The organism is Sphingobacterium yanglingense (assembly GCF_004363245.1).
Taxonomy (GTDB): Bacteria; Bacteroidota; Bacteroidia; order Sphingobacteriales; family Sphingobacteriaceae; genus Sphingobacterium; species Sphingobacterium yanglingense.
Genome location: NZ_SNYV01000011.1, coordinates 288,358 through 346,028 on the forward strand (window position 1 = coordinate 288,358; position 57,671 = coordinate 346,028).

Below are 57,671 nucleotides of genomic sequence, written 5' to 3' on the forward strand. Positions count from 1 at the left end.
TATATTTTCATCTCGCGCAGATTTATGCTGTACCGTATGGCCCGAATGCAGTATCTGATCTGGGACTGCCCATACGTATGACAAGTGATATCAGTTTACCTTTTACACGGCCTAGTTTAGCAGAAACGTACAAAATGATCATTGAGGATGTGGAAAAAGCATCGGAACTATTGCCTAATATTCCGCTATACAAAACGAGGCCATCAAAGGCGGCTGCATATGCTTTATTGGCAAAGATACATCTGGTGATGGGAGCGTACGAAAAGGCAGGGGCGAATGCACGCAGATCAATAGCATTGAATAATAAAATATTGGACTTTAATGCGGTCGATAAGAAAGTGGAATATCCGATGCCGGTGCTAAATGATGAAGTTATTTTTCACATCAACATGATCAACAGCGTTGTCAATTGGGAGGGGATTGTTAGTGAAGATCTTTATGGATTATATCAGGATAACGATCTCCGAAAGCAATTATACTTTTCGCCAAAGGGAGCTTTTATTGGAAGCTATAGTGCTGGGACTGGGCTATTCGGTGGTTTGACTACCGCGGAAAATCTATTGATCGATGCAGAATGTAGTGCGAGAGAAGGTGACTATGTACAGGCACGGCAGAGTTTGGAAAGATTGCGGATGAATCGGTTTGTAAAAGATCAATATAAAACACTGGACATAGCGGACAATCAGCTGCTGTCAGAAATTATAAGTGAAAGGAGGCGGGAACTCGTGCTAAGGGGCGTCACCTGGTCTGATCTGAGAAGGTTAAATCAAGATCCTAAATATGCCCGGACGATGTATCGTGATTTTGGCGGTAAGAGGTATGAACTTAAACCCATAAGCTCCTGTTACACATTTCTGATCCCAACAGAAACACAATATCCTACGGGTACTCCGCAGAATAAACGATAGTGACAATCATTGTTGTGCTAGCAAATGTTATATAAACTTATTCTTAATTAAGATTTGTTTTAACTGCAAGTTGTTTGCTTCACGCAAATCCCACCCCGGCTCAGTCGGGGTGTTTTTTTGCCTCCTCTATAACATCTCTTCCCCTCATCCGTCTCACCTATAATTGGAGACCCATAGTGTTTCTTTTTTGAATGGTTTTAAAAGAAAGTCATACAGGTGATCGTTGTGCATGACTTAGGTCAGTCCTTATAACTTTAACATATAAACTGTTTATATTCGGGTTTTATTAGTCTACTGTGTGCCTAATTGGTTATGAAGTCAATATATCATACATATTCAGATTTAGAGTTATCCGCGCTACTGCCTACAGATGACCGGGCATTCGCGGAGGTATATGACCGCTATTTTGGGATTATTTATCTTTTTGTACGAAAGATGTTGCAGGATGAAGATCTGGCAGAAGATATGACCCAACAAATATTTCTCGCATTGTACGAGAACCGTACGTCTTCTGCTATCCGTTCATTGCGGGCCTACCTCTATCAGAGTGCACGCTATGCGCTAATCGATCATGGTAGACGTCAAAAGTCGGTTTCGAATTATAGGAAAGGCTTACAAGAGTACGTCGAAAAAGGCGAGTGGTCGACCGAAGAAACAATTATTCAACGAGATCTCGAACGACAGATCGAAAAGGAAATACAAAACCTTCCCGAAAAGATGCGTGCCGTATTTGAACTGAGCCGCAAGCATTACTTAAGCAATAAAGATATTGCCGCCACCCTGGGGCTCTCCGAGGGAACCGTCAGGCAGCAGATCCATAATGCCATCGTACGGCTTCGCGCAGGGATTTCCTGCTTTCTGGCATTAGCAGTCATGGCGTCCTTGCTTTGGATCAATCGCTTTTTTTAGGACATACCTATAACATCTAACGGCTTGGTACGACTACAAATATGAAGCAACAGAGATACTATTAAGATGGAAAGAAAGGACGATACATACGACAAATTGGTCGAAAGATACCTGAGGGGAGAAGCCACGGAAGAAGAGGCTAAGCTGGTGAATAGTTATTTTAATCAGTTAGCGGAGGGACAGGCTGACTTCGGAAAGCCGAAAGATATAGTCCAACGTAAGAATAGGGTATGGCGTCATATTGCCCCACCTTCACTACGCCCTGTGCGGCTTATTAGGAACCGTTTCCGTGCTTTTGCTGCTGTCGCCGCTGCTGCGGTCATAGCGGGTGTGTGGCTGTTCTATTTTTCTGTCCCCAGAGAAAAAGAAGTAAGCACCATAGTCACTCGCGAAGATATCGCTCCTGGAGGACTCGGTGCTACATTGACTATGGCGGATGGACGTCAGCAGATCTTGGATACGACAAAAGATGGCGTAATAATCGGAACCGCACTCACCTATGAAGATGGTAGCCCGGTCTTGGGGAAGGACGCAATGCTTGGGACGGGTGCGGAGCAGCTCACAGCTTCAACAGGAAGAGGACAAGTATATAGCTTCACTTTGCCGGACGGTACCAAAGTATGGCTCAATGCGGATTCCAAGCTTTCTTTCCCGTCGAGATTTGGAGATAAGGAGCGCAAAGTTAGACTCGAAGGGGAGGGTTTTTTCGTGGTGAAGCATGACGATAGCAAACATTTTTTTGTGGAGAGCAAAGGGCAGGTGGTGGAAGATCTGGGTACTTCGTTTAACATCCAGAGCTACCCCGAAGATCTTGCGCAAAGGACTACCTTAGTAGAGGGAGCTGCCAAGGTGAATGAGACGCTACTCCGACCAGGGCAACAGGCATTACATCAGGCGCATAAACCGATAAGGGTGGTAGAAGCGGATATCGACCAGGTGCTGGCCTGGCAGCAGGGGAATTTCGTGTTCCGCGGGGAGACGCTGGAGGAGGTTTTCCGTACAGTCGCCCGTTGGTATGACGTAGAAGTCCTGTTCAAGAGAGAGGAGACCAAGTACATTACCGTGGGAGGTACAGTATCGAGGTCAAGGTCTATTCGCGCGGTGCTGGATCTGATGGAGCGCACAGGCAAGGTGAAATGTGAAATACAGGGAAAACAAGTTACCGTGCAGTAAGCCTTGGGCGCTGAAGGGCAACGATTATATAGTACTAACTTAATCATAAACCAAACATGAAGATACGATTACCCCTAAAATTATAAAAGCTAAGTGAGGTGGTGGAAAAGGGAAGCCGGAAGTGTTGGAAGCACAACCGGCCGAAGTTTGAGCCAACCTATCCCGTATGACGGGAAAAACAATTTGCGATCATTAATCAGTAATAACTCAAACCGAAGTAAAAGTATGCAAATATTAGCTTTAAACAAAGCGGTATGCCGGTGGCGTATACCGCTAAAACTACTGTTCATTATGAAATTAATCCTAGTAATGATGACAGCGCTGTTGGTCCATGTACAGGCAAATGTCATGGGACAGCGTATCAGCCTGAATGAGAAGAAAGCATCCCTCCAGAAAGTAATGGACAAGATCAGTAAGCAGACGGGGTACGATTTTCTGGTGTTGGACTATAGGCTCATCGCTGATGTCAAGGATATCACTATACAGGTGCAGAAGAAACCCTTAAAAGAAGCCCTGGATCAATTGCTTGGCACAAGGAACCTCCGGTATAGTATTGAAGATAATTCCATCGTCATTCGGGAAGGTGCGATAGCTCCTGTTGTGCAGGAATCACCCATAAAGTTATCCGATCTACAGGAGTATTCGCTACAAGGTGCTATTGTATCGTTGATTGATGGTAAACCAATAGCGGGTGTATCGGTCGCCATAGCTGATGAAAAGGGGCGAGCATCCACCAAAAGTGATGGTTCTTTCTCCGTGCCAGTAACTACTTCGGCAGGAACCGTGAAGTTTAGCCATGTGGGTTATAAGCCTTTAGCGTTACCTTACTCCGTTGGAGTATCGTTGATAGTAAAATTGATACCGCTGGAGAATCAATTGGAAGAGGTAGAGGTGGTCTCTACAGGATACCAAAAGATTCCCAAAGAACGCGCAACGGGAAGTTTTGAGTTGATTGATAACAAGCTGCTCAATCAAAGGATAAGTACCGATTTTTTGGATAGACTGGAGAATGCTAGTGTTAGTACTACTTTTTCAAAAGATAATGAATGGGCGGATAGATCTTATTATTCAAATACTGCTCCTCGTTTTGATATTAGAGGCCGTTCTGTTGTCTCTGGTAATGGCCAGCCAACAATAGTTGTAGACAATGTTGTATATGAAGGGGATATCCGCAATATTAATCCGAATGATATCGAAAATATATCTATTCTTAAGGATGCAGTCGCTTCATCAATATGGGGTACGAAGGCAGGATCTGGAGTGATTGTGATCACTACAAAAAAAGGGTCTTATAATCAGAAGGCAAAATGGGATTTTAGCACTAATATAACTGTTGCGGACAGGCCTAATCTTTTTGCCCTTCCTCAGATGTCAAACAGTGACTTTATTGAGCTAGAGACTTTTTTGTTTGACAAAGGCTATTATAATTCAGCGCTCAAAAACAGAACAAGCTATCCGACAATAAGTCCGATAGTTGATTTGTTGGATAGTTTACGAAATGGCACACTTACCTATGATTATGTACAGAACAAGGTAGCTTTATTAAAGACGTACGATCTTCGAAAAGATTATGAAAAATATGTATACCGTAATGCTGTAAACCAACAGGCATCACTGAATGTGTCTGGTGGTGGTAAAGATCTAAATTATATAGTAAGTGTGGGGACGGATAACAACAGCAATCAATTGGTTACCTCCAAGTATAAAAGGAATACCCTAAGGACAGCTCTCAATTTTAAGCCAACGGATCGCATGGAAGTCTCTACCGATTTTTCCTATACCAACGCACTGGCGAAGAATAATAGTGTTAATTCGCCTATGGCCTACGGTACCGAAAATGCTGGTAGTGGAAGCTTAAGTTGGCCTTATCAAAGATTGGTAGATGCGAAAGGTAATCCCATAGCTGTTGATTATGTACCCTACAGAGCATCATTTAGAGATACGGCCGGAAATGGATATTTACAAAATTGGGAATATATTCCACTCGCCGAGTTGGATCAATCGGCAAATAATACGAAAGTACAGGACGTATTGATCAATGTAGCCATAAACTATAAATTGGCGAAAGGCATCGCGGGTACAGTAGCTTATTCCTATCAGAATAGTCGACAGGACATAGAAGATTGGACCGGACTAGGGGCGTTTTTTACGCGCAATAGTATTAATAGTGTAACTCAGTGGAATGACAAAGGTGTCATTTCTACCCCTATTCCTGTAGGTGATATGTTGTTCAATGGTTTTAAGAGAAGTGTCAGCAATATGGGGCGTATTATTCTCCAATATGATAGGCCATGGTTCAGTAATCCAGATTTCAATGTTTCGGGCCTGCTCGGGGCGGAGATAAAGCAGATTCGAACTGATGAAAATGGGGCCAAGTTGTTTGGATTTAACCGAGACAACTATAGTTATCAACGTGTAAACTATAATGTGACGATGCCTTTGCTGAATCGGAAGACAGGAGGGATACAGCTTGAAGATAATGTCGTTTTGGATGCGTTGACAAACCGATATATATCAGTTTACGGAAATATTAATCTATCATACAAAAACAGATACATAATTACAGGCAGTGCGCGCCAAGACGCGTCAAATCTATTTGGTGTAAGAGCCAACAATAGATGGAGTCCATTATGGTCTGCCGGTATTTCTTGGTTATTGCATGAGGAGAACTTTATGCAGGATCTAGCTATCCCATTATTGAAACTTAGGGCAACCTATGGATTTTCTGGTAGGGCACAGACTTCATACAGCCCACTTCCTATTATCTACTATCAGGGGAATGATTACCTGACAGGCTATCCCTATGCTGACATTACTTCGCCTTCCAATCAGAACTTAGGTTGGGAACGTATCAAGACCATCAATCTTGCTGCAGATATTGGATTGTTTAACAATCGCTTGAACGCCACGTTCGAATGGTACCGCAAGCACTCAATGGACCTCATATCATCAACCCCACTTGACCCGAGTACAGGGTATGAAACGATGGTCATGAATGGCGGCTACCTATTGGCGAAAGGCTTTGATATTCAAATCAGAACAGCGAATATCCAAAATTTATCTTTTAGATGGAATACCTCATTATTACTAAATAAAAACAGAAACGTCGTCAAAGAATATCATTATATATGGCCTCGCGCTAGTGATTATGTTCTCAACTCGGGGAGCGCCGGATCAAATTTTCTTAAAGGATATGATGTAGGTGCGGTATTTGCCTATGGCTCGAAAGGACTTGATAGTGAGGGTGATCCCGTGGGTTATTTAAATGGTGAAGAGAGTAAGGATTATTTGAATATAAGACTGCAGAGTACAAAAGATGATCTGCGCTATTTTGGTACTGGCATACCGGTTTGGAATGGATCCCTTCGAAATGAGTTTAGTTTTGGTCGGTTCTCCCTGTCTTTCAATATCCAGACCCGTTTAGGATTCTACTTTTTCAGGAGTTCATTTAACCAACAAAGTTTTGCGCAGCGCAGATATGGACACAAGGATTACGCCGAGCGCTGGCAAAATCCCGGAGATGAACTATTTACCAATGTGCCTGCGATTCGGTATCCGATAAATAGTTACCGCGAAGATTTTTACAACAAATCGGAAGTGCTTGTCGTAAAGGGTGATAACATTAGACTACAGGATGCGACAATAAACTATACATTCAAAAAGGTGCCATATTTCAGTCAATTGGCAATAATGGGATATGCTAAGAATCTAAATCTGATACTGTGGCGGGCCAACAAATTTGGCATTGATCCCGAATACAGGGATGCGGTTCCTTATCCTATGTCCTTTTCACTTGGCGTGAGAGGTAGTTTTTAACATCGCTCAAACTAAAAAAATATAATCATGCATAGATATAAATATATTATACTCCTGATTGCCTGTACAGCAGTATCGCTGTGTGGTTGCAATAAATTTCTTGAAGAAAAACCGGACAAAAAGATGTCTGTACCTGTAACTCTTGCGGACTGTGAAGCGCTTCTCGATAATCAAAGTATTATGAATTCACTATATCCTGTCGCAGGAGAGGTTGCTATAGATGACTATTTTCTGTCTGCTACGGATTATAATGCAGTTACCGACAATGTCCAAAAGGAAAACTACCGCTGGCTTTCAACAGTGGATGTTGGGTTAACACAGTGGCGGGATCCATACAGGGTTGTGCTTTTTGCCAATCAGGTAATGCAGGTGCTGAAAAATATAGACCGCAATATCGATCCCTCAAGGTATGATCGTCTTTTGGGGCAGGCTCACTTCTTTAGGGGCTATGCATTGTTTCAGGTAGCGCTGGTATTTGCATTGCCCTATGTGAAAAATGAAGCAATCCAAACACCTGGCGTGGTAATACGCACTACACCCAATGTTGACGAATTATCGGTTCGCTCTGATCTCGCCCGCTCATTAAACAGTATCGCCACAGATCTACAGGAGGCTATACGTTTGTTGCCAGAAAAATCCCTATTGGTTACACGTCCTAGTAGAGAGGCAGCGATGGCTGCTTTGGTGCGCGTAAAACTGTATATGGGATCGTTTGAAGATGTTGTTTATTATGGTAAACAGGCACTTGCTATAGATGCCACATTGATCGATTACAACTCATTATCTTCCACGACAGCATTGCCGTTTCAGCAATTTAATAAAGAGGTATTATTTCATGCGACAACATCACCAAGTGCGGTGCTAAATCCAGTGATTGCTTCAGTGGATACAGCTCTAATTGCTCAGTATCAGCCCAATGATAAGCGATTTGGGGTTTATTTTACCAAGCGCGCAAACGGAACGTTTTCTTTCAAAGGGAGATATGACGCAAATAACAATAGTGTTTCCTTTTCGGGCATAGCGAGAGATGAGGTGTATCTTTCTATTGCAGAGGCATTGGTGCGTATTGGAAAGTTGGAGGAAGGCATTGGTTATCTCAATCAGCTTTTAATTACTCGGTGGTCGACCGATAAATTTGTACCTATACCACTCTTAGATAAGGATAAAGCACTAGATCTGATTCTTCTTGAGCGGAGAAAATCTTTAATGTTCAGAAATCTAAGATGGATGGACTTAAAGCGATTAAGTACAGAAGACAGATATGCAAAATCATTGACCCGGGAGTTGAACGGACAGATGTATAGGCTTGAAAAGAATGATGTGCGCTATGCTTTCTTAATTCCGGATGTCGTTATCAAAAATAGTTCCCTTTCACAAAACAAAAGATAAATATGAACAAGCTAATAAAAACACTTTACTACACATTAATGTTGATCACCGTCAATATGCAGATGGGGTATGCGCAAACGGGCAAATCTGACAATAAAAAACTTGCTATAGGTGATGCTATCCCAAATATCAGCATTACTAATTTTCTAGAGCAGCCTAATGATGAATTTTATATTGAGCCTAATTCTGACAAGCTGTTGCTGATTGACTTTTTTACAACATATTGCGCGACTTGCATAGCATCTTTCCCTAAATTAAATAATCTTAAAACAGAATTTGATGGTAAAATTGATGTATTGATGGTCTCTCCAGAGAAACGGGACAGGCTGTCCTCGTTTATGGGCAATAATAATTATACCAAAGGAAACAAACTGCCTGTCGTAGTACAGGACACGTTATTGTCCAATTATTTCCCATTTAAATCGGTGCCGCATATTGCTTGGATTTATAGAGGGAAGCTTATTGCCGTAACAGGGGCGGATATGGTAAATAAAGAAAATTTAAGCCATGTACTGGGTAATGGATCTGTTGCGAGCTGGCCACTAAAAGATGATTATTACGAAATTAATTCAATGGCTGTGAATACTACAGGGGTTTATTCAAGTGTTTCCGGGTATGTCAATGGAATTCCCTTGAGTTATCATGTCGACACTGTGGCTGCACGATATGTAACTAATAGAATGGTAAATGTTCCGATTATTCAGGCTTACTTATATGCCTATTCAAAAATGCGACAATTGCCATTTATGAAAGATGATCGTATAATATTAGCTGTTAAAGATAAAAATCGATTTGTAAATTCCATTGACCAACCCAATAGCCTTTGGATGCAGGATAATGCAATAACTTATGAATCAGTACTACCAATAGATTGGGCTATAGAAGAGCGGATGCAATCAATAATCAAAGACCTAAATAATAAGTTGAGAGTCAATATTTATCTAACCAAGCAAGAGAAAATAGTCTGGATAATCAAAGACGGTAAAACAAGAAAAAATTATGTGGAAAGTAGTAATGGTCAGCCAGTCGATATCATGGCTACTCTATTGGATATTGCAGATAGATCTATACCTCCGATCATTAATGAAGCAAAAACCAAAAGAAAGGTAAATATAAAATTTGATAAAGATTTTGGGACATTGCGCAACTCCTTCCAAGCAGAAGGACTAGACTTGCGACAGGAGAAAAGGTTGATTGATGTATTGGTAATTGAAGATTAAATAACAAAGGCCGATCTTAATCGATCGGCCTATTTACAAATCTAGATCGACTAGATTATTGTTTCAACTTTATATTAGCAGATTCGGTACGCGTATTCAATGCAGTTACCATTTCACCTAAGACAGTTGTGTTTAACACAGGATGTCCAGTTCCATCGTCGGCAGCATTGATTCTACAGATATCCTGATCGCCACCACAATTGGGTAGTGGAGTAGGTGCTGGAGAATATTGCGATGAATCAGCAGGAAAGTTCGGATCGTTTAATGTAAACCATGCCATTTTTACCTCCTTATTCTAGATCATAATTTATTTAATTGGTCACATCGCACTTTGCAGTTTGATGGCCCCCGGCTTTCGCATGGAAAGCTTGATGGTACTGGCGGGGACTCCTTATTTGCCAGACCAATATTTTCGGCACCCACCCATGGGGGAAGAGCGCAAACTTACGTCTATACCTTGTCAGCGCAGACTCTTTGCGTACTCTTTTTCCGATCACAAACAAATACAGCTTGGTAAAATCCTGTCCCCATTGGGAATTGCCAACCTCAGAATAACGAAGTATTAGCATAGCAGTATGGATTGACCGTACGATTTGTTTTGCGATATATTTAAAGTAACTCTTCATTTTCCTTTTGTAATTGTCTAGCTTATTACAACAATTGTAACTGTTGCCTACAGTGTGATACGCTGGTCAAACTGGGAGCTGGTAATAATTTTGATTGTCAATCTGCTAACAGTGACTCCATTTAGTTCACTGTTGAACCTAGTCATCTTTTGTCCTGTATTTTGCTTTTATTAAGATAGCATGCCGCGGTACTCAGCAATTCTTTTGTACTGAGCTCTACAACTGGAACTTCCAAAATAAAATCATCACTGAGCAGATGAAAGTATATTTTCAAGTGTACTAGCAGAAAGGAGGATGGTATACTTGGAAAATTATGATGTGCATCGTTAATAGCTTTGGACAAGCATTTTTGTATATTTAACAGAACTAACGATGTACAACCTACAGATGGATCATAGGGATGAAGTAGATCTGCTGATTGCATTGCAATCGAGCAGCCAGGCTGCATTTGCCCAGATCTATCGCCTATATAGCGCACGGATATACCTCAATATCTTGAAGATGGTTAAATCGGAGGATGAAGCACAGGAGCTTCTGCAGGATGTGTTTTTAAAGGTTTGGTCCAAGCGACATCTCATTGAGCCAGAACAATCCTTCCGATCGTATCTTTTCCAGATTGCTAAGTATACCGTCTATAATTTTATCCGAAAGAACAAGCTGGAGAAACAGGTGCAGCATTATATGCGACAACAGATAGAGGAAGGCTATACACATGTAGAAGAAGACTTGTCTTATCGGGAAAAGGAATTGTGGTATGCCGAAACCATAGAACAACTCCCTCCGCAAAGAAGGCAGATCTATAAACTCTGCAAGATTCATGGAAAAAGCTACGCTGAGGTGAGCGAGCTTTTGGGAATATCGACCTCAACGGTCAATGATCATATCGTAAAAGCGACCAAGTTTATCAAGGATCGGTACCTAAACCGGGATGCAACGCTATTTGTGGCTGTCGCTTATCTTTTCTTAAACCAGCTGAAATAAGCTAATATCGGCGAAGAATCTTTTTATTTTCAGTTAGAGCAGATGGGTGACTTGTTTCATGTGTATTAGCTAGAAAGCGGAATACATTGAAACAGGAAAAAACAATTCGGGATACCTTTGTGAAGTACATCAAAGGACAGCTTAGCGAGGCTGAAGCGAGGTCTTTTCTAGAGCATATCCAATCAGGAAAGGATAGTGAAATTGCACAGGAACTTATTCGTGAAACACTCGACGAAGATCTAGAACCATCGGCTTTGGATCAAGCAGGGCTTCATGATAGGCTTGATGAATCTTTATTGAAACTGCAACAGCGAATGGACGAAGGGGCAGTCAGGAAATTGATGATACGGAAGTGGCTTGTGGGGGTTGCAGCTGTATTAGTCTGTCTTGTAGCTGCGGGTATACTGTGGTATATCCCGAGAAGGAGCTCCAATGAAACGTTGGTTGCGGCACCAAATGAGATTATCCCCGGGCAACAGACTGCTACGTTGACGCTGGCTGATGGCAGAAAAATAAAGCTAGCCGAAGTGAAGGAGGGTGTACTGATAGATGAGCTGGGCGTACGTATCTCCAAAGATGCTGATGGCCAATTGGTTTATGAGGTATCCGATAATACAACCGCGGAGGATGGTTATAATACGCTGATTACTGCAAACGGTGAAACCTATAAGGTACGGCTACCGGATGGTACTCAGGTTTGGTTGAATGCAGCATCTTCTATTCGATATGCGACCAATTTTTCGGGCCAGCTTTTCCGTAGCGTAGAGTTGAAGGGCGAAGCCTATTTTGATGTGACTAAAAACGCTAAACTTCCATTTGTCGTACATTCCAAAGGACAGGATATAAAGGTACTTGGCACCCGGTTTAATGTCAACTGCTATGCCGATGAAGTGATCGTACGTACGACCCTTTTAGAGGGAGCTGTCTCAATTAATAGCGCTCAAGGTAATGTTACGCTCAGCCCCGGACAACAAGCCGAATTGCCGTCTGTTGGGAATCTGTTGGTCCGTAAGGTTGATACCAATGCGACCATCGCCTGGATTAATAACGAATTTACATTTGAAGGCGATGATATCGAGGCTGTAATGCGTAAGATAGCCCGATGGTATGATGTTAAAGTTGTCTATCAAGGTCCGAAAAGTCCGGAAAAATTTGGGGGAGAATTATCGCGGTTTAAATCGGTCCATCAGGTCTTAAAGTTGTTGGAAAGAACTGGGGCGGTGAAATTCAGGATAGAAGGGAAGACCATTTATGTCCAATAATACTTAACTAATATATACAGGAATATGACTAGAAATATACGAGGCAGCTAATACCTATCTATGAAAATAAAACAACCAGGTTCAACGAAGAACCTGGTTGTTGTTCGGAAATTATTTTACTAACCATTCATGCAAGACGCTTTAGTTTTTCGACGACAGCAGCGTAATGCAGACCAAACTTTACAAATGTATCGAAATTTTATCAGAAACATCGGTATAGACGATGCGTTATACCGCAGTATCAAGCTTATTATGAGATTGACAACCATTTTACTATGGGTTACGTTCATGCAAGTCAGTGCAAGCAGTTTTGGACAGAAGGTGACGTTGCGGTATAGCAACAGTTCGCTTAAGTCGGTATTAAAGGAACTTAAAGCACAGACCGGGTACAATTTTCTATATACAGAGCGCTTACTCCAGCAGGCAAATCCGGTATTTATAAGGGTGGAAAGCAGAGAATTGGGCGAAGTACTCGATCAGCTTTTTATGCATCAACCGCTGACCTACGATTTGGACAGCAGGACTATCGTTATTCGGCAAAAGTCCGTTGAGGAGAATTCTCCAATTGAAATTGATAAGGCAAAGATTCAGATTGAACAGCAACAACCCATCCGTGGACGTGTCACCAATGAAAGAAGCGAAGCGTTGGTTGGCGCATCGATTTATGTATTGGATGCACAGGGGCGGCGTACCGCAGTCCAGACCAAGACCGATGATCAGGGTTATTTTGAGCTGCCGCCGGATCGGGTCGGTGCCAAGCTGGAAGTAGGATATCTGGGCTATACGGCGCAAAAGCTTACTGCACGATCCGATATGGACGTGATTTCTTTGAAGCCTTTCTCGGCGGAGGTGGATGAGGTGGAGGTGGTCTCTACCGGCTACCAAAAGATTCCCAAAGAGCGGGCAACAGGAAGCTTCGAGTTTGTGGACAACAAGCTGCTCAATCGAAAGGTTTCCACTGATTTTATCAGTAGGCTAGAGGATGTGGTGCCTAGTATTACCACAATGAAGACTTACCAGCCTGCTAGAGGGAAACTGCTTAATTTTAATATCCGTGGTCAAAGTACTTTACGTTCTAACGTATGGCCATTGATTGTACTGGATGGAATGCCTTATCAGGGAGATTTTAACAACATCAACCCCAATGATATCGAAAATGTCACCTTATTGAAGGATGCTGCGGCCTCATCGATATGGGGAGCGCAATCAGGTAATGGTGTCATCGTCATTACAACCAAGAAAGGGAAATTTGGTAAACCGATCCAACTGTCGTTTAATAGTAACATCACTGTAGGGGCAAGGCCAGATCTTTACTATCAGCCTCAGATGAGTTCGGCAGATTTTATTGAAGCCGAGCGTTACTTTTTCGATAAGGGCGGCTATGATTTCAAGTTTGAGGATATCTTTAATCGCTTGTCTCCGGTATTGTTGCTATTGAAGGAAAATCGGGACGGAACTTTATCAGATGTGGATCTGGAAACTAAATTGAATGAGCTCAAAAAAATAGATTCCCGCGATGATTTTAGCAAGTACGTTTACCGCAAAGCGGTCAAACAGCAGTATAATATTCAACTGTCTGCAGGTTCGGACAAAATGTCCAATTTGTTTTCCGTAGGCTATGATCGCAACCTGAATAACGTCGTTACCTCGAGTTATGATCGGCTCAATCTGCGAAACAATTTCCGTGTTAATCCCCTTAAAAACCTATCGTTTGGGCTTGATATCATGTATATCGAGGGGCGAAATAAAGAGTTTGGTTATAGCAACCAAAATCAGTATAACATGATGTTTGGCGGTAATTACCCTTATACAAGACTAGCGGATGATCGAGGGAATCCTGTAGAGGTGATCGGAAATGGCCCACTCCCTATCTATCAGGATACTGCAGGTAACGGAAGACTGTTTAGCTGGAAGTATTTCCCCCTGAAAGAACTTGACCAGAGTTCGGAGATCACAAGTTCACGCGAGAATGTATTTAACCTTGACGGTAAATGGGAGATGATGCCTGGGCTAAATCTATCCGCAATATACAATTACAGACGATCATTGACAAAAACGGAAAACTGGCAAGGCGCAGATTCTTATTATATGCGGCAGCTATTGAATGGTTATGCCGTGTATTATGACAATACAATAAAATGGAATATTCCACTTGGCGATAAGATGACTTTCTTCAATCAGGAAGGAGTAGCGCATCAGGGAAGGGTGCAGCTGTCTTATGATCATAAGTGGAAAGATAAACACGATCTGCATAGCATAGCGGGTTATGAAATCAGGCAGAATACTGCTTCACAGAACTCGGCTCTCTATTATGGTTATGATAAGAATCGCCTGACTTATATGCCTGTAGACTATGTAAATCAATTGCCTTTTGCAAATGGTTACTTGGGCACAAATCGGATTTGGGGCGAGATGCCTTTGCTTGGTACAACGAATAGGTTTACATCGTATTTTGCAAATGCGTCGTATGCCTATGATGGCAAGTATATCCTGAGTGCCAGCGCCCGTAAAGATGCCTCTAATCTCTTTGGCGTAAAGTCAAATAACAGAGGGAAACCTTTTTGGTCCGTGGGTGCTGCATGGGTACTGACAAATGAAGGCTTTTTAAAAGACCATCCCGTTTTTTCTTCGCTAAAACTGCGGGCAACCTACGGTTTTAATGGTAATGTGAATAATACCACAGCAGCATTCCCAATTATGACCATCCAAAGTCAGGTGCATGGTATTACGGGATTGCCTTATGCGCAGATTATGTCGCCGCCCAATCCGTCGCTTCGTTGGGAAACGGTGGGTATGCTCAACTTGGGACTTGACTTTGCGCTATTGAACAGCCGTATTTCGGGGACATTGGAGTATTTCAGAAAAACACCACGCGATCTAGTGTCAACGACAAAATTGGATCCGACTACCGGATTCTCAAGTATGAACATGAATAGTGCTGACATTTTGGGAAAAGGCCTAGACCTTTCCATTCAGAGTAGAAATGTGGTCAATCGCTTATTCAGCTGGACAACAAATCTAATTTTCTCATACAACCGTAATACGATCACCAAATCGTACCTGAGTAACACCAAAGGTCTGAATTATATCTCGGGGCCACAGACCAATTTTCGTACGCCTGTAGTAGATGCAGATTTATTTGGGCAGTATACCTTTAAGTGGGCAGGATTAGACCCCCAAACTGGAGAACCCCGTGGCTACGTGAATGGCGAAATCTCAAAGGATTACCCGACAATATACAATGGTACACAGGTGGCCGATCTGGATTATTGGGGATCGACAGTGCCGGTGTATTTTGGAGCATTCAGAAATACATTTATGTACAAAAATTGGGAAGCTTCATTTAACATCAGTTACCAGCTGGGCCATGTGTTTTTGAGAAACTCCTTTAACAATTCCATGTTTTGGGATTACGAAACGGGGCACAGTGACTATGCACTTCGTTGGCAAAAGCCGGGTGATGAAAATTGGACTGACGTACCGGCTCTTTCTTATCCAGTTAATAGCGGATCCATGTTTTATAGCCTCTCTTCTGCGCTGGTGGAAAAAGCTGATCAGATCAAACTCCGCGATTTTCAACTCGCCTATAGGATCAATAGTAGCAAAGTGATTAAAAATCCGCAGCTCTATCTCTATATGCAAAATCTTGGAACGCTATGGCGGGCAAATAATTGGGGTATCGATCCTGAATTTGGTAAAAATAGTCCCGATCCATTTAGTGTTTCCCTAGGGATTAACTTTTCACTTTAAAGCCTATTATCATGATGAAATATTTAATTACTGTGGCCTTATCCACCTTGTTTGTGGGTTGTTCTGACTATTTGGAACTGAAGCCAGACCAAAAAATGGTGATACCTGAGACGCTGGAAGATTGTGAGCTTCTATTGAACGACTATCCGACCATGAATTCAGGCTTTCCGATCATGGGGGAAGTGTCTGCCGACAACTATTACTTGACTGCAACAAGCTGGCAATCGGTATCGCTCATTGATGAGCGTAATGGATACATTTGGTCGGATGAAATGGTCACTACAGCCACTCCTTGGCAAACGAGTTATAAAGCTATCTACCAGAGTAATCAGGTGCTTGATGTGCTGGAAAACTTGAGAACAAAACCTGCTGACTTAACTCATTTCAACGAGCTCAAGGGGGCAGCTCTATTTTTCCGGGCTTTTGCCTTCCATCAACTATTAACCAACTATGCTATGAACTATTCGGTCACTAATGCGTCGTCAATGCCGGGAATTCCCCTTAGACTCAAACCGGAGGTCGATGATGTTGTAAAGCGCGCTTCTTTAACGGATAGCTATGCACAGGTGATTGCAGATTTCAAGTCTGCCGCTAGTTTATTGCCCGCAGATGGCGCATTGAAGGCTCGCCCTTACAGGGAGGCAGCCTATGGAGGGTTGGCACGTACTTATTTGGATATGGGCATGTATGAGCAGGCCTATCTATATGCCGATTCTGCACTGCATGTACGTGCGGATCTATTGGACTACAACAGCCTTAATGCAAATGCATCGCTTCCGATTGCTCGCTTTAATATGGAAGTGCTCTTTCATGCGATTACGTCAACAAGTTATGCATTGGCACAGGGAGCCGCAAAAATTGACTCTAATCTTTATCGTGCTTATGAGCAGAATGATCTACGGAAGAAAGTGTTTTTTAAGGCCAATACTGGGGCAAATGCTGGTACATATGCTTTTAAGGGTTCTTATAATAATACGACATCGGGTATGTTTGTCGGACTAACAACAGCTGAGATGTACTTGATCCGCGCCGAGTCTGCCGCCAGATTGGGTAAAATAGCTGCCGCCTTGACTGATCTAAATCATTTAATGAAAAGTAGATGGTTAACTGGTTTGTATACTGATTTTTATAGTGTTGATAAAAATACAATAATTGCAAAAATACTAGCTGAAAGAAGGAAGGAGCTGTTATTTAGAGGTCTGCGCTGGCCTGATCTAAAGCGGCTTAATATCGATGAAAGATATAAAATACAATTAAAACGAATTGTCGATGGTAAGGAATACCTGTTGGAACCCAATAGCTTAAAATATGCGCTATTGATACCACAGGATGCCATTGACGAAGGAAAACTTGAACAAAATAAAAGATAGGAACAAAATAATGAGAAATTATATAGCTATACTAGCCATGTTATTATTTACGCTGGCAGTGCATGCCGGACAAACGTCCAGCGCTTTAAAGGTAGGTGATAAAATAGCACTTCAAAAGACCTTAAAAACAATGGATGGCCATACCATCGATTTTGGTGCTTCAAAGCCCAAGATCATCGTACTTGAATTTTTCGATACCTATTGTGCCTCTTGTATTGAGAGCATGCCTAAGTTGAAAGCACTGCAAAAAGAGATGGGCGATAAAATAGAAATCTATATGACGACCTGGCAAGACCATAAGACGATTGAGCAGTTCTATAAAACGAACAAATACTTAAAGGAGAAAAACGGCATACTTTCTACTATTGTCAGTGATAGCATTTTGCATCAGCTATTCCCACACAAATCTGTACCGCATTCTGTATGGATAATGAGTGGTGAAGTTAAAGCAATTACTCATGCCGATTATGTTAAAAAGCAATATCTGAGCGAATTATTAGCATCTGCAAAAATTAGCGTCCCTATCAAAGATGACTTTAAAGAATTGGAATCTGTAGTGGAAAATAATGATTTTCATACTGGAACCAACAACTTACTAGGCTATGTTGAACTATCTAAATATAACGAACAACTTGAACAAAAAGCGAGTGTAAATCTGGATAAGGATGCTCAGGGCAGAGCAGTTGCTTACTTCAATAACATGGATGTATTCGGTGCTTATTTATCATTATGGGCTAAAATTAAGAAACCTACTTATCTCTTGCTTCCACAACGGATTGTTTGGAACGTTAAAGATTCAAGTAATTATACCTACAGTGATTCAAACCAGCAGACCTATCAGGAATGGATCAGAACGCATGGAATCTCCTATAAACGTGTACAAAAGCCCGAAATGGATGAGGGTTCCTGGGCAAAACTGATGTTAGCCGATTTAGATGCCATGTTGGGGCTGGAAGTAACCTGGAAGATGAAAACTATGCCTTGTCTGGTATTGAAACGTGTTGGGGAAAATAAGGCTACCGCGCCTAGGGGAGAGAGCAAATTATTAAAAGTCGAAAGTACGTCCTCCTTGACTTTTACGATTGACTATAGCGGTGGGTATCCACCTACAGTGGATGAGGTACAAGAAAAAATAGCCTTCGAAGTCCCGAAATATAAAAACCTAGAGGAGCTAAACCATGGTTTGGAAAACTATGGTGTCCGCTTTGTTAAAGAATTGCGGGAAATTGAAGTACTCGAGTTCAAAGAGCGGGGATTATAAACATAAAAAGGGAAGGGCCAGCATAAAACTGGCCCTTACTCGATCTGGAAATTTTAAAAATTTCTTACGACCGTAACTGAACGTTTGTTGAGGAAGTCCTGTTGTGAAGAGCCTCTATCATCTGATCTTTTAAAGAATCAGTGATGTCCGGCTGCCCACTTCCATCTGGATCTGCCTGAATAGCACAAATTTTGTTTGTACCGGTCGGACAGGATGGTGAAGCCACTGGTGAATAATCACTCGGCTGTGTAGGATTTCCGCTAACATTTAAAGAAAACCAACTCATAATTGTAAGGTTTAAAATGTTAATAAATTAGATTTATAATTCAGTACGCTGCAGTCGTACCGGCCCCCATACTGGTTACGGTTGCTCGTAACCGACGGTCTGGCGGGGTACTCCTTTTGCCAGAACGTTTTTTTTTACCCTTTGAACTTTTTTCTCCCAAGTTTATGATTTCGTAGCTGTCTACTTGTGTTCCTTTTCTTATCACTAAGATCAAAAGAGATTCTGCTTATTCAATTTGGATATCCGAAGATCTGGATACCAAAATTGATAAAGACGGATATCAATTTTCACAGCGGCAGCTGACTGAAGTAGCTCACATTCATATGCAGGTAGTTTGCTAATGTCGAAAACATTTGCTTACTTCGTTTTCGGTCACATGAGATACCTAATGCATAACCTTTCCGATCTGGATGAGAAAGCGCTTCTGTTACAACTGCGGAATAGCGAAAAGCCCGCATTTGAAGAGCTCTACCGTCGTTATAAGATTCGCCTCACGGGCAATCTTCTGCGGATGTTGAAATCGCCGGAGCTGGTGGAAGATGTGATGCAGGATATCTTTCTAGGCATCTGGGAAAACCGGAAAAGCATTGACCCAGACCAGTCGATTAAACCCTATCTATTCACAAGTGCGGCCAATAGGGCAAAAAATATCTTCCGGAAGGCCGCAAGTGAACAGCTGTTTAGAGCCTATCTGTTACCACATTGGGAAGAGAATTATACCCATGTCGAAGAAGTTCTTTTCGCTCAGGAGAATAAGCAATTGCTAGAGGAGTTGTTGAAGAACCTATCTCCACAACAACGTACGGTGTATACCCTATGTCGACTGGAAGGGAAATCGTATAAAGAAGTGGCAGATTTTTTACATATCACCGAAGCTACCGTCAATGCACACATCAGCAATGCTAATAAAGTCCTGAAAGAGTTAACCAAAAATAACCCGGCCTTTCTGTGGACCGCTTTCGGTGCGCTATTATTGTTTTCGCTACAATAGTGTCACAGACCTTTTGTCGAAAAGTAATACCGATACCTATGCTGTGATGAAAAAATAATCACTTATAAATCAGCTGTTTGTTTTTTATTTTCATTTTTTCATCAATGATATTCGCTAGTCGTGTGTATCAGCTATAAAAGAAGAAATGAACAATCAACAGCAGATACAGGTTTTGTTTCGAAAATATCTAACGGGAGATTACAGTCCTGAAGAACTGGATATCTTGTTGGATTACTTTCAGCTAGAAAGGGATGACCATACATTAACAGCGAGACTTGTCGAAGAACTACAATCCGATATCGCTCCAGAAAAAATACCTGCGATAACGAAACTGGCTGATGGGATAGGGCAGCGTATTTTCGAACAAGTACATGCACCGCGTAAAAAGTCTATCAGTATGCTAAGGCGGATTGCCGCTGCGGTGTTGCTGATAGGATTCATAGGCTCAGGAATTTTGTATTACTACAATTATAATAGTAACCTTAAACAAAGGGAGCTGGTTAGCAAGTATGGAGATGACGTCATGCCAGGTAGCATGCGTGCCACCCTAATAACGGATGATGGTAGCGAAGTCAGTTTAGACCAAGCACAGACTGGGATAAGGGTAGCCCAGAAGCTTCAATACAGTGATGGTACGCCTTTGCAAATTTCTCCCACCAAATACGCAACACTCAAAACACCGAATGGCGGACAGTATCGGGTGGAACTTGCCGACGGTACCGTAGTGTGGCTCAATGCGGCCTCTTCCTTACGGTATCCGCTGACATTTGACGGAGTGCAGCGTGATGTGACGTTAACGGGAGAAGCCTATTTTGAAGTCAGTCATCAAAATGGCAAACCGTTTGTCGTTCACGCCAATGGACAGTATGTCAAGGTACTGGGAACTAAGTTTAATATCAATGATTATGACGGAACTATACCCGGTGTGACCACCCTGCTGGAAGGAAAAGTGGAGATCGAAAGTAAAGCTACCTTACAGAAGCAGGTGTTGACTCCTGGTCAGCAGGCCGTAGTTTCTAAGCAGTCTATACAGATAAAGGCTGTTCCTGACGTCAGTGATTTTGCTGCGTGGAGGGAAGGCTATTTTATCCGAACTGCTGTCACCTTGTCCGAGATCATACCTGAACTGGAGCGGTGGTATGATGTGACTTTTGAGATCGGATCGCAACCGTCAGCACGGGCATATATTGCTTTAAATCGAGAAGCCAAACTATCAACTATATTGGATGCACTTACGCTTAATTACGGCGTCAAGTTTAAAATAGAAGGAAGGAGGGTTGTCGTTATGGAATAGATCTATTCGCGTATAATACAAAGGGTTTTGGCAACGATAACTATAGAGACTTTCATGATGCTATGGCGACCGATACGGATGAAAGTTCTTGATGATAGTTGAGTATATCAGAAAAAAGCCGGAAAAGCTAGCAACAATTCCGGCACAGCCAGATCCAAATCAGCATATTTCGTAATCTAATTTTTAACCTAGCAATACAAATTTAGTCAAAAATCTCTGTATGATAAAGAGCTTTTTGCTAACCGAAAGGAAGGATCTGTATTGCGTAATAATGATCCTATTATGAATAAATTTTATGGAGTCCATTACCTCATGCGGTACCTGTTTGCAGTTATCCATCGTAATAGACGGCCAGTAATACAAGCAGTAATCATCATGAAACTAATCTGTTTTCTGACATTTGCATTATCGTGGGGCGCTTGGGCGAGTACGATGGCACAGAAAGTGACCCTGCGTACACAAGGCGCTACCTTTAAGTCTGTGGTCCAGCAGATACAACGGCAGTCGGGCTATTCCTTTATTATTAAAGATGAGTTTTTTAAACAGGCCAAGCCGGTCAGTCTGGTAGCTGAAGATAAAGAGGTACTCGATTTACTTCCGCAATTATTCCGTGGGCAGCCTTTTGGTTATGCGGTCCAGGGAAATATCGTATCAGCAATAGCACTTTCCAAAAAGGGGAATTCGGTTACGGTGCTAGATGAGTTTCAGCTACAGCAAACCATCCGTGGCCGTGTGATCAATGAAAAAGGGGAACCATTGGCGGGCGCTTCAGTCTATGTGCTGGATGATCAAGGTAAGCGTACTACGGTGCAGACCAAGACGGATGATCAGGGCTATTTTTTGCTGGAGCAGGATAAAGTGGGAGCTAAGATCGAAGTGGTTTATCTGGGGTATACGACAAAGACGATCTTAGTAAGTTCTGATATGATGACTATTGCAATGAAACCATTTTCTGCTGAAGTGGAAGAGGTTGAGGTAATGATGAGTACGGGATATCAGCAGTTACCGAAAGAGAGAGCGACGGGTTCCTTTTCTTTTGTCGGAAAAGATCGGATCAATGAACAGATCAATTTTAATATTATGGATCGCCTCCCAGCGGTAGCATCTGGGCTGGTGGTGGATCGTAATGCAAAGAGCGGAAAGGAACAATTCTTGGTGCGGGGCATGAGTACCATCCAAGGGGAGACCCAGCCTTTGATTGTACTGGATAATTTTCCATTTGAAGGTGATCTGAATAGCATCAATCCGGATGATATCCAAAATATCACCATCTTACGAGATGCAGCAGCAGCTTCAATATGGGGCGCTCGGGCGGGAAATGGTGTTATTGTCATCACAACCAAAAAAGGAACAACCAATCAGAAACTAAAAATAGACCTCAACCTGTTGACGACGGTTCAGCAAAAGCCGGATCTCTTTTCATTGGATCGTGTTTCTTCGTCGGATATGATCGATGTAGAAACTATGCTATTCAATAAGGGGTATTATGATGGTTCCATAAATTCGACTCAACATCCGGTGCTTTCACCTATTGTTGAACTGTTGATTCATAAAAAGGCAAGCCAGGATCAATATGAAATCACAGAAATTGACGAGGAAATCTCCCGCCTCAGAAATGTCGATGTAAGAAACGATTTCGAAAAATATTTCTATCAGATAGGCCTGCAGCAGCAGTCGACTATAGGACTATCACAGGGCACGGATCGGCTGATATGGAATGCCTCTGTTGGAAATGGTTTGCAGATCAATAATCTGGATAATCGGGTTCGGCGGAATAATGTGTTAATGAATGCCAAGGTATTACTTTCCAAATCACTCACATTCGAAGGTGGCATGAATATTTCTTTCCAGAACGTGCGGAGTGGCAGACCGGGTTATGGAAATATCATAGCCGGTAGTGGACTATTTCCTTATGCAGAGCTAGCAGATGCTGATGGCAATGCCCTGCCTCTGCTCAAAGACTGGAGCGGAATGTATCTGGAACAGCAAGTAGATAAAGGATTATTGGACTGGCGGTATTACCCGCTGGAAGATTATAAGCACAGTGTGCAAAGGCAACAGATACAAAATACGATCTTGTCCACTGCATTAACCTATAAATTACCCAAATGGTTTGGATTCTCGCTGCGATACCAATATCAAGCGGAATCGGGTAGGATGGAAACCTTGAGTGATATCGATAGTTATGAGGCAAGGAATATGATCAATTCATATGCCGTTCTAAATACGGCTACAGGAAAAACAGATTTTAAAATCCCCAAGGGTGGAATATTTGATCAGTTAAACAGTATGCTCAAAAGCCACAATGTACGTGGACAGCTGGATTTTAACTGGGAAGAAGATCTGCATAAAGTGTATGCGCTTATGGGGTCGGAATTGAGAAATGTTAGTTCTCTAGGTAATGGCAACAGGCTATATGGTTATAATGAAGACAATTTATCGTATGCGCAGTTTGACCTCACTGTTCCTTATGTCCATTATGTTACCGGAGCTAAAAACTATGTGATGAATGGTCTTTCGATAAGCCAGAAAGAGAATCGGTTTATTTCAACATTTTTAAATGCTTCTTACTTGTTTGACGAAAAGTATACAGCCACTTTCAGTGCGCGTCGTGATGCATCCAACTTATTTGGCCTCAACGTCAAGGACAAGTGGAATCCGTTTTGGTCTGCAGGCTTAGGCTGGACGATATCGAACGAGAAGTTTTGGAATCCGAATGTGGTTTCCTATTTAAAGTTGCGTACAACTTATGGCAAAGGAGGGAATCTTAATCCAGCTAAGGTAGCACTGACCACGATTAAGTATGCAGGGCCTAATCCTTTTACACAAACTCCTTATGCGTGGTTTGATAATTATGCTAACCCTGAGTTGAAATGGGAAAGTGTATCAACAGTAAATATCGGTCTTGACTTCGCTATGAAAAATAAACGGATATCGGGTACACTGGAGGGATACCTAAAAAAAGGACATGATCTCTACGGAATAACGCCTGTAGATTATACAACTGGCATAGGTGCTTTTGTAGTGAAAAATGTGGCGGCCATGCAGGGAAAAGGCCTCGACCTGAATCTGAAATCGATTAATACTACGGGAATGCTGCGTTGGAACTCTGACCTTAACCTGAGTTTTAATAGTGACAAAATAACCAAATATCATATGGAAAGCAGAGCTGCTACACAATTTATTAGAAGCACGAACCCGATATCTGGCAAGGAAGCAGCACCAGTCTACTCCATGTATTCGTACAAGTGGATGGGCCTAGACCCGACTGATGGTGCGGCACTGGGACTTCTTGATGGACAACCTTCTCGGGAATACCGTAAATTTACTGGATCTAATGCCACAGTGGATGACCTTGTATTTCATGGGAGCATATTGCCCAAAATTTTTGGATCTATTGGCAACACCATTGCTTGGCGCGACTGGGTACTGACCATGCGTTGGACATTCAAGTTTGACTATTATTTCCGCAGGGAGACCATACGATATAGTTCGCTGTTTTCTGCTTGGAATGGACATGGTGATTTTAACGAGCGCTGGCGGCAATCCGGTGATGAAAAGAAAACCGATATTCCAGCGATGGCTTACCCTGTATTGTCGGGTGCTGAAAATTTCTATCCTTATGCGGAGCCATTTGTCGAAAGGGGAGATCATATGCGGTTTGAGTATTTGAACCTTGCTTATAGGATCAAAGGTACTGCTAAAAACTGGTTCAAGGATGTGCTACTTTCGCTCAATGTCAACAACCTAGGGTTGATCTATCGAAAAAACAAAGTGGGTATAGACCCTGATTTTAGCACATCTTCGAATACAGGTTTTTCACCCTCAAAAATTTATTCATTTAATATTAAGTGTACGTTATGAAAAGATATATCATCAAAGACTTGAGTAGGCTCTCACTACTTTTTATGACCTGTTTCCTGTTGCCTTCCTGTGAAAAATACCTTGATGTCAAACCGGATCAAAAGCTGGCTGTACCCGAAAGTCTGGATGATCTGCAGGCACTGGTTGACAATTATAATGTTCAGATCATAGAAAGCGATGCTTTGGAAGTGAGCGCGGGCGAGTTTACGGTGACTGACGCCAACCTTGCTTCGCTTTCGTCCGATTTCCACCGGAGGATGTACCAATGGGATGCCTATGATTTATTCCCCGAAGGGTCGATAGCTTCCGATTGGGCACGTTATTATACCGCAATCTATTATGCTAATGCTGCCTTAGAGGGACTGACAAAAATTGATCGAAATAATCGAAATGCTACTCAATATGATTACATAAAAGGAAGAGCTTTATTTACGCGAGCAGAGAAGCTGTTTCATGCGAGTTTGATCTGGTGTGTAGCCTATGACCCCAAAAAAGCATCGAGTACGCTAGGCATGCCGATCCGTCTCGATACGGATTTTAATAAACGATCCTTTAGGGCATCTTTGGAAGATACCTACAAACAGATCATTGCAGATGCTAGTTTGGCGGTAACGCTCTTGACAGATAAACCTCACATTCCTGTAGAGCCCAACCGTGTTGCAGCTTATGCACTTTTGGCCAAAGTGTATTTGTATATGGCGGATTATGAGAACGCCTTTAAGTACGCCGATGCTGCGTTGGCATCGAATAGCCAATTGTTGGATTATTCCGTATTGGATCCAATAAATCCGTATCCCATTCCACGATACAATAAGGAACTCGTTTATCAAGGACTAGCTGGTTATCCTCAGATTTTGAATAATGTTCGGGCACAAATTGTGTCTGACCTGATTGCCAGTTATGACCTTAATGATCTACGTCTTGATCTATATTTTATCAAAAATAATGATGGTACTTATGGTTTTCGCGGATTTTATACAGGGACAAACTCAATATTCATAGGGTTTGCGATTGATGAACTTTATTTAATTCGGGCAGAAGCGGCAGTGCGGTTGAAAAGAACTGATGTCGCCCTGAAAGACCTGAATACACTTTTGGTAACGCGTTTCAAAAAAGAAAATGGTAAAACAACTTATCAAGAAGTTAAGGACATAGGCAGCGAGGAATTGCTCGCACGAATCTTGTTAGAGCGACGAAAAAGCTTGGTTTTTAGAGGGATTCGATGGTACGATCTGAAACGGCTAAATAGAGACGGCGCAAATATTGTATTGAAAAGAATAGTTGAGGGAAAAGAATTCGTGTTACAACCCAATGACCTACGCTATGCGCTGCCAATCCCTAGCGATATTATTGAACTTTCTGATATCGTTCAAAACCCGAGATAGAAATACAATGGAACTTTACAATTTAACTTGCCGGAAATTATGTTCATAAATATTCAAAAAGCAGATGTTCTTTCATTTGTCTTATTATTTGGTTTTACTTGTGCTTTTTTATCTTCCAAAGGACAAATCGTTAACGGATCCGCAAAGTCTGTTACACAAGAGTCGATAGGGGTACTTACTGTTGGTCAAAAGGTCCCAGAGGAATTTTGGACTTATAAACATAAGTTTTACAGCAATGGCGATACATTGATCCGTACATTGGAACACCTCAGAGGAAATCCTATCGTCTTCGATTTTTGGGCGAGCTGGTGCTCGCCATGTATTAACTCACTAAAAGAAACCAGCTCCTTCATCGATAGATTGACAGAAAAAGGTAGTTTTATAGCGGTTACTTTTGAGAATAGTACGATCGCGGATCGGATTTGGAAACAACATGGCTTGCATCTGCCTGGTATTATCGAGGATAAACTGTTGAAACAGTATTTTCCGCATGCTTCGGTGCCACAGGTAATTTGGATTGATGCGGAGGGAATAGTTCGCAACCAAACCTCACAGCAACCGATTAATCAAGATAATCTAAATATGTTTTTTGCGGGTAAACCGTTAAATCTTCAAGCGAAACCTGTATTCGATAAAAATCGTCCGATTTTGCTAGGTACAGAAGCTGATAAAAATGCTTTACAATACTATCAATTGGTGCTGAAAGGGTATCAGGATTATCTTCCTGTGGTTAAATTCTCAAGAAATTTTCACAAAGGGTATTTCAGTATAAGTTTTGTTAATCTGCCGCTTATAACCATTTATCGAGATCTAGCACCTAAGTTGTTTTCGGCCATTGGCGAACCGTTTTTTGATGAGAATTTCCAAATTAGGACTACCGATTCAGTTGGATTGAATATAGCCTATACTATGGATCTGATCGCTCCGACCAGTGATCAACTTAGCTTGAATACAACTATGTTAGAGCTGCTGAACAAGGCATCAGGGTATCAAGCTAGAATGCAAAAAGAAAGGCGAGAATGTCTTGTAATGAAATGCATTGGTCAAATTTCTGTATCAAAGGCTTCAACCAAACGCTATAAGTCCATTGACTGGAATAAGAAGATCCAATTGGAAAATGTGCGATTTGCTTATGTATTGGGAATCCTCAGCGACCAGAGATTAGGGGGAAAGTTCATTGTGAATGAAACTGGATATAAAGGAAAGATTGACCTCAATATCAGCGTGACCGATAATCTTGAAATGCTCAATGCGCAATTGGCTAAATCGGGTTTGAAGCTTGAAAGTGCAGTGCGTGAAATAAATGTATTTGTTATTAAAAAGGAGGGGACGAATTAACTGTAAACTTTAGAAAAAAATAAGCAGTTTCACATAATTGGGACTGCTTATATCATCGAATCCCTTGTATGTTTTAAGACTAAACATTCCTTAGATAATTATCCGCCTTTATCCTTTTAGAAAATCACCTGATAAGACACTCAGCATTGACATTATCCCAAATATTTCTTTTCTTCGTAAACGGACTAACTAAAGAATTCCATGGATATGTTGCCTCTTTCCGAAGAAATCGACCTCTTGAAGCTACTGAAGCAAGGGGATAGGGCAGCATTTGAACATATTTATAAAGCTTACCATTACCGCTTGACCGGCCATCTCATCCGTCTGCTTAAATCTACAGATCTCGCGCAAGAAGTATTGCAGGAGACCTTTATTGCACTGTGGGATCATAGAAGTATGATTCAGGTTGACAAAAGTATTGTGCCGTACCTTTATCAGATTGCTAGTAATAAATCCTTTAATATTTTCAAAAAGGCAACACATGACCAGAAGTACCGGGCTTATCTGTACCCTATATTAGAACAAGGTTATGAACAGATCGAGTCCAGCCTCTATCAAAAAGAACAACGGGAGATACTGAAAAAGATTATCGATAAGATGCCCCCAAGGCAACGCCAGATCTTTGTACGATGCAAACTGGACGGCAAAACGTACGAAGAGGTAGCGGCCGAGCTTCACCTCTCTGTGCATACGGTTCACACCCAGATCAAGCGCGCCAATCAGCTAATCAAAGAGAGCCTTATCCATTATCCGGATTTTCTGCTGGCGGTGCTGCTGTCCGCTTCTTTTGCGGCGACTTTAAACTAAAAAATATTTTTCATTTCCTTGTACCCGATAAGACGTGTAGGATTGTAATCCTATAAAGTACGATTGTGGAACAACAAGAAAACCTAAAGAAACTGTTTATACGTTATCTCCATGGAGCATATACTACAGAAGACCTGGATCGCCTTTTGGCGTATTTTGATGATGTGCGGTCTGAAGCAGAGCTAAGACAGTATATTGAACGGGCATTGCAGGAAGATATGGACCTTTCTGCGCTGGATAGTAAAATTCGGTCGGTCGATTCGGCCGCGTATGGGACCCTACAGGAGTATACCCGCACTACACAAGTTAAACACTGGTCATTTTTGCGTGTAGCCGCGAGTATTGCGCTGCTTTTGACAGCAAGCTGGGCTATTTATCAGTTTGCGTATAAGCCGACGGATGAAATGACAAGAATTACGCAGGGAAATGTTGACGAAAATAATATTACTCCCGGCACCGACCGGGCTATCCTTACGCTGGCAGATGGTAAGGATTATGTGTTGGACGGCAAAGGAGAGGAGATTATCAATGATGGCAATAGTGTACGATATGTAGATGGAAAGTTGCTAGCGAGCTTAGATAAACCGAGTCTGGTCGCTTTGCGTACGCCTATGGGCGGGCAGTACCGAGCCATCTTACCTGATGGTACCAAGGTATGGCTCAATGCGGCATCCGAAATCCGCTATCCTTCAGCCTTTTTTTCGGAGAATCGGCAGGTTTCGGTCAAGGGAGAAGTTTATTTTGAAGTGGCAAAAGACCCAAAAAGACCTTTTATCGTTGAAACGGATGATCAGCGTCTGGAAGTATTGGGTACCCATTTTAATATCAATGCGTATGAAGATGATGGAGCGATATGGACCACCCTTAGTGAGGGTAGTGTACGCATCCTACAGCTCAGTAGCAACAAAGAAATCTTACTAAAACCAGGGCAGCAGTCCCAGAATCTAGCAGGCGGAGGTCTGCGTGTCCAAAAGGTAGATATCGATCAGGTGATCTCCTGGAAGGATGGGATGTACGTTTTGAGAAATCAGGAGATTGGTGTATTTGGGAAACAGCTAGCACGCTGGTACAATATCGAGGTGGATATGGGGGCATACAGCCAACGTAAATTATCGGTGATTATACCACGCAGTGCTACGCTTTCTACAGTGCTTGAAGCGATCACGCTAGAGACAGGCATTCATTTTAAAGTCGAAGAAAGGAGGGTAACAGCAATAAGAAACTAGAGCGTTAATTCCGCCTTAAAAAAAGACTGCCGCAGTGCGGGAAACACTGTCGGCAGGATATCGGAATGACAAAAAGGAGCGTAATCCATTTATACAAAACCGAACAATACAAACTTAAACATTCCTTGCCAATGGAACAAACCTATTGTTCCCCGGGGAGGGAAGCAAAGCTGTATTGTTCATAAATAACTGACAAATTAAAATTATGAACGATAAAAAACAGCGTAATAGGAGATGGTGTATACCTAAATACGTTTACTACATGAAGCTAACCTTATTCTTGTTTTTAGTATCCATGCTGGCGGCTTTTGCTGATGCACGTGCGCAGCGGATAAACCTGAGCGTGAAGCAGGCACCTTTACAGAAGGTGCTGATCGAGCTGAGCAAGCAAAGTGCTTACACCTTTGTCTACAGCGATGACCTGCTGGAAGGTAAGAATACAGTAACTATCGATCTGGTCAATAAGACACTGGCAGAGAGCCTTGACCAGCTACTGAAACCGCTGGCATTGACATACCAGATCAAAGGAGAGTCTATTGCCATTAAGCGTCAAGCGGTGAGAAAATCTAATGGTGCTGATCTTGGAGAAAATCCAACACAACAGCAACCCATCCGCGGTCGCGTCACCAACGAAAAAGGGGAAGCCTTGGTTGGCGCCTCCATTTACGTGCTGGATGACCAGGGGAAGCGTACTATGATGCAGACCAAGACGGATGAGGAGGGATATTTTGAAATTAAGCAGGTCGAAGCCGGCACGAAGCTGGAGGTAGTGTTTCTCGGATATACTGCACAAAAGCTTACGGTCCGAGCGGATATGGGAACCATTGTGTTGAAGCCATTTTCTGCTGAAGTGGAGGAGGTGGAGGTCATGGTGAATACGGGGTATCAGCAGTTGCCGAAGGAAAGGGCGACGGGTAGTTTTGACTTTATCGACAACAAGAAGCTGAATGAACAGGTGGGGACTAATATTCTTCAACGCCTAGATGGTATTGCTAGTGGGGTGTTGTTCGATACGAAAAAACCTTCACAGGAAAGGCGTACGAACATTACGGTAAGAGGGTTGAGCACTATACATGGTCCTTTGGATCCGCTGATCGTACTAGACGGTTTTCCCTTTGAAGGAAATTTAGAGAATATCAACCCAAATGATATTGAAAATATAACCATCTTGAAAGATGCTGCTGCCGCTTCGATATGGGGTGCTAGAGCTGGTAATGGGGTGATTATCCTGACCAGTAAGAAAGGGAAGTTTAATCAACCCCTACAGGTAGGATTCAATAGCAATATCATCGTTTCGGAAAAACCGGATTTGCTTGGCATTCCGCAAATTTCTTCTGCTGATTATGTGGATTTTGAAAAATTCATATTTGAGCATGGATACTTTAATTCTACTCTTACCAATATAACTCAAAACGGACTGACGCCTGTGGTAGAGATTATGCAAAAAATGGCCGCAGGTAGTCTTTCTCAGGAAGAGGGGGACCGGCAGTTATCTTTATTGAAAAATACCGATAGCAGGGAACAATTTATGCGGTACATGTATCAGTCTCCGGTTACTCAGCAATACAGCCTCAATCTACGGGGAGGATCAGATAATCTGGCCTGGATCATTTCCGGTAATTACGATAAGGGTGTTAGCGAATTGTCTGCGAAAAACGATAAACTCAACTTCCGGTTTGATAATACCTATCGTCCACTCAAGGCTCTTAAGATCAACGTTGGGGTATATTATACCCAACAGACATCGCAGACGGGTAAACCGGGATTTAATAGCATCACAACCGGAGGAAGGACATATCCATATATGGGCTTTGTGGACGAACTGGGAAACCCAATTCCTGTCGCTACAACGTTAAGACACTCCTATACGGATACCGCCGGAATGGGCAAACTTTTGGATTGGAAGTACTATCCTCTGGAGGACTATAAGCACAATGCGAATACGGTTAAAAGAGATGAAATCGTAGCCAATGTAGGGGTCAATTATATGCTAATGAAAGGATTGAATCTGGACGTGAAATATCAATACCAAATTCAACGAGTGGATTCCGAGAATTATATGGATATAGAGAGTTTTCAAACCCGAGATCTGATTAATCGGTTCAGTCAATTGAACCGCAATACAGGGGTTGTCGCTTACATCGTGCCCTTAGGAGGTGTCCTATCTGGTAGCGATGAAAAAATTCATTCGTACAATTCCCGGGCACAATTAAACTATCAAACCTCTTGGAGCGAGCGACATCAGGTGAATGCTCTGATGGGTGCAGAGATTCGGCAGGTTAGACAGAACTATGGTACAAGGGCATCTTTTGGACACGGAAAAGATCCCTTATTCTATGGTAAAGTAGATCAGGTAAATTCTTATCCTGATTTCGTAACAGGTTGGGCCACTAATATTGCGCCTTATGTTTCACCTACATTTATTTCAAAAACAAATCGTTTTGTATCGGCTTTTGCCAATTTTTCCTATATCTACGCAGGAAAATACATCCTGTCTGGAAGTATGCGTAACGACGCCTCCAATATATTTGGTGTGGATTATCAGAACAAATGGAAACCGTTATTATCTGTAGGTGGAGCCTGGGAATTGAGTAAGGAACCTTTTTACAATTGGAACTCCTTTCCTTATGTAAAGTTGCGGGCAACTTACGGGCATAGTGGGAATGTAGATCCGAGTAAGACATCCCGTATCGTCGGGCGGATCACGAAATCTAGTTATACTCCATTCACCTTATTCAGTATTCAACCTGATTTGCCACCAAATCCAGATCTTCGCTGGGAGAAGGTAACAACAGTCAATCTAGCCTTGGAATTCGTATCTAAAAATGATCGGGTTTCTGGGAGTCTGGAATGGTATAATAAACGAGGACATGATCTTTATGGAAGAGTATATTACGATTATACAGCTTGGGGTACTAGCCCCACCATGTTGTATAATGCAGCAACGAGTGATGGTCGAGGTTTTGATCTGACCCTTACAAGTAAAAATCTGACCTCAGATCGTTTTCTATGGCAGACGACTCTTTTAGCTAGTCGAAATATTTCCAAGACTCTACAATACAATTCACCTACGGCAAATAAACCAATGTCCGGTTTAAGTATGAGCGGGAGTGATATAATGCCTATCCCCGGATATCCTATGTATGCCATTGCTGCTTATCGCTGGGCAGGCTTGGATAGTCAGGGAAATCCACAGGGATATGTAAATGGTCAACCTACTACGGATTACAATGCTATAAATGTGGAAAGATGGGGTATGACGACAGGTCAAGAAGGTAATACGTTGTTTATAGGTTCGTCTATCCCTACAGTATTTGGTAATTTTAATAGTACTTTTCAATACAGGGATCTGAGTTTATCTGTTAATTTTACCTATAAACTTGGTTATTATTTCCGAAAACCCACCTTAAATTATTACGATTTACAGCAAGGAGGAGCTAATAATACCCAATACAATAACGCTGATTATTCATTGCGTTGGCAGAAACCTGGTGACGAATTGATTACTCAGATACCATCTTTTGTTTATCCGATAAATTCCAGCCGCGACTATTTCTATCATGGTGCCGAGATACATGTTATGCGAGGGGATCATATTCGACTACAATATGTCCATTTGAATTATGCCTTGCCTTTAGTGAAAAGCAGTAATAACCGTATGCGTCACGTAGACATTTATGCCAACCTGTCCAATCTGGGGGTGGTTTGGAAAGCGAATCCAGCAGGTTTAGATCCTGAGAATATAGGTAATCCATCTGTTCCCATACAATACGCCTTTGGTTTACGAGCAAACTTTTAAATTCGAATACAATGTTTAAAAAAATAAAAACACACCAGATGTTGCGTATGTTACTTTGCTGCGCTTTAATCTTATCTATTGTTTCTTCCTGTACAAAATTTTTGGATCAACGGTCCGATGATTCTTTGAGAGAACTAGCAGATCTATCCGATTATCAAGCATTGCTTGATAATTTCAACGGAATGAACGAAACCAATAGTGCTAACATAGCTGAGAATTCGGCTGATCACTTTTTTGTGACTGAGAGTGTATTTAATGCTTTTTCAGAACAAGAGCGTGGGTTCTACCGTTGGAATCCGGTACATTATCAATGGCCTAACGACTGGTCCGTTTATTATCAGATTGTAGGTCGCGCAAATACAGCTTTGGAAGGTTTGAATCATATCGAAAGAACCGATAAAAATGCAGAGGTTTGGGACCGTATCAAAGGTTCGGCATTGTTTTATCGATCTTTTGCTTTTTTAAATCTGGCCTGGACCTACGCGAAAGTTTATGATGAAAAAACTTATGAAGCTGATATGGGAATACCATTACGAACTAGTACCAATTTCAATTTAATTGTTGACCGAGCCAGCGTAAAAGACACCTATGAAAAGATTGTCAATGACCTGACTTCGGCAATCGGCTTGCTCCCTAATCATTCTTTGCACGTGTTTCGCCCATCCAATCAAGCCTTATATGCCCTATTGGCTAGAACCTATTTAAGTATGGGTAAATACGAGCAGGCGTTACACTATACAGAGCAGGCTTTAACTATTGGTGAGGTGCTGCTGGATTTTAAATCAGATCTAACCGCTATTCAGACCAATAGTCCTTTTCCGAAGCATAACAAGGAAATATTTTTCTATTTTGAAACTGGTCTTCTGGGAGGTTTAAGGTCTGCTACAGCACATGTAGATACGATGTTGTACAATAGTTATGTAGCGGAAGATTTGAGAAAAGTAGCCTTCTTTCTTCCCTCAGGTACATATCATCGGTTCAAGACTAATTATTCTGCCAAATCAGCTCGCACGTTTACAGGCTTGGCCACGAACGAATTATACCTTATACAATCCGAGTGTTTAGCGAGATTGAATCGGGATGAAGAGGCAGCCCATGTGTTGACTCAACTACTGTCTCATCGGTATATTGCCGGTGTCGACATTCAGATTCCATCGGGTGGAGATGAGTTACTTGATCGTATTCTTTTAGAGCGAAGGAAAGAGTTACTGAACAGAGGCGTGAGGTGGTCTGATATCAAACGACTAAATAAGGAAAAACGCAATATCGTATTACAACGTAAAGTGGGCAATACCGTCTATGAACTTTCACCGAATGACAATCGGTATGCTCTGCCTTTGCCAGTGGACATTATTGAAAATTCGAACATGAAACAGAATCCAAAATAAGCCCCACATCATGAAGAACCTATTTCACCACATATTTATCATTATTTTGGGTGTTTCGTTTGCTTTTACCTCGTTTTCACAAACGGTTTCTGAAACTCGTGCCATATCGATCGGCGATCCGGTACCAGATATCCTTATATCCGGTTTAAAAAACTATCCTAACGATCAGGTACGTATCTCGGACTTTAAGGGTAAACTATTGATCCTGGATTTCTGGGCGACCTGGTGCCCCTCTTGTTACGAATCTTTTCCTCAATTTGACCGATTGCAAAAGCAGTTTGATGATGAGATACAGATCATATTGGTGAATGCGATCGAGACCAAAGATACCGAAAAGAAAATCTCAAACCTTTTTGAGAAGCAATTGGAGAATTTAAATTATCAGGTCAAGCTCCCCTATGTCAATCTGGAGCCCACATTGGGTAAGTTATTCCCCTTTCAAAGCTTACCACAATATGTTTGGATCGATGGAGAGGGGAAGCTTAGAGCTATTACTCAAAAGAGTGACGTGACACCAGAGAATATTCGACATGTGCTGCAAGGAGGTTTTTTCTCGCACACCAAAAAAGATATACCTGATTTTGACCGTCAGAAACCATTGACTATAGATTTATTCAACAGAGAAGATATTGGCCAAAAATACCGCTCTTTGTTAACCGGATATATAGAAGGTATTACGCAGGGCTATAATTCGTTTTCCCCGTCTGGGGTGGTCCGTGACAAGCGGGTATATCGCTACAACACCACGCTAAAAATGCTGATGACTATGGGCAATATCTTCCATGAGTTGAAGGTTTCTACACCTGGCGTTCAAATGGCCATGCCGATACCGAATTCTCAGGTGATTTTCGAGACTTCTAATGCAAGGCTTCAAAGTTCCTTCCTGAATGTGGATGATTTTGACCGGGATCGTATGTACACGTATGAACTTATCCTTCCGGACACCTTGCGTTTTAACGTTGTGAAAGAATTTATGCGAGAGGATATCTCCCGATATTTCAATTTCAAATTGAAAAAGGAAGACAGGAAAACTTCGGTGTTCGTATTAAATAGTACCCCCAAACTGGCAAATATCGAATCTACATTTGATGTGGTCAACCAAGGACAAGCAACAGAATATTATAAAACCTATGTAGGAAAGTCCACCAATAGAGAGGCTGAGGAAAAATATATCAAAAACGGAACGATCGATAATCTGCTGAATTGGTTGAATTCCTTTTCAGCTGTGCCCATTCTGACCAATGAAGTCATCACCCATCAATCTCAACGCTATGATTTTGACTTTCCGAGGGATATCTACGAATATACACCAGAGCAATTGAAAGCTTATTTGGAAGGTATCGGTTTTGGGGTCTTTGAAGAAGAAAGGGTAATGCCATTTGTTGTATTCTCAAATCGATATTAATATAACCAATTGTATAATAGAGCTGTATCTGATATCGATACAGCTTCTTTTTTATCTTGATTTTAACCTTTTATATTCTGCATACTCAAAAATTTTATTTTCAACAAACTATCCATTAACTTTGGGACCATTCGGAATAACTGAATTCGAATACTAACCATATGGATGAAAAAGATTTGTTGTTTCGGTTGCAGGCTGGTGATCATGACGCTTTTGAAAAACTTTATCAGAGCTATGCGGCCAAGCTTACAGCAAAGCTCGTGACACTACTTCGTGACAAAGACCTTGCGGGCGACATCCTTCAGGATCTATTTGTCAAAGTGTGGCAACTCCGTGCCGATATTGATCCCGATAAGTCCTTTGGTGGTTATCTCCATACCATAGCGACCAATATGGCAAAAGATAAATTCCGAAATTCCTTACACCAACAGCTCTATATACAATCGCGAACAGATCTAACAGAGGGGTATGACAGTGTATCTCGGTTTATGGATCAGAAAGATATGCGTGCAGCGGTAGATGCCGCCCTCTCTAAGTTGCCTCCACGCCAGCGTGAGGTTTACACGTTATACAAGATTGAAGGATTGTCTTATAAAGAGATACAGCAAAGACTAGGCATTTCCAAACAGGCCGTCAATCGTCTCATCCAAGAAGCCGGAAAGAAGATGCGCGAATATCTATTGCCCATCGGCTATTTGATGCTTTGTAGTGTTATGGTCGAGCAATTGATCCGTTAGTTTAAAAAAATAACAATTACCCCTATTACTTTTCATAGTCCAGCCGTATTGTAATAAAGCCGAAAGATTTAAAGTGTGCTTATTATACAATGGAAGAGAAAAATATAAAGCTACTATTTGATAAATATTTAAATGATGAAGCCAATACAGACGAGATACAATCCCTGTACAACTATTTCGGTATTAGGGAGAACGATACTGTATTGTTACGGTTCATCCAAGACTATCTCCACTATAGCGATGAAAACAGCCGGCTGACCGATCAAATAGAAGCCGATCAAATCGTGTCCGACAGATGGATCGCCATTGCAGACCATACCTTGGCCAAAAGTAAGGTACGTCGTCTACACTGGATCAAATATGCTGCAGCTATTGTTGTTTTCTGTTCTGTAGCTATTGGGCTTTACATCTATTCCCAACGACTTAGTTCTACGCCCTCAGAAAACTTAAGTCGCGCTGATCAGGTTGTTCCTGGGTCGAATAAAGCCACATTAACCTTTGCGGATGGCGCCAAGCTTGCGCTCGACGGAAGTAAACAAGGAATCGTCATCGGCGAGGAACTTACGTATAGTGACGGTAGCAAAGTAACGGATGTCCAATCTCCATTGTTGGTTTTATCTACACCCAAAGGCGGGCAGTACCAAGTAACGCTATCCGATGGCACCAAGGTCTACTTAAATGCAATGACTACACTTACCTATCCGCAAAAGTTTGCACAAGGGGAGCGCAGAGTGCAGTTAAGTGGTGAGGCCTATTTTGAAGTTAGCCATGATGCCAAACAGCCATTTGTCGTTAAGACGGATAGACAGGAAGTGCGGGTGCTGGGGACCGTGTTCAATACTCATGCCTACCCGGACGAAGGAGCCGTTACCACGACCCTGTTAAGAGGAAAAGTGAAGCTGTCGACCGTGGAAAAGGGGGGCTTGCAAAACCAGAGTGCTGTACTTAACCCGGGCGAACAAGGTACCTCGCTAGCAACGGCGATCCATGTTTCTAAAGTCGATGCTGCCGAAACCATAGCATGGAAAAATGGCAAGTTTGTATTTGATGAAACCAGTATACCTGCAATGATGCGGCAGATAGAAAGATGGTATGATGTAGAGACAATTTACAGCGATGATCTATCTAATATCGCATTCAGTGGTTCCATTTCTAGATACGAGGACATAAAAGATGTCTTGCGTAAAATCGAATTAACAAATAAAGTGAAAATTTCATTAGAAGGAAGGAGGATCAGGATGAGCAGAAAATAGTTTTTGTGTGTTTGCCTGACCAGAACGAGAAACCGGCGGTGCGCTAACACCTCCGGCTCGTGTCAGGTGATAAAATAATAGTTCTGAAGTATTACATTTTTTACCTAACCAAACAAATATATGAAATATCCCCCTGGATATTCATGTAGCTGTTAAAACAAGTTATTATATATGAATAATACCCATCATTGTGGTTGCCGTTGGCATGCCATGTATAGATGTTTAAAATGGAGCGTTATGCGAATACAGTTGATACTCTTTTTTTTGTGCTTGTTCCTATTCCAGCTGAGAGCCGATGATGCACGAGCGCAAAGTCTAACCATCCGCGGTACGAAGCTCCCATTAGAAACTGTACTCAAAACACTGAAGAAAGAAACGGGCTATGATATTTTGTATAGCGCGGCAGAGTTGAAAAAAGAGGCTAACCCTGTTACACTCCATCTTTCCGGTATATCTGTGGAGATAGCACTCCGGGAGATTTTCAAGCAGCAAACCAACCTCGAATATGCATTAGATCAAAGAACGGTCATTGTCCGCAAGAAGACAAAACTAATAGAAGAGTCTAACAAAAAAGAAAGCAACAGACCAGAGCAACAGCCCGTCCGTGGCCGTGTGACCAATGAAAAAGGGGAACCATTGGCGGGAGCTTCGGTCTATGTACTGGATACACACGGCAGGCGTACAGCTATGCAGACCAAGACGGATGAGGAGGGATATTTTGAATTGAGGCAGGTTGAAGCAGGAACAAAACTTGAGGTAGTGTTTCTCGGATATACTGCACAAAAGCTTACGGTCCGAGCGGATATGGGAACCATTGTGTTGAAGCCATTTTCTGCTGAAGTGGAGGAGGTGGAGGTCATGGTGAATACGGGGTATCAAATGTTGAAACCTAATGAAGTAACAGGCGCAATTGATGTGATAGATAATAAGATGCTCACTCAACAGGTAGGGACCAATATCCTGCAGCGTCTTAACAATGTTGTACCCGCTATTCGCTTTGAAAATCAGCCGATCAAAAATGCTATGCGGCAGAAGTTAAATGTTTCTGTTCGGGGACTAAGTACCATTAACGGTAATCTTGATCCTTTAATTGTGCTGGACGGGTTTATCTATGAGGGTGATATTACCAACATAGACCCTGCGATGATTGAATCGGCTACGGTTTTGAAAGATGCCGCGGCGAGTGCAATATGGGGAGCCCGGGCAGGAAACGGTGTAATTGTACTGACCACCAAGAAAGGTATGATAGGGACAAATACCCGCAATAAAACTACGTTTGGAAGTACGATGATCTTTAAAGATCGCCCAAATCTGTCGCAGCTATATCAGGTTCCGAATGCCGATTTTATAGCTATTGAAAAGATGTTGTTCGATAGGGGACATTATGATGTTTTTCTACAATCATTTCCTTATGTAGCAATGACCCCCGTAATTGATATTTTGGACCGTACAAAAAATGGAAAGATTTCGTCATTGGACTCCGCAGAAGCAATCAATAACCTCTTGGCGCAGGACGGTTTGAAGAATTATTCAGACGCTTTTTATAGATCACCGATGTCCATGCAGTATAATTTGCATATCGCCGGTGGCAATGCAAAAAACAGTTATGGGTTAGGATTAGGCTACACGAAAACAACAACTGAATTGGATAGCCGAAATAGAAAATGGAATCTGCTATTTTCAAATAGTTATCGTCCGATCGCAAACTTGCAGGTAGATCTGAATGTGAACTATACCGATCATAGGGATCAATCGGGGAGACCTGATTATTCCAGCCTGAGCTATGGTAGTAAATCGGTTCCCTATATGCAGTTCTTTGATAATAACGGTAAGGAAATATCGTTTGACGGGGATTTTAGAAGGTCGTATCTCGACCAGAATTTTGGTGCTAATTATTTAGACTGGTCTTACTATCCGCTGTCGGAATATAACTATTCGAAGACTACCAAAAACTTGAATGAGCTCTTTGCATCGGCCGGTATATCTTATCAGATCTTGCCCTACCTCAAGTTTACCGCTTCAGGACAATATCAAAAGCAGGCTTCCAAGAGTGAGTTTTTAAGTGAAATGGAAGGTTATAGTGCTCGACTGTTGATCAATAAATTTACACAGGTGGATCCGGTGACTGGAAAAGTAAGTTATCCGGTGCCGCGTGCGGGAATTAACAAAATTGGTGAAAGTGAGGGGCAGTCGTACACGGTGCGTAGTCAACTCACTTTAGATAAACGATTGAGTGCGCATCACTTAATCGGCATCTTTGGTGCTGAGATGCGGCAGAATACACAGAGCGGAACAGCCTATACTGTGTATGGATACAACAGCATCCCCCTGACGTCGCAGGCTGTAGACTTTATAAACCTTTACCGCACCAGTCCTGATGCACTATTACAGACAATAGGGGGAAGTCCGGATTTCACAAAAACGGTCAATAGGTTTGTTTCGACATACATCAATTTTTCTGATATATGGAAGGAGAAATATGGCATTTCTTTCAGTTTTAGGCAGGATGGAGCCAATATATTTGGAGCCAATACAAATGATAAATGGTCACCCCTATGGTCTGTGGGTGGTTTTTGGGATCTCGGCAAAGAGCAGTTTATGGAGCTGCCTTGGTTGGATAATCTCAAGCTCAGAGCCACATTTGGTTACAGTGGTAACGTTGATCTGACCAGAACGCCCGAACCCATTGCAAATATTGAGACAGCCCGATATACGAATTACCCCATGTTGAATATCCGAAACCTAAATGATCCTTCGCTCCGATGGGAGAAGGTCGGAACTTTCAATCTAGGACTAGATTATGCTTTATTTAAAAACCGGATCTCGGGCAGTGTTGACTATTATGTGAAAAATGGAAAAGACCTGTATGGTACCACAGATTATGATTACACAACCTGGGGAGCACAGGCAACAGTGGTCAAAAATGTCGGCGCCATGCGTGGTCATGGACTCGATCTGGCTTTGAATAGTATCAATACAATCAATAGGCTCAAATGGAGTACGAGTCTGGTATTAAGCCTGAATAAAAACAAAACGACCGCATATTATAGAAGCGTGAACCAAGGGCTCGGCAATTTTCTCGGCAATGGCAATGGTATCACGCCGATAGTAGGACGACCTTTAAATGCAATAGCGGCTTATCGATGGGCTGGACTGAATGAAAAGGGGCAGCCACAGGGATACCTGAACGGTGAAGTCAGCACAGAATATCTCAAGATCAGAAATTCGTCCCTACAGAGCGCTTCGGATTCAGAAAGTATTGTCTTTATTGGTTCCTCCAAACCCCAGCTGTTTGGCAATCTCACCAATACTTTTGCGTGGAAAGCATTTTCGATGTCTTTTAACATGAGCTTTAAAGCTGATTATTATTTTCAAACGCCGTCCACGTCTTACTACTCACTCTTCGAGCAGGGTGTGGCTTATCCCGATTTTGAAAATCGCTGGATGAAGCCTGGCGATGAAAAGCAGACCAGCATGCCTAAAATGGAGTATCCGATAAATGATAATCTCAGTACATTTTATACCCAATCGGAAATCCAGATACTCAAAGGAGACCATATCCGCTTGGAATATATTAATGCCGCCTGGGAACATAGGATAACTGGCAAGAACGAAATGAAATTTAGGCTGTATGGAAATATTGCTAACCTAGGTGTAATCTGGAAAGCTAATAGGCAACATATTGATCCTGAATTTGCATATCGTCTAACCCCTCCAAAAACATTTTCATTGGGAATTCAAATTGATTATTAAGAGATGAAAACAATAATTATAAGTTTAACCCTGGGCTTTGCTACACTAATTTTCGGGGCTTGTGATAAATATTTAGATGTACAATCCAATAATAAATTGGTTGTACCCAAAGAATTGGATGACTTACAAAAACTTCTGGACAATGTACGTGTAATGAACAATAATTTTTGTTCACGTGGTGAAAAGGCCTGTGACGATTATTTTATTCCTGAGAGCAATTACAAAGCATTGAATGATGTGGAGAAGCTGGATTATATCTGGGAAGATTCCCAATATAATTTTTCCAACGATTGGTCGAGCATGTACAATGTTGTATATATAGCTAATCTTGTACTGGAGCGTCTTGATAAAATTGATAGAAATGAACAGAATGCTGCAAAATGGGACGGTATCAAAGGCGCTGCCCTATTTTTTCGTGCCAATAGTTATCTCAGTTTGTTATGGACCTATGCCAAGGCCTATCAGCAGAATACCGCTGAGACGGATCTAGGTATTGTTCTTCGGGAAACATCAGATTTTAATGTAAAATCCGTACGGGCCTCCGTGGAAGATAGTTATAAAAAAGTGATCAAAGATATGGAAACTTCGATTTCACTTCTGCCATTGGAATCGGATCATGTCGTACAGCCAAGTAAGCCAGCTGTATATGGGGTTTTGGCAAGAGCTTATCTGTCGATGCGTCAATATGATCTGGCATTAAAATATGCTGAGCTGTATTTGGAACGGCGAAACGAGCTACTTGATTATAATAACAGCAATGAGGTAAAATTGACGGCCACTTTTCCCTTTAGTTTATTCAATAAAGAGACTACATTCTATATGGAACTGAAGGCAACGATACTGAGTAATGCGTATTCAAATATTGATTCTGTACTCTATCGCTCTTATGATTCCAATGACCTGCGGAAGCAAGCGTATTTTAAAGTGTTAAATAATGTAATCAATTTTAAAGGGCAGTACTCAGGAAGTGCGCTTTTATTTGGCGGCGTGGCTACAGATGAAATATACCTGATCCGAGCGGAATGTCTGGCGCGAGCGGGCAAGTTGGTGGAAGCGCAAGCAGATCTTAATAAACTTTTGGCGACGCGATATAAAGCAGGAACCTATAAACCTTATCTTTTGACGGATGCGGGGGAGGTGCTGAAAGTGATATTAAGTGAAAGACGGAAAGAGCTGGTCTATCGAGGGCTGAGGTGGATGGATATCAAACGATTAAATCTGGAAGGGCAAGAGATCATCTTAAAAAGAGTAGTCAATGGGAAAGAATACAGGCTTGTGCCCAACGAAAACCGGTATGCATTACCTCTGCCGGCAGATATCGTGAGGATAGCGGGAATTCCTCAAAATTCACGATAACGTACGACGGTAAAAATTGATTTTATTTAATATAATGTCATAATAAAGAGTGTGTTCTGAAAGTATTTAGCAATATCTTTTCAGGAGGTATAAAACCTAGTACTTTATATTTTAGATATTTTAATGACAAATATAAACGAACCTGGCTCGTGAGTTCATAAACTAATTTTAATATATGAAAAAGCAAATTATAGCAATCATATTGTCTGCTACTACTATGTTTAATGTTGTAATGGCACAGAATTCCAGTGAAATATCTCCTTTGTCAATAGGCGATCCTATGTCTGACATCGTAATTTCTAATCTAAAAAACTACCCAAAGGATGAGGTTAATATATCTGACTTTAAAGGTAAACTATTGATTTTAGACTTTTGGGCTACTTGGTGTCCAACCTGTTATGAGTATTTTCCAAAATTGGATATGTTGCAAAAGGAGTTTGATAATCAGGTTCAAATTATCTTGGTGAATCCGGAAGAAACAAAAGATACGAAAGATAAAATAGCCAACCTTTTTTTGAAATTGAAAGAAAATGTGGGGTATGAAGTCAAGCTACCGTTTGTAAATCATGATCCCGTTTTGGGAAAACTGTTCCCTTTTAGAACTTTACCTCAATATATTTGGATTGATAGTGAAGGTAAAGTACGGGCCGTGACGGACATCCTTAGTGTCACGTCAGAAAATATCAGGCACTTGCTTCAGGGTGGATTTCTACACAATAAGCAGGATATTTATAACTACGATAGAAGTAAACCCTTTGCTGCAGAATTATTTGAACGTAAAGAGGTAAATCGTAAATATCGTTCACAGATCACGGGCTACATTGAAGGGATATCTGGCTACAACTCCTTTGGAACTAACGGCACTGTGCGTGAACGCAGAGTGTATAGATCCAACATGCGATTAAAGATGCTTTTAACCTTAGATCGCGTATTTGATGAATTACGAGGAGACAAAGTGATACGAAATTTTCCGAATTCGCAAATTATCTTTAAAACTACGAATCCAAAATTTGAGTCCGACTTTAGAAGCGCAGATAGTTTCAACCCCGATGAACTGTATACCTATGAGATTCTCTTGCCCGATACTTTGCCTTTTACAGTGGTAAGGGATTTTATGCGTGAAGATCTTTCCCGGTATTTCAATTTCAATATCAAGCGGGAAGAGAGAAAGGTACCGGTGTATGTATTGAAAAGTACACCTAGGCTAGCCAAGATCGAATCGACATTTGATGTCGTGAAGGAAGCGGTAGCCACAGCATATTATAAAACAAGGAGTGTGCATTCTATGGATAAAAATGCTTCCAAGAAATACCTCAAGAATGCGACAATAGAACAGTTGATCAATGTATTAAATAATTTTTCGCAGATACCTATTCTATCGGACGAAGTATTTACACACCAATCACAACGCTATGACTTTGATTTTCCGAATAATTTATATGAACTCACATCAGAACAGCTAAAAGAATACCTATTATCTTACGGCTTTGAGGTGGCGGAAAAAGAACGTCTATTGCCTATCGTCACATTCACCGATCGCTACTAGTGGTAGAAATATCATGAGGCCCTCCGCCTGAACAGACGGAGGGCTTTTTTTCTTTTTTCAATTATCAAATACCGTACATTTTGCATAAGTTTACGACCGATTAACTGATTTAAGGATCTTTAGGCATATAGAATATGCGCAATACTTTATACGAAACAAATGAAGATACACTACTGGCCGATCTTTCTAGTGGGCTGTCTAGTGCATTGGAGTATATCTATATGGAGTTTCAGCCAGCCTTGGTCTTTTTTGCAGGTAACCTCTTGCAATCAGATACCATCATGCTGGCCGAAGAATTGGTGCAGGATAGTTTCTTGAAGCTGTACCAGCGGCACGACAGATTCCAAACCCTCAATTCACTAAAGGCCTTTCTTTATATTACCACCCGTAATGCCTGTTACAACCATCTCGAGAAGCAAAAGGTGCGGGCGCGGCATTTGCAGGATTATGTGCATGAGTATAGTGATATGGAGCACAGTATCCTGTTAGAAATGATGCATACCGAAACCGTGCGTGAGCTTTTGCAGGCGATCGATACCTTGCCTCCACAATGCAAAGCCGTCATCAACATGTTGATCCATGAAGATAAATCGTATGCCGAAATTGCAGAGGCGCTCGGTGTTACGGTGAGTACGGTCAAGAATCAGAAAGCACGTGCCATCTCCTTACTGAGAGGTAAGATCTCGGGCGTGGGTATTGCATTACTATTACTTTCGATATAAAAAACCGACGACTCTTATTTAGCTCATTTACAGGTTTAGCAGTTCTTGGATAGCCTTGGTAGATAAACACGTTCAAAAAAAATCAAAATCCTTTAGACGCTTATCGGATTTTCCGGTTTCTATTAAAACAGCAAAGGTAATATGGAAAGTCAGGAATTCGATAAGAGCTATTATATCACAGGATTGATCCGACGTAAAATCCAGCAGCAGCCTCTCTCTCCACAGGAAGAAGAGGAGCTGCATAAATGGCGTCACGAATGTGCTGAGAATGGATCTTTTTATGAAAGGATACGTAATGAGAGGGAGCTTGCACAGTCGGTGAACCGCTATCTGGCTACCGATACCGCGCAACGATGGACGGAATTCCATGCGCAGCATATCCAACGGAAAGATAAGATACGGCCTATGTGGCAGGCATGGTCTGCTGCGGTCTTGCTGTTGGCTATCAGCATAAGTGTGTTGTTTTATTTTTATAAACGTGATGCCAGCAATTTTTCAATTGGTAGGGACACCTTAGTTAACCACGATCGTATGCCATCGCCTGGTGGCAATCGTGCCATGTTAGTCTGGGAAGATGGCAGCAGTATCGAACTGAGCGGTAAACATTCAGGTCTTATCGTAGGCAAGGAGCTGGCTTATGAAGACGGATCGCAGCTGTCTGAGGCTAAGACAATATACGCGACATTGAAGACCCCAAAAGGAGGGCAATATCGGGTCGAACTCCCAGATGGCACGAAGGTCTGGTTGAATGCAGCTTCATCACTTCGGTATCCGACCCGCTTTGACGGCGATCAACGTAAGGTAATGCTTAGTGGAGAGGCCTATTTTGAGGTCGCACATAATCCGAAGCAGCCTTTTATCGTGGAAACCGCGCGCCAGCACCTAAGTGTGTTAGGTACCGTATTCAATATCAATGCCTACGAAGAAGAAGAACAGACTACAACGACGTTATTGGAAGGGAAAGTAGCCCTCCAATCCAGAGCCAAAATGGAGAAATCTGTCTTCTTGGATCCAGGGAAGCAGAGTATATTGTTGGCCGACGAATTTAAGGTGACAGCTGTTGATAAGCAGGAAGCTGTAGCCTGGAAAGAAGGTAAGTTTGTGTTCAACGGTTCGGATATTTATGCGGTCATGCGGCAGATCGAAAGATGGTATGATGTGGAAGTCGTGTATGAGGGGGATATGGCTAGTGTATTATTTACAGGCTCGCTATCCCGATTTGCAGACATAGGTACGGTAGCTGAAAAACTGGAATTAACCCGGGAGATAAAACTAACTATACAGGGAAGGAGGATTACAGTGAGGAAGAGATAAGCGAAAAGTGTGTGTATTTGCCTATGGGACAGAAGCCGGAGGTGTTGGAAGCACCGCCGGCGATGTCGGGCAAAGCATACAAATAGTTTTACGACGTATTAATATTTTTTAACCTAACAATCAAATATATGGATAATTATCATTATGCAGTACGCATGATGCAACTGACCAACGAAAATTTTAAATATTGGATAATGCGGATACAATTGATCACTTTCTTTATTATCGCCGTACTGAGCCAGTTAAGTGCAGCCTCCGGCTATGCGCAACATGTGACTATCCGCGTGCAAAAGCAGTCGCTGGAAATCGTATTGAAAGAAATTAAGAAGCAATCAGGGTATGATCTACTGTATAACCCTTCGGTACTTTCGCGAAATGCAGAACCGGTTACTATGGCCACAAGCGACGGTGAACTAAAAGCCGTTCTTGATGAAATATTCCAGGAACAACTACACTTAGAATATGTGATTAATAAAGACATCATTGTCGTCAGGCTAAAGGAAATGTTGAGTAAAACAAAGGCATTGGAGCCTGAACAGCAACAACCTATCCGCGGTCGTGTGACCAATGAAAAAGGGGAGGCCTTGGTAGGCGCATCGGTCTATGTGCTCGACGCAGAAGGAAGGCGTACAACAGCGCAGACCAAGACCGACGAAGAGGGGTATTTTGAATTGCCACAGGAACAGGTCGGCACGAAGCTGGAGGTTGCTTATCTAGGATATACTGCACAAAAGCTTCTCGCCCGATCGGATATGGGATTGATTTCTTTGAAGCCTTTTTCGGCAGAGGTGGATGAAGTAGAGGTCGTTTCTACAGGATACCAAAAGATTTCAAAAGAAAGAATAGTAGGCAGTGTGGATGTGTTGGATCAAAAGCTGATCGACAGATCGGTTTCCTCCAACATACTGTCGCGAATAAATGGTCTCACCACAGGACTGCAACTGCCCAAAATTAATAGCAACGAGGGGGGCAATCAGCCTGAATTTACGATCCGTGGCAAAAGCACATTATTCGCCAATGCGGAGCCGCTGATCATTGTAGATGGTTTTCCATATGATGGTGGGTTAAGTAGTCTTAATCCAGCTGATATCGCCTCGATCTCGATTTTGAAAGACGGAGCGGCAGCTTCTATATGGGGGGCTCGCTCTGGCAATGGTGTAGTAGTTATCAGTACTAAACAGGGCAGTAAAGACCGACTTTCCTTATCTGCCGAAGTGATCCAGAGCATTGCTGATAAACCTGATCTCTATTATAGCAAATCCATATCGAGCAGTGATTTTATTGACGTGGAGAAGTTTCTCTATGAGAAGGGGGCTTACAACGCTCGCTTGAAGACAGGTTACCAGCCCGTATCGCCGGTGGTGGAGATATTGGATAAAATGAGCAAAGGTCAGTTATCAGATGAAGTGGGAAATGAAATTATAGATGCTTATCGCTTAAAAGACAGTCGTATACAGCGATTGAAATACTTCTATCAGATACCACTTGAACAACAGTATAATCTAGCGATTTCAAGACCTTTTAAGGACGGCAGTTTTTATATTTCGGGCGGTCTCAATCGACAGGATCAGGCAACGAAATATTCCAAAAATGAGCGCAAGACCCTCCTGATGAAATACGATCAACGATTTCTGAATGATCGGCTCAACTTTTTCTTTCAGACCAATCTGACAGATACAAGAACGCAGAGCGCACAGAATAGCCCGTCAATGTATCCCTATGAGGAATTGGTCTCGGCCGATGGCAGCCCAGTGCCAGTAACAGGTAGTATGCGTAATAGCTATGTAGATACAGTAGGCAATGGGAACCTGCTCGACTGGCACTATAATCCATTAACAGATCTCGGTAAAGGGATGTCTACCAGTTTGCTGTTCAATCTGCGGCTTAATGGTGGTATAGATGCCAAGATCTTCCCATTCCTGACGGCCAGTGTAAAATATCAATATACAAAATCAATGGGCGACGACCTCATGCGCTATGCGGATGATTCTTATTATGTGCGCAATCTGGTCAATACATACACGAGATACGATAACGCTACAGGTAAATATGTACAGCAGATACCCGTCGGTGAAAATTTGACGATCAATCACTTACGTGGCACTTCGTATCTATGGCGTGGGCAACTGGCTTTGGATAAGAGGATCAACAAAGACCATCATATAACAGCGCTAATGGCGATGGAACTGTCGGATGCCAAGAGTGAAGTTGATAAGAAGCAGCTGTTTGGCTATGATTCGTCGACTGCAACGTCAGCGACAATAGATCATATCAATGCCTTGCCGCGCATCTATGGGGGCAGTCAGGTCATCAACGACGGAAATTATCAGGGCTGGCATGTGGACCGTTACCGTTCGTATCTGTTAAATGCTGCCTATAGTTACAAAAGCATTTATGACGTATATGGAAGCATCCGTAGGGATGAATCTAATCTATTTGGTGTAGCGACCAACCAAAAAGGGGTGCCGCTTTGGTCGGTCGGAGGTGCCTATAATGCCAAGCAGGGGTTGTTCAATACCGTTAAATGGTTGTCTGAACTACGCGTGCGCTCTTCGTATGGGGTACAGGGAAATGTCGATAAAACAATGTCGGCATGGCTGACAGCTAGGTATGAAAATTTTAAAAATAGCTACCAAAACATATTTGCGACCATTGTCAACCCACCAAATCCATCGCTGCGCTGGGAGAAGACTAAGGTCATTAATATCGGGCTTGATTTCGGAGTTTTGGATCAGCGTGTTGTCATGCATATTGACCGTTATTGGAAAAATGGAAAAGACCTGATCGGTAATGGGGAGATTGCTCCGCAGACTGGATTGACGCAGTTTAGAGGGAATGTAGCAGATACCCAAATTGAGGGATTCGATCTGTCGGTGACAAGCAAGAATCTGGTGGGTAGATTTCAGTGGCAGTCGGTGTTCAATTTCTCCAAGGCGAAAGATAAGGTGGTTCGCTATCTGATCAAGCAGGCGAACAATTTTAGCTATATGGCCACCAATTACCTCAATCCTTACGAGGGGTTTCCGCAGACTGCACTTTTCAGCTTTCCTTATGCAGGACTGGATAATGAGGGAAATCCAATTGGGTATTTGGACGGGGTGGAGAGCAAGGACTATAGTGCCATTCTCAATAGTAAGGACATGTGGAATATGAAATATCATGGCCCTCGTATACCGCCTTTCTTTGGCTCCTTCAGAAATAACTTTAGCTACGGCCGGTTTTATGCCAGTTTTAATACGATGTTTCAGTTTGGCGGTTACTTCAGACGGTTATCACTGAGCAATACAGCACTTTACAGCGCAACCACAACCGGAGCTTCGATCTACGATTATGACAAACGTTGGCAGCAGCCAGGTGATGAGGCTCTAACGAATGTGCCTGGTTTAATTTATCCCGCGAATTCTGCCCGTAGCAATCTCTTTGCTTACAGCGATGTTTTAGTGGAGAAATCCGATGTGATCCGATTGCAGGATATTCAGATCGGAGCGCGTATTCTCGATCATACCAAATGGATAAAGTCACTGGATATGACTTTTGTGGTCGACAATGCCGCTATTCTCTGGAGAGCGAATCCGTTTGGCTTAGATCCAGCTGTGTTTCAGTCAAGTTTCCCAACACCGAGGCAGTTTAGCCTACGAATAAGAACTACTTTTTAAAATCTTAAAATCTGATTAGTATGAAATTAAAGATATTATTATACCTCGGACTTATATTGCTTTGCTATGGTTGTTCAAAGTCTTTTTTGGAGGAAAAACCTGATGCTGACATTGTAAATCCAAAGACTTTAGCGGACTGTAGAAGCCTGTTGGAGAATGATGGCAGACTAGGGATAGGGCTCAATTTTTCCTTTCCTTCTTTGGGGCAGCTAGCTTCGGATGAATATTATTATGATCAATCCACTTGGCAGTCCACTGTATTTGTGCAGGAACGCAATGCTTATGTCTGGGCAGACGATATCTACGAGGGAAATCCGCAGATTGCAGAGTGGAACAATTGTTATTACGCCATTTATATCTGCAATGTGGTATTGGATGTATTGAAGGATATCGACTTAACGGTTGCCAATAAAGCGGAATATAACGATATCAAAGGAACGGCATTGTTTTTTCGTGCGATATGGAATTTTGCTCTTGCGGAGACCTTCTGTCTACCTTATGATAAGAGAACGGCCACCAATGAAATGGGTATTCCGTTGCGATACTCGCCAAACATCGATCAACTGCTGCAACGGGCTTCGCTCGAGCAGACTTACGCAGCTATTTTGGATGATTTACAGCAATCACTCGGATTATTACAGTCCATTACGCCTTCTAGTTTTAGGAATCGTCCCAACCTCGCGGCCGCCAATGGGATGCTGGCTCGTATCTATCTGGTGATGGCTAATTATGAACAGGCGCTAAAGTTTGCTAATGCATCTGATAAGGCTTATCGTGTGCTATTGGACTACAATCAATTATCACGGGAAGAGGATGCTGTATTTGATAGAAATAATGCGGAGGTCTTATTTATGTCTACTCAGAGGGGCTATCTTTCAACTGCCACTGGTCGGTTAGCTCCAAATACTTTTGTGGATTCTGCGCTCATCGAATTATATCACCCGAAAGATCTTCGACTTGAGGCATTTTTTACTTTTAATAAGGCTCGAAAAGCGAATCGAAAAAGTTTATATGCGAGTGGTTTGAGTACGTCCAATTGTTTCAATGGTTTGGCAACTGACGAAGTGCTATTGATTTTGGCAGAATGCCATGCAAGAAAAGGAAATCTCGATGAAGCTAAACAGCTGCTTGAAAATCTCTTCCGTAACCGTTTCCCTAAAACGGATATTCCGGTCGTTAGCTTCAGGAATGCAGATGATGCTGTTCAGCAGGTACTGGATGAGCGGCGCAAAGAACTCTTATTCCGAGGAATGCGCTGGTCGGATGTCCGTCGCCTGAATGTCGAGGGACGGAACATTCATTTTAAAAGAAAGTTGGTCGATAAAGAGTATCTTCTTGAGCCAAACAGCTTGAAATACGCCTTTTTATTACCGATACAGGAAATACAATTCAGTTCATTAATACAAAACAAACGATAATATGAAAACAATGAAATTTAGCTTAAAACTAAGCATATTGATCTGCTTAGGAATTTTCGCAATGCAGCATGTATATGCAATGCGGAATGGGGATGTTGTAAATGAGGATAGCATTCAAATGGCATATCCTTTTGAGCTTAAGGATAAAGATGGTAAACTGGTGCGGATGGAAGATTTTAGAGGAAAAGTGGTCGTGCTGGATTTTTGGTTCAAGGGTTGTGTTCCATGTATGTTATTAGGAGAGCCTTTAGGTCAGATTAGAAAGTATTATCAGTCAAATCCAGAGGTTGTCTTTATCGATATCAATTTGGATGATAATGTGGATTTTTGGCTAAATAGCTTGAAAAATGGCGGAACGGTGCAAAAAAAGCGACGTCATTATACCGATTCATTATCGATTTCGGTATCAACAGCACCGGCAGGATTTGATCATGAAATAACAAAATATTACAAATTCAATGGCGTCCCTACATTAATCATTATAAACAAAAAGGGGGAGATCTTAGAAAGAAATCCCCCTCGTCCATTGTCTGAAAAGAATGGAATAGAATCAATTGGATCTTTAAAATTTAAGATGCTTATCAACGAGTATCTATTGTCCTCTTCAAAGAAATCTAGGGCGCAGTAGCAAATTCTCCATTGAATTCCCCTTGATCAATCTCTATAAAAATCGTTTTGCTGCAGACGACATAGCAAGAGTCAATTTTAATAATAGTAATGATGCCATTCAACAGGTGTTGGATGAGCCCCGTAAAGAACTTCTTTTTCGGGGTGTGCGCTGGTCAGATGTCCGGCGGTTAAACGTTTTATTACCTATGCAGGAAATACAATTCAGTGGATTAATACAAAATAAAAGATAGAATATGAAAACAAACAAATGGATATTATTTATGCTAGGCATAATGATCTTTTTAACAGGGATTACAGTTCAAACAGTATCAGCAACAGTAAAATTGGAGGCAACACAGCTTGATAGTTCGATGGCTTATCCCTTTGAATTAAAGGACAGGAATGGAAAGCTTATACGCATGGCGGATTTTAAAGGTAAAGTAGTCGTGATCGACTTTTGGATTAATCGCTGTGCACCTTGTTTGGCTTTGTCAGAACCGTTAGCCAAGATAAGAAAATACTATGAATCCAATAAAGACATCGTTTTTATTGACATCAATCTGGATGATGATGCCGACATATGGAAATATTGTTTGGATCATGGTGATGTTCAGAAGAATAGAACTCTTTATTATACCGACTCTTTATCCATTTCTTTAAGCACAGCTCCAGCGGGTTTTTATCATCCAATCACAAGTTATTATAACATGAAAGGAGTACCCCGTTGGATCATAATCGGTAAAGAGGGAGAAATCATAGAAAGAAATCCCCCTAGGCCGTTGCCTGAAAAGAATGGTATAGAATCTGCTGGGTCGCTAAGATTTAAAGCGCTTATCAACGAATATCTGCTATCCAGTTCAAAAAAGGCTAAGGTACGGTAGCAAAATCGCCATCGAATTCTCCTTGTCTTACAGGCTGTGGAGATGGTGCTTGGTTTTGCGAGATAGTCAATTCATCGCTTTCAATTCTCCAAAGACAGGTGTTCGGTGTTGTAGGCTGGCACTCACCGCTGGATTCGTCTACCATACGGTATTCGCTGCCTGCGAATTCACTAACCGCTACTAGTGCTAAAATAGTTGTGAGGTATTCTGTCTATTCAGGCGGAGGGCCTTTTTGCTCTTAGCACCTAACGCCTGTTACAACCATCAGCAAAAGCAATGTACTTTGTATGATATCTTTAAGCCGGCAAGACTGATGCTCCACGGGCTTGCTCCCGATAAATGGGGATCCTAGCAAATAAACACTCGCAAGAAAGAATTATTATCCTTATAAGAGCTAAAAATACACATATCTCTACAGAACAAGCGATATGTCATTTGAAACACTGCTGAGTACCAATCCCGCCAATGCCCACAATACAGCTTGGAGAAGTTGTTCTTACATCGGTCGGTTATCAAAAACAAGGACTGATAGAACATCATATCCGAAAAATCGACAACCGGACAACAACGTACAAGATTTCTACACTGGTCTCTGTGGAAACTCTGGATCGGCAGGCGAACCGTATATCTATGCTCCAAACCCATACAGGTATACCGTGTACCCATCTAGGTATACCACGCACTCATACAGTTATGCCGTGTACCTATACAGGTATGCTGCGCAACCATACAGGTATGCTGCGCAACCATACAGGTATGCGACGCTACCGTACGGTTATGCCGTGTGCCCATACAGTTACGCCACGTAACCATACAGTTATGTTGTGTACTCATCTAGGTATGCCGTATACCCATATAGGTAAGCCAAGCAACCATACGGGTTAACCACGATACTATATGTCTACGGGGAAAACCCATAGGCACCGTTCCGTAAAGTGTGTAAACTTGATTTATTTGCAATAAAGGGGGAGTATCACATAGGGACAGCGTGCAGCGATAGTTTGGCCAGTACGCTTGAAAAAAATAAAGTAGAATAAGTCATTTGTTGGTACGGTCAAATAAAATTTTTGAAATTAACTCACTAACTTGTTGTTTTTGGGAAAATAACTGGCCGGCACGGATAATTTCCTCCAAAATTGGTACTTCAAGCAGAAATAGACGAAAAGGAGTTGCTTTTGAAAATGCAGGAAGGGAATCATTTGGCCTTTGAAAAGCTTTATTTGACTTACGCCACATCTATCACCTCGCATCTGCTCTATCTCCTAAAATCGCCCGAACTGGCCAAAGAGGTAGCACAGGATACATTTACCGCGGTATGGGAGCATCGCTCTCGTATCGATCCGGAGCGTTCTTTTAAGTCTTATCTCTATAAGATCGCTACGAATAAGACCTATAAACTGTTTCGCAAAGCGGCTTATGATCAGGCTTACCTGGCGCATCTATTACCGATCATCGAGGAGGGATATAACCCGATAGAATCGTATATCTACCAGAAGGAAAATGAACACCTGCTACAGAAGCTGCTCCAGCAAATGCCTGAAAAACAGCGACAGGTGTTTATCCTGTTCAAATTGGAAGGATATTCGTACAGACAGATAAGCGAACAGCTTGGGATTTCGCACAGTACGATCAATACCCATATCAACCGGGCCAATCAATTTTTAAAACACTACCTACTAAGCCACCCTGAATATTTGCCGGTGATATTTGTTGCCTTGACGAATTTTTTTCATCAGCTGTAATTTTTTTTCATGTCTTGTCATTACTTTCTATGCGTCATGGGTATTACCTATGACTAACAGCATATGTTTTGAAAGAACAAGACCAACATATCAAACGACTGTTTCGGAAATATCTGGACGGTTCGTACACGACCGAAGACTTGGAGCAGCTGCTCAGCTACTTTAAGGCTGACGATCCCAAGCTGCTTAAGCAGTTGATATACTGGCAATTTGATGAATATATGTCCACACAGGTGGACGGGGTTGAGGTGCAAAAGATCGTTGAAGAAAATCATCGGGCCATCATGCAGGGTATCGTGCCGAAGCGTAGGTCTTTTCGTCTATGGCGCACGATTTCTGCAGCGTCAATTGTCCTTGTGACCCTCGGTCTGTCCCTGTACTGGTATACTGGTAGAGAGGCAGTTGATACACCGTTGTTGACCAGTGACTTTGGGGGGTGACGTGGTGCCGGGGGGAATAGGGCATATATCACCTTTTCCAATGGGCAAAGGCTGGAGCTGGATTCTGCACAGTCCGGACTGACGAGCAAGGATGGACAGCATGTATACAGCGACGGCAGCAAGCTGACTGATTCCGATAGCCCATATGCGTTGGTCAGCACTCCGATAGGCGGCACTTTTCGGGTGACACTGCCTGATGGCACGAAGGCTTGGTTGAATGCCTTGTCTTCCATTCAGTATCCAGCTGCATTTGACGGAAAGGAAAGGGCGGTCAAGGTGACTGGGGAGGTGTATTTGGAAGTTAGCCCCGATAAGAAAAAGCCTTTTATCGTTCGTTCCGAAGGACAGCGCATTGAGGTGCTGGGCACGGCATTTAACGTGCGGAACTATAACGGACGATTACGACCCTGGTGCAAGGGAAGATCGCGCTACAGGCGGGTCCAAACCCTAAATCGTATGTGTTGAATGCGGGCGATCAGGCCTTGTCACATGCTGATGTGGTATCTGTTGCTAAGGTGAATGCGTCGGATTTTACAGCATGGAAGGAGGGTGTTATATTGACCCGTGATGCGAGCCTACAGGAAATCTGTGGGGAGCTAGAACGGTGGTATGATGTGAAATTTGTATTTCCAAACGGGTTTAAAAACTATGGCAAAGCATTTAACAGTATAAACCGGTCAGAGATGCTGTCTGCCGTATTGATTGCATTGAAAAATACGTATGAAGTCGATTTTGTGATAAAGGGAAAGGAGGTGATCGTGAGATAAAGCTTTAATTTCATTTTTTTAGTTTGTCCGGAAAAAACAAAAACCGCCCTATGCTTGCAACATGCGGGCGGCGAATGTCGGACGATTAATAAGGATTCTCAAACAATATTAATAACCAACAATAACAAAAGTAATGAATACAACCATGAATAGCAATGGTATGCCGTCGGGATTACGGTCAGTTTTCGAAGTCAAGATACCTCGGTAAAACTTAATAAACCACAAAGCTATATTAGAAATGCAAGTAGATCGGCAGGTACATATCCTGCTGTTGCGGCGGAGCTATGCCGTAGACGGAACGAATGGTACACTAACGTATCGGGGCAAAAACATTTGCCATACGATAGAACTACCCGATAGAGTGAATGCCAAGCGCGTAAGCTGTATTCCCGAGGGGCGCTACAAGCTGACGAGATACTATTCGAAGCGCTTTCCCAATGCTATTGGGGTTTCACAGGTGCCTAACCGTTCGGGCATTCTCTTTCATGCCGCCAACGATGCACTTAGCGAATTGCAGGGCTGCATAGCACCGGTAACGACGCTAACAGGCGCTGGTAGAGGATCCGAGAGCAATAACGCCCTGAATGAACTCAAAGCCTTGGTAAACTGCCTATGGGATATGGGCGAGGAGGTGTATTTGTTGGTCAAGTGAGGGAGGTTACAAGGTTATATAGTTACAAGGTTGGGAAGTTAAAGGGAAAGCGAAACCGTAAAGAAGTGAAATCGTAAAGGTTTTGTCTTTATAACCATCATAACTTCATAACCATCATAACTTAAAATTAAATGAACAAAATCATAAAAAAAATAAGCCAAGCGGTGCAGGTGTTGCTGCTGGCTCCAATCAAGCTACCGGCAAAGGCGCTGAATATTATTAAATATGTAGCCGTAGGACTAGGCATACTGGAAGCTATGACAAGCGAGAAGGAGGAGGAAGAACCTGTCCCGAACTCACTTGGGGAGGAAGGAGTAAAGTGATATTAGCACGTCACCTCGACCTTGTGGAGAGGTCTACAAACTGTATAGGATTAA

General features: G+C 42.2%; 43 protein-coding genes (1 of these 43 running past the window's edge). 39 read left to right on the plus strand and 4 right to left on the minus strand.

Features of this window, described 5'->3' with window-relative positions:
• The 6 genes from CLV99_RS03360 to CLV99_RS03385 form a co-directional block, all read left to right on the plus strand.
• Positions 1-908: the 3' portion of a RagB/SusD family nutrient uptake outer membrane protein gene (locus CLV99_RS03360; protein WP_162850006.1), read on the plus strand. Its footprint begins 424 nt before the window's first position; the window shows 908 of its 1,332 coding nt (coding positions 425-1,332); the start codon falls outside the window, past its left edge; its stop codon occupies positions 906-908.
• A gap of 312 nt (positions 909-1,220) precedes the next feature.
• Complete coding sequence (locus CLV99_RS03365) at positions 1,221-1,817, plus strand: RNA polymerase sigma factor (RefSeq protein ID WP_133583073.1); 597 nt, start codon at positions 1,221-1,223, stop codon at positions 1,815-1,817.
• Between the two features lie 66 nt (positions 1,818-1,883).
• Positions 1,884-2,990 (plus strand): FecR family protein, encoded by a 1,107-nt coding sequence (locus CLV99_RS03370; protein WP_133583074.1) that lies wholly within the window; start codon positions 1,884-1,886, stop codon positions 2,988-2,990.
• Positions 2,991-3,281: 291 nt separating this feature from the next.
• Entirely contained in the window at positions 3,282-6,806 is a 3,525-nt protein-coding gene (locus tag CLV99_RS03375) for a SusC/RagA family TonB-linked outer membrane protein (RefSeq protein ID WP_162850007.1), read from the plus strand.
• A 27-nt stretch (positions 6,807-6,833) separates the two neighbouring features.
• Entirely contained in the window at positions 6,834-8,195 is a 1,362-nt protein-coding gene (locus CLV99_RS03380) for a RagB/SusD family nutrient uptake outer membrane protein (protein WP_133583076.1), read from the plus strand.
• Positions 8,196-8,197: 2 nt separating this feature from the next.
• On the plus strand, positions 8,198-9,415 hold the full coding sequence (locus CLV99_RS03385) for a TlpA family protein disulfide reductase (RefSeq protein WP_133583077.1): 1,218 nt from the start codon (positions 8,198-8,200) through the stop codon (positions 9,413-9,415).
• Between the two features lie 55 nt (positions 9,416-9,470).
• On the opposite strand, the gene CLV99_RS03390 is transcribed toward CLV99_RS03385, so the two are convergent.
• Both CLV99_RS03390 and CLV99_RS03395 read right to left on the minus strand, forming a co-directional pair.
• On the minus strand, positions 9,471-9,695 hold the full coding sequence (locus CLV99_RS03390) for a hypothetical protein (protein ID WP_133583078.1): 225 nt from the start codon (positions 9,693-9,695) through the stop codon (positions 9,471-9,473).
• A gap of 31 nt (positions 9,696-9,726) precedes the next feature.
• The gene (locus CLV99_RS03395) at positions 9,727-10,041 is read right to left on the minus strand and encodes a hypothetical protein (RefSeq protein WP_133583079.1); all 315 of its coding nucleotides are present in this window, start codon (positions 10,039-10,041) and stop codon (positions 9,727-9,729) included.
• Positions 10,042-10,413: 372 nt separating this feature from the next.
• Between CLV99_RS03395 and CLV99_RS03400 the strand changes: the two genes are divergently transcribed.
• The 5 genes from CLV99_RS03400 to CLV99_RS03420 all read left to right on the plus strand — a co-directional run bounded on the left by CLV99_RS03400 (position 10,414) and on the right by CLV99_RS03420 (position 18,665).
• Positions 10,414-11,022 carry an RNA polymerase sigma-70 factor gene (locus CLV99_RS03400; RefSeq protein ID WP_133583080.1) on the plus strand — a complete coding sequence of 203 codons (609 nt, stop codon included), beginning with the start codon at positions 10,414-10,416 and terminating at the stop codon, positions 11,020-11,022.
• 86 nt (positions 11,023-11,108) lie between these two features.
• The gene (locus CLV99_RS03405; RefSeq protein WP_133583081.1) at positions 11,109-12,284 is read left to right on the plus strand and encodes a FecR family protein; all 1,176 of its coding nucleotides are present in this window, start codon (positions 11,109-11,111) and stop codon (positions 12,282-12,284) included.
• 129 nt (positions 12,285-12,413) lie between these two features.
• Entirely contained in the window at positions 12,414-16,034 is a 3,621-nt protein-coding gene (locus CLV99_RS03410) for a SusC/RagA family TonB-linked outer membrane protein (RefSeq protein WP_133583082.1), read from the plus strand.
• 11 nt (positions 16,035-16,045) lie between these two features.
• Positions 16,046-17,404: a RagB/SusD family nutrient uptake outer membrane protein gene (locus CLV99_RS03415; RefSeq protein WP_133583083.1), complete on the plus strand. Its 1,359-nt coding sequence runs from the start codon at positions 16,046-16,048 to the stop codon at positions 17,402-17,404.
• Between the two features lie 10 nt (positions 17,405-17,414).
• A complete protein-coding gene (locus CLV99_RS03420; RefSeq protein WP_162850008.1) occupies positions 17,415-18,665 on the plus strand; it encodes a TlpA family protein disulfide reductase in 1,251 nt (416 codons plus the stop codon).
• A 64-nt stretch (positions 18,666-18,729) separates the two neighbouring features.
• On the opposite strand, the gene CLV99_RS03425 is transcribed toward CLV99_RS03420, so the two are convergent.
• Positions 18,730-18,951 carry a hypothetical protein gene (locus tag CLV99_RS03425; RefSeq protein WP_133583085.1) on the minus strand — a complete coding sequence of 74 codons (222 nt, stop codon included), beginning with the start codon at positions 18,949-18,951 and terminating at the stop codon, positions 18,730-18,732.
• A 376-nt stretch (positions 18,952-19,327) separates the two neighbouring features.
• Here CLV99_RS03425 and CLV99_RS03430 point away from each other — a divergent pair, with 376 nt between their 5' ends.
• From CLV99_RS03430 to CLV99_RS03530, 21 genes are all read left to right on the plus strand, one after another.
• On the plus strand, positions 19,328-19,942 hold the full coding sequence (locus CLV99_RS03430) for an RNA polymerase sigma factor (RefSeq protein WP_162850009.1): 615 nt from the start codon (positions 19,328-19,330) through the stop codon (positions 19,940-19,942).
• A gap of 145 nt (positions 19,943-20,087) precedes the next feature.
• A complete protein-coding gene (locus tag CLV99_RS03435) occupies positions 20,088-21,236 on the plus strand; it encodes a FecR family protein (protein WP_133583087.1) in 1,149 nt (382 codons plus the stop codon).
• A 282-nt stretch (positions 21,237-21,518) separates the two neighbouring features.
• Positions 21,519-25,100, plus strand: coding sequence for a SusC/RagA family TonB-linked outer membrane protein (locus CLV99_RS03440; protein ID WP_133583088.1), 3,582 nt, complete (start codon positions 21,519-21,521; stop codon positions 25,098-25,100).
• Positions 25,097-26,485 carry a RagB/SusD family nutrient uptake outer membrane protein gene (locus CLV99_RS03445; protein ID WP_133583089.1) on the plus strand — a complete coding sequence of 463 codons (1,389 nt, stop codon included), beginning with the start codon at positions 25,097-25,099 and terminating at the stop codon, positions 26,483-26,485. Before CLV99_RS03440 ends, CLV99_RS03445 begins: the two co-directional genes overlap by 4 nt.
• 39 nt (positions 26,486-26,524) lie before the next feature.
• Entirely contained in the window at positions 26,525-27,823 is a 1,299-nt protein-coding gene (locus CLV99_RS03450; protein WP_133583090.1) for a TlpA family protein disulfide reductase, read from the plus strand.
• A 201-nt stretch (positions 27,824-28,024) separates the two neighbouring features.
• On the plus strand, positions 28,025-28,630 hold the full coding sequence (locus CLV99_RS03455; RefSeq protein ID WP_133583091.1) for an RNA polymerase sigma factor: 606 nt from the start codon (positions 28,025-28,027) through the stop codon (positions 28,628-28,630).
• A 65-nt stretch (positions 28,631-28,695) separates the two neighbouring features.
• Complete coding sequence (locus tag CLV99_RS03460; RefSeq protein ID WP_133583092.1) at positions 28,696-29,856, plus strand: FecR family protein; 1,161 nt, start codon at positions 28,696-28,698, stop codon at positions 29,854-29,856.
• A gap of 205 nt (positions 29,857-30,061) precedes the next feature.
• Positions 30,062-33,655 (plus strand): SusC/RagA family TonB-linked outer membrane protein, encoded by a 3,594-nt coding sequence (locus CLV99_RS03465; RefSeq protein ID WP_133583093.1) that lies wholly within the window; start codon positions 30,062-30,064, stop codon positions 33,653-33,655.
• Positions 33,656-33,666: 11 nt separating this feature from the next.
• A complete protein-coding gene (locus CLV99_RS03470) occupies positions 33,667-35,043 on the plus strand; it encodes a RagB/SusD family nutrient uptake outer membrane protein (protein WP_133583094.1) in 1,377 nt (458 codons plus the stop codon).
• A 10-nt stretch (positions 35,044-35,053) separates the two neighbouring features.
• Positions 35,054-36,448: a TlpA family protein disulfide reductase gene (locus tag CLV99_RS03475; protein ID WP_133583095.1), complete on the plus strand. Its 1,395-nt coding sequence runs from the start codon at positions 35,054-35,056 to the stop codon at positions 36,446-36,448.
• Positions 36,449-36,609: 161 nt separating this feature from the next.
• Complete coding sequence (locus CLV99_RS03480; protein ID WP_133583096.1) at positions 36,610-37,185, plus strand: RNA polymerase sigma factor; 576 nt, start codon at positions 36,610-36,612, stop codon at positions 37,183-37,185.
• 89 nt (positions 37,186-37,274) lie between these two features.
• Positions 37,275-38,438, plus strand: a complete 1,164-nt coding sequence (locus tag CLV99_RS03485) for a FecR family protein (RefSeq protein ID WP_133583097.1) — start codon at positions 37,275-37,277, stop codon at positions 38,436-38,438.
• 237 nt (positions 38,439-38,675) lie between these two features.
• Complete coding sequence (locus tag CLV99_RS03490; protein WP_162850010.1) at positions 38,676-42,191, plus strand: SusC/RagA family TonB-linked outer membrane protein; 3,516 nt, start codon at positions 38,676-38,678, stop codon at positions 42,189-42,191.
• Positions 42,192-42,194: 3 nt separating this feature from the next.
• Entirely contained in the window at positions 42,195-43,547 is a 1,353-nt protein-coding gene (locus CLV99_RS03495) for a RagB/SusD family nutrient uptake outer membrane protein (protein WP_133583099.1), read from the plus strand.
• A gap of 175 nt (positions 43,548-43,722) precedes the next feature.
• Complete coding sequence (locus tag CLV99_RS03500) at positions 43,723-45,093, plus strand: TlpA family protein disulfide reductase (protein WP_133583100.1); 1,371 nt, start codon at positions 43,723-43,725, stop codon at positions 45,091-45,093.
• Positions 45,094-45,227: 134 nt separating this feature from the next.
• A complete protein-coding gene (locus CLV99_RS03505) occupies positions 45,228-45,815 on the plus strand; it encodes an RNA polymerase sigma factor (protein WP_133583101.1) in 588 nt (195 codons plus the stop codon).
• A 141-nt stretch (positions 45,816-45,956) separates the two neighbouring features.
• The gene (locus CLV99_RS03510) at positions 45,957-47,129 is read left to right on the plus strand and encodes a FecR family protein (protein ID WP_133583102.1); all 1,173 of its coding nucleotides are present in this window, start codon (positions 45,957-45,959) and stop codon (positions 47,127-47,129) included.
• Positions 47,130-47,257: 128 nt separating this feature from the next.
• Complete coding sequence (locus CLV99_RS03515) at positions 47,258-50,785, plus strand: SusC/RagA family TonB-linked outer membrane protein (protein ID WP_133583103.1); 3,528 nt, start codon at positions 47,258-47,260, stop codon at positions 50,783-50,785.
• A 20-nt stretch (positions 50,786-50,805) separates the two neighbouring features.
• On the plus strand, positions 50,806-52,203 hold the full coding sequence (locus tag CLV99_RS03520) for a RagB/SusD family nutrient uptake outer membrane protein (RefSeq protein WP_133583104.1): 1,398 nt from the start codon (positions 50,806-50,808) through the stop codon (positions 52,201-52,203).
• 1 nt (position 52,204) lies between these two features.
• Entirely contained in the window at positions 52,205-52,831 is a 627-nt protein-coding gene (locus CLV99_RS03525) for a TlpA family protein disulfide reductase (protein ID WP_133583105.1), read from the plus strand.
• 235 nt (positions 52,832-53,066) lie between these two features.
• Positions 53,067-53,693 (plus strand): TlpA disulfide reductase family protein, encoded by a 627-nt coding sequence (locus CLV99_RS03530; RefSeq protein ID WP_133583106.1) that lies wholly within the window; start codon positions 53,067-53,069, stop codon positions 53,691-53,693.
• Here the strand turns inward: CLV99_RS03530 and CLV99_RS23125 are convergent.
• On the minus strand, positions 53,680-53,838 hold the full coding sequence (locus tag CLV99_RS23125; RefSeq protein ID WP_162850011.1) for a hypothetical protein: 159 nt from the start codon (positions 53,836-53,838) through the stop codon (positions 53,680-53,682). The genes CLV99_RS03530 and CLV99_RS23125 overlap by 14 nt on opposite strands.
• Before the next feature lie 320 nt (positions 53,839-54,158).
• On the opposite strand from CLV99_RS23125, the gene CLV99_RS03535 reads away from it, so the two are divergent.
• The 7 genes from CLV99_RS03535 (at position 54,159) to CLV99_RS03565 (ending at position 57,617) form a co-directional block, all read left to right on the plus strand.
• A complete protein-coding gene (locus CLV99_RS03535) occupies positions 54,159-54,578 on the plus strand; it encodes a hypothetical protein (protein ID WP_133583107.1) in 420 nt (139 codons plus the stop codon).
• 251 nt (positions 54,579-54,829) lie between these two features.
• On the plus strand, positions 54,830-55,435 hold the full coding sequence (locus tag CLV99_RS03540; RefSeq protein WP_133583108.1) for an RNA polymerase sigma factor: 606 nt from the start codon (positions 54,830-54,832) through the stop codon (positions 55,433-55,435).
• Positions 55,436-55,503: 68 nt separating this feature from the next.
• Complete coding sequence (locus tag CLV99_RS03545; protein ID WP_133583109.1) at positions 55,504-55,875, plus strand: hypothetical protein; 372 nt, start codon at positions 55,504-55,506, stop codon at positions 55,873-55,875.
• A 150-nt stretch (positions 55,876-56,025) separates the two neighbouring features.
• Positions 56,026-56,340 (plus strand): FecR family protein, encoded by a 315-nt coding sequence (locus CLV99_RS03550; protein WP_162850012.1) that lies wholly within the window; start codon positions 56,026-56,028, stop codon positions 56,338-56,340.
• Positions 56,286-56,642: a FecR domain-containing protein gene (locus tag CLV99_RS03555; protein ID WP_162850013.1), complete on the plus strand. Its 357-nt coding sequence runs from the start codon at positions 56,286-56,288 to the stop codon at positions 56,640-56,642. The genes CLV99_RS03550 and CLV99_RS03555 overlap by 55 nt, the downstream gene beginning before the upstream one ends.
• Before the next feature lie 238 nt (positions 56,643-56,880).
• Positions 56,881-57,294, plus strand: coding sequence for a DUF5675 family protein (locus CLV99_RS03560; protein WP_133583112.1), 414 nt, complete (start codon positions 56,881-56,883; stop codon positions 57,292-57,294).
• A gap of 131 nt (positions 57,295-57,425) precedes the next feature.
• Complete coding sequence (locus CLV99_RS03565; RefSeq protein WP_133583113.1) at positions 57,426-57,617, plus strand: hypothetical protein; 192 nt, start codon at positions 57,426-57,428, stop codon at positions 57,615-57,617.
• Positions 57,618-57,671 lie beyond the last annotated feature (54 nt).

What these genes read in the sequence shown, in the direction of transcription:
- CLV99_RS03365 (WP_133583073.1), top strand. Translation starts at nt 1,221, where the DNA reads ATGAAGTCAATATATCATACATATTCAGATTTAGAGTTATCCGCGCTA.
- CLV99_RS03370 (WP_133583074.1), top strand. Translation starts at nt 1,884, where the DNA reads ATGGAAAGAAAGGACGATACATACGACAAATTGGTCGAAAGATACCTG.
- CLV99_RS03375 (WP_162850007.1), top strand. Translation starts at nt 3,282, where the DNA reads ATGAAATTAATCCTAGTAATGATGACAGCGCTGTTGGTCCATGTACAG.
- CLV99_RS03380 (WP_133583076.1), top strand. Translation starts at nt 6,834, where the DNA reads ATGCATAGATATAAATATATTATACTCCTGATTGCCTGTACAGCAGTA.
- CLV99_RS03385 (WP_133583077.1), top strand. Translation starts at nt 8,198, where the DNA reads ATGAACAAGCTAATAAAAACACTTTACTACACATTAATGTTGATCACC.
- CLV99_RS03390 (WP_133583078.1), bottom strand. Translation starts at nt 9,695, where the DNA reads ATGGCATGGTTTACATTAAACGATCCGAACTTTCCTGCTGATTCATCG.
- CLV99_RS03395 (WP_133583079.1), bottom strand. Translation starts at nt 10,041, where the DNA reads ATGAAGAGTTACTTTAAATATATCGCAAAACAAATCGTACGGTCAATC.
- CLV99_RS03400 (WP_133583080.1), top strand. Translation starts at nt 10,414, where the DNA reads ATGTACAACCTACAGATGGATCATAGGGATGAAGTAGATCTGCTGATT.
- CLV99_RS03410 (WP_133583082.1), top strand. Translation starts at nt 12,414, where the DNA reads ATGCAAGACGCTTTAGTTTTTCGACGACAGCAGCGTAATGCAGACCAA.
- CLV99_RS03415 (WP_133583083.1), top strand. Translation starts at nt 16,046, where the DNA reads ATGATGAAATATTTAATTACTGTGGCCTTATCCACCTTGTTTGTGGGT.
- CLV99_RS03420 (WP_162850008.1), top strand. Translation starts at nt 17,415, where the DNA reads ATGAGAAATTATATAGCTATACTAGCCATGTTATTATTTACGCTGGCA.
- CLV99_RS03425 (WP_133583085.1), bottom strand. Translation starts at nt 18,951, where the DNA reads ATGAGTTGGTTTTCTTTAAATGTTAGCGGAAATCCTACACAGCCGAGT.
- CLV99_RS03430 (WP_162850009.1), top strand. Translation starts at nt 19,328, where the DNA reads ATGAGATACCTAATGCATAACCTTTCCGATCTGGATGAGAAAGCGCTT.
- CLV99_RS03435 (WP_133583087.1), top strand. Translation starts at nt 20,088, where the DNA reads ATGAACAATCAACAGCAGATACAGGTTTTGTTTCGAAAATATCTAACG.
- CLV99_RS03440 (WP_133583088.1), top strand. Translation starts at nt 21,519, where the DNA reads ATGAATAAATTTTATGGAGTCCATTACCTCATGCGGTACCTGTTTGCA.
- CLV99_RS03445 (WP_133583089.1), top strand. Translation starts at nt 25,097, where the DNA reads ATGAAAAGATATATCATCAAAGACTTGAGTAGGCTCTCACTACTTTTT.
- CLV99_RS03450 (WP_133583090.1), top strand. Translation starts at nt 26,525, where the DNA reads ATGTTCATAAATATTCAAAAAGCAGATGTTCTTTCATTTGTCTTATTA.
- CLV99_RS03455 (WP_133583091.1), top strand. Translation starts at nt 28,025, where the DNA reads ATGGATATGTTGCCTCTTTCCGAAGAAATCGACCTCTTGAAGCTACTG.
- CLV99_RS03465 (WP_133583093.1), top strand. Translation starts at nt 30,062, where the DNA reads ATGAACGATAAAAAACAGCGTAATAGGAGATGGTGTATACCTAAATAC.
- CLV99_RS03470 (WP_133583094.1), top strand. Translation starts at nt 33,667, where the DNA reads ATGTTTAAAAAAATAAAAACACACCAGATGTTGCGTATGTTACTTTGC.
- CLV99_RS03475 (WP_133583095.1), top strand. Translation starts at nt 35,054, where the DNA reads ATGAAGAACCTATTTCACCACATATTTATCATTATTTTGGGTGTTTCG.
- CLV99_RS03480 (WP_133583096.1), top strand. Translation starts at nt 36,610, where the DNA reads ATGGATGAAAAAGATTTGTTGTTTCGGTTGCAGGCTGGTGATCATGAC.
- CLV99_RS03485 (WP_133583097.1), top strand. Translation starts at nt 37,275, where the DNA reads ATGGAAGAGAAAAATATAAAGCTACTATTTGATAAATATTTAAATGAT.
- CLV99_RS03490 (WP_162850010.1), top strand. Translation starts at nt 38,676, where the DNA reads ATGCGAATACAGTTGATACTCTTTTTTTTGTGCTTGTTCCTATTCCAG.
- CLV99_RS03495 (WP_133583099.1), top strand. Translation starts at nt 42,195, where the DNA reads ATGAAAACAATAATTATAAGTTTAACCCTGGGCTTTGCTACACTAATT.
- CLV99_RS03500 (WP_133583100.1), top strand. Translation starts at nt 43,723, where the DNA reads ATGAAAAAGCAAATTATAGCAATCATATTGTCTGCTACTACTATGTTT.
- CLV99_RS03505 (WP_133583101.1), top strand. Translation starts at nt 45,228, where the DNA reads ATGCGCAATACTTTATACGAAACAAATGAAGATACACTACTGGCCGAT.
- CLV99_RS03510 (WP_133583102.1), top strand. Translation starts at nt 45,957, where the DNA reads ATGGAAAGTCAGGAATTCGATAAGAGCTATTATATCACAGGATTGATC.
- CLV99_RS03515 (WP_133583103.1), top strand. Translation starts at nt 47,258, where the DNA reads ATGGATAATTATCATTATGCAGTACGCATGATGCAACTGACCAACGAA.
- CLV99_RS03520 (WP_133583104.1), top strand. Translation starts at nt 50,806, where the DNA reads ATGAAATTAAAGATATTATTATACCTCGGACTTATATTGCTTTGCTAT.
- CLV99_RS03525 (WP_133583105.1), top strand. Translation starts at nt 52,205, where the DNA reads ATGAAAACAATGAAATTTAGCTTAAAACTAAGCATATTGATCTGCTTA.
- CLV99_RS03530 (WP_133583106.1), top strand. Translation starts at nt 53,067, where the DNA reads ATGAAAACAAACAAATGGATATTATTTATGCTAGGCATAATGATCTTT.
- CLV99_RS23125 (WP_162850011.1), bottom strand. Translation starts at nt 53,838, where the DNA reads ATGGTAGACGAATCCAGCGGTGAGTGCCAGCCTACAACACCGAACACC.
- CLV99_RS03535 (WP_133583107.1), top strand. Translation starts at nt 54,159, where the DNA reads ATGCCCACAATACAGCTTGGAGAAGTTGTTCTTACATCGGTCGGTTAT.
- CLV99_RS03560 (WP_133583112.1), top strand. Translation starts at nt 56,881, where the DNA reads ATGCAAGTAGATCGGCAGGTACATATCCTGCTGTTGCGGCGGAGCTAT.
- CLV99_RS03565 (WP_133583113.1), top strand. Translation starts at nt 57,426, where the DNA reads ATGAACAAAATCATAAAAAAAATAAGCCAAGCGGTGCAGGTGTTGCTG.